Below are 55243 nucleotides of genomic sequence, written 5' to 3' on the forward strand. Positions count from 1 at the left end.
GGCGCCGGGACCCACACCGGGTGCGCTCCGGGAGCCCTCGCTCACCGCGCCGAGCGAGGACTCGCAGTACCGCGAGCGCACCTGAGCCGCCGGCTTCCCGGCACGTCGAGGGGCGGTGCCGGGAAGCCGCGGTACCCGCGAACGGGGTCACGTCCGTGAGCGGGTGTGTGGAACGACGAACCGGTGTGCCGGCTGCACACGAACGCCGCCCATCCCTGGGAGCGGGCTCGCAGCCGGCGCACCGGTTCGTTCATGCGATGGGCGCGTCCAAGGAGGCCGGGGTGCCGCGGACCGACGCTTCGGCCGCGCTCAGCCGCCGGACGGCCTCGTCGATCCGGTCCGGTGGCAGCGAAAACGGCAGCCGGATCCAGCGCTCCAGCCCGCCGTGGACGCCGAAGCGCGAACCGGGCGCCACTTGCACTCCGTGGCTCGCCGCCGCCACCGCCAGGCGCGAGCTCACCGGCTCCGGCATCCGGCACCACACCGACAGGCCGCCCGACGGCAGGGTGAACGTCCAGTCCGGCAGGTACCGGTGCACCGCGCCGGCCAGTGCGTCGCGGTAGCAGCGCAGTTCCGCGCGACGGCGGTCCAGCAGGGTTTCGTCGGCCATCAGCTCGGTCAGCACGAGCTGCTCGAACACCGGTGACCCGAGGTCGACCGCGTAGCGCGCGGAAACCAGCCGGCCGAGCAGGTCCTCCGACGCGCGGATCCAGCCGAGCCGCAGCCCGCCCCAGTGCGTCTTCGACGCCGAACCGACGCAGATGGCCAGGTCGCCTGCGAACGCGGCCAGCGGCGGCGGTCCGTGCAAGGGATCGCCTTCCAGGTCCAGCTCGACGAGGGTCTCGTCCACCACGACCGGCGTCCGGGCGCGGGCGAGCACGGTCCCGAGCCGGGCGCGGCCTTCGGCGTCCAGGCGCAGCCCGGTCGGGTTCTGGAAGTCGACGACCAGGTAGGCGAACCGCGGCGACGCCTGGCGCACCGCCGCGTCGACGCCGGCGATGTCCCAGCCGCGTTCGCCGCTCGGGTCGAGCGCCACCGGCACCGGGATCGCGTGCGCGGCGCGGATCGCCTCCAGGGCGTTCGGGTACGTCGGCTGTTCCACCAGCACACGGTCGCCGGGACCGGCGAGCATCCGCAGCACCAGCACGAACGCGTGGTGCGCGCCGTTGGTGACCATGACCTGCGCCGGCGTCGTCGGCAGCCCGCGTTCGGTGTAGCGCCGCGCGATCCGCTCGCGCAGGCCGGGCAGGCCGCGTTCGGAGTAGCCGTGGTCGCCGAGGTGGTCGGCGAGCCGGACGCGGGCCGTGTCGACCGCCGAAGCCATGCCCGGGACCGCGGGCGAGGACGCGTGGGTGAAATCGATCGAGCCGGCGCCCGCCGGCGCGAGCGGGCCACGGCGGCGGCGCCCGGGCGCGGCGATCCACGAGCCCGCGCCGCGACGGCTCGCGACGAGCCCGCTCTCCCGCAGCCGGTCGAGCGCCGCGCCGATCAGCGTCCGGCTGGCGCCGAGCGCGTCGGCCAGCTCGCGCTCGGCGGGCAGCCGGGTGCCCAGCGGGAGCTGGCCGTCGAGCACCTGCAGCTCGATGGCCGCGGCCAGGTCGGCCGCCCCCTGCCGGGAGCCACCTTGCCGCCACGAGCCCAGCATGATGGCCAATCGCGGCCCTGAGATCCGTCCACCGACTGGGAGCGCGGGTTCCATGAGACCAATATCCTCGAATTGGCTATGGTTTACCAGGCCACTTGGCGGTGATAGTGGAGACGTGGCTCAGATCGACCTCCGGCCCGTCCGGATCACCCGCGACCCCGTCCGCCGCAGTACCCAGCTCCTGGCCGGCCTCACGCTCTACGGCGCCAGCGTCGCCCTCGTCACCCGCGCCGGCCTCGGCCTCGAGCCGTGGAGCGTGCTGGCCGAGGGCGTCATGAAGCACACCGGCCTGACGTTCGGCACCGTCACCGGCCTCATCTCGGTGGCCGTGCTCCTGCTGTGGATCCCGCTGCGCCAGCGGCCCGGCATCGGCACCATCGCGAACGTCGTGGTCATCTCGGTGGTGGTCGATGTCGTCCGCGCGTTCCTCCCGGACCAGCACGAACTGGGCTGGCAGATCGCGCTGCTGGCCGGCGGGGTCGTGCTCAACGGCGTCGCGACCGCCACCTACGTCGGCGCCCGGCTGGGCCCCGGCCCCCGCGACGGCCTGATGACCGGGCTCGCCGGGCGCACCGGCTGGTCGGTCCGGCTGGTGCGCACCGGCATCGAGGTGACCGTGGTGGCGGCCGGCTTCCTGCTCGGCGGGACCGTCGGCGTCGGCACGGTGCTCTACGCCCTCGCCATCGGCCCGCTCACCCAGGCGCTGCTGCCGCTGACCACCTGGCGCGACCGCTAACCGGCCTTGCGCTGCTGCACGGCCCGGCGCAGCGTCCGGTAGTCCGCGCCGCGCCGGGCGAGGACCTCGTCGGTGCCGCGCTGTTGCGCGAGCGCCAGCAGGATGTGTTCCTGGCCCAGGTGCTTGTCGCCCAGCCGGACGGCTTCCTTGAGGCTCAGCTCCAGGGTCTTCTTCGACTGTGCGGTGAAGGGGATGTGCCCGCGCTTGGCCGGGCCGAGCCGGCCGGCGAGCGCGCCTTCGCCGTGCGTCTGCTCGACGCGTTCGACGATCTGCTCGACGTCGATGCCGAATTCGGTGAGCGCCTCGGCGTCGGCGTCGCTCACACCGCCGCGGCGCCGGGTGCGCGCCAGTTCGGCCGCGATGTCTTCGGTGGACACCCCCAGCTCGGCGAGCACCCCGACGCCGGTCTTCACCAGCCCGGCGAGCAGGTGGGCCGGCCCGATCTCCACCGAGCCGGACTCCCGCGCCACGATCTGCGCCTCGACGACCGCCATCCGCGCGTCGGCCGTGAACCTCTCGAACATCAGTGCCTCCCGTACTTCTTGTGCACGGCCTGCCGGCTGACCCCCAGCTCGGCGGCGATCTCCTGCCACGACCAGCCGTGCACCCGCGCGCTGCGCACCTGCACGGCCTCCAGTTGTTCCAGCAGCCGCCGGAGCGCGGCGACCGCGCGCAGCCCCACCCGGGGATCGCGGTCACCCGCCCGGGCGGCCAAATCCGTCGCTTCCGTCATGGTTGTCAACCTACGTTGACATCTCGCGACTGTCAACTAGGGTTGACACTTGCTTCGGGCTGACTGGCCGAGGCTGGTCTGGGACGGACTGTCCACATCTCGGCCGATGTGTGGACAGCGGGCTCTGACCTGGCCGTTTCGCGGCTTTTCGTCGGGAGCTGTCGATAGACTGGATCTGGGGCGGCCCCCTTAGGGAGGGCGGGTGCGAGTGCCGGCCCTCCGACTCGCCCGGTCCCGGTCCGCCGTGCCCGCTCAGCGCGAAGCCACCGAAAGAGCGACGTACAGTCGGGTGATGCCCGAGATCGCGATCGCCGAGCGGGCCGGGGTGGGCGCCGACGGCCACCCGCGCCCCACCGAGGACCACGTGGTCGTGCTGGCCAACGCGGTGCTCGTCCTGGACGGCGCCACCTCGTCGGACCCCGCGCAACCCCCGGGCGGCTGGTACGCCGAGCGGCTGGCCCGGCGCCTCGCCGTCGACCTCCACGCGGCCCCGGAAGCCGACCTGACCGAGCTCCTGACCAGCGCGATCGCCGCTCTCGCCGCGGAGCACGACCTGCGGCCGCAACGCTCGCCGTCGAGCACGGTCGCGGCCGTGCGGTGGCTCGAAGACCGCGTCGACGCGCTGGTGCTGGCCGACAGCCCGGTGGTCGGGTTCGGCGGCTTCGGCGTCGACGTCGTCTCGGACGACCGGCTGACCCGGCTGCGAAGACGCGGGCTGCTCCAGACCGGCGCCGACGTCCGGCGCCGGCGCAACGCCCACGACGGCTTCTGGGTCGCCGAAGCCGTCCCGGGCGCCGCCGCGCACTCGGTCCGGCGCAGCTGGCCGCGGGCCGACGTCGACGCGGTGCTGCTCGCCAGCGACGGCGTGTCCATCGGCGTCGACCAGTACGAACTGTTCGACTGGCCCGAGGTCCTGGCCGTCATCCGCGCCGACGGGCCCGACGCCGTGCTGGCCGCCGTCCGCACCGCCGAAAAGCAGGATCCGGACGGCGAGCGCTGGCCCCGGCCGAAGCGGCACGACGACCAGGCGCTCGTCCTCGTCGATTTCAATCAGGGGGTTAATCAGGGTCTTCCCTGATCACGGGGGCCGCGTTTCCGGCGAACCTGGATGCATGGGGATGGAACCGGGGAAGCGCACTAGACCGTGGCGGCTCGTCGCGGTGGCGGCGATCGGGTGGGGCCTGTTCACCGCCGTGGTGCTGCACGTCGTCAGCTCACGCAATCCGGTGTACGACACGCTGTCGAGCTACACGGTGACCGACCGCGGCGAGGGGATGCTCGCGGCGAGCGTGCTCTCGCTGGCCATCGGGTCGCTCGCGGTGCTCGGCGCGCTGCAGGTCGCCGGCGTGCCGCTGTCGCGGACCACCCGGCTGCTGCTCGCGTTGTGGGCGCTCGGGCTGGCCGCGGCCGCGATCTTCCCGGCCAGCTACCCCGAGGCGCCCGACCCGGTGAGCGGCGAGATCCACCTCTACGCGTGCCTGGTCGCGTTCTGCAGCCTGCCCGGCGCGGCGATCTCGCTGCTGGAACCGTTGAAGGGCCGGCCGGAGCGCGTCGCGCTGGTCCGGTCGATCCGGCTGACCGCGGGCGCGTTTGCGCTCTTCGCCTTGAGCTTCGTGTTCGTGCGGCTGAGCGAGGCCGGGGTGACGCCGTTCCGCGAGATCTCCGACGCGTTCCCGATCGGCGTCACGCAGCGGCTGCTGCTGCTCACCGACGTCGTGCTGCTGGGCACGCTGCTGTGGCTGTCGACCCGGCTGGAGTCAGCTTTCGACGGCCGCCGCGAATTCGGGCGCGTAGCCGTACAGGCCGGGCATGCCACCGGTGTGCAGGAACACCACGTGGTCGTCCGGGGCGAAGTGGCCGGCCCATTCGACCAGCGCGGCGGCCACTTTGCCGGTGTAGACCGGATCGAGCACCACGCCCTCGGTGCGCCCGAAGAGCCGTAACGCGTTCCAGACGGCGTCGGTCGGGATGCCGTAGCCGGGGCCGAGCGTGGAATCGCCCAGCCTCGCGTGGGTGAAGGGCGGCGGTTCGACGCCGATCAGCTTGGCCGCGCCGCCGACGAGGTCGTGGAGGTTCTCCGTGGCCTCGTCGAGCGGGTGGCTGACGCAGGCGATGCCGACGCCGAGCCCGCCGAGCAGCCCGGCGGCCAGCGTCACGCCGGCCGCGGTGCCGCCGCTGGCGTGCGGGACGACCAGGTGTGCCCGCTCGATGCCGCGTTCTTCCAGCTGTTCGGCCAGTTCGTAGGTGGCGCGGACGTAGCCGAGGGCGCCGAGGTCGTTGGAGCCGCCGACCGGGACGGTGAAGACCTTCCGGCCGTCGGCGGCGGCTTCGGCGACCAGGCGGTCGTAGACGCGGCCGGTCTCCTCGCCGTCGGCGCAGACGTGGACGGTCGCGCCGAAGAGCCGGTCGAGCGGGAGGTTGCCGCCGCGTTCGTACGCCTCGCCGTCGCGCGGGACCTTGGCGGTGAGCACGAGTTCGCAGCGCAGGCCGAGTTTCGCGCACGCGGCGGCGGTCTGACGGCCGTGGTTGGTCTGGAGCGCGCCGAAGGTGATCACGGTGTCCGCGCCGGCCTCTTCGGCCGCGCCCAGGTGGTACTCCAGCTTGCGGAGCTTGTTGCCACCGGCGCCGAGCGGGTGGACGTCGTCGCGCTTCAGCCAGAGGTTCCGCAGGCCGAGGGCCTCGCCGAGCCGCGGTGCCTTCTGCAGCGGGGTCGGCCAGCCGCCCAGGTCGACGCGGGGGATCGCCGCCAGCGCGGCGGCGGGAAATCCGGCGAAGTCGAACGTCATCGGCCCTCCAGGATCGGCTTTCTAACCACTATATGGGGTTAAACCACCTCGAAGCGAAGCTCGGTGACCGGTCCGACCTCGCGCACGCCGATCCGCCTGAGCGCGACACCGCCGAGATCCGGGTCGCCGAACAACGGCAGCCCGGCGCCCAGCAGCACCGGAGCGATCAGGACGTGCAGCTCGTCGGCCAGCCGGGCCCGCACGGCCTGCCGGACCACGCTCGCGCCGATCACCTTGACCGCCCGCTCCCCCGCGGCCGCCCGCGCCTGCGCGACCGCCGAGGCGATCCCGTCGGTCACGAAGGTGAAGGTGAGGTGCTCGTCCTGAGCGGGCAGCACGGCCGGCGGCGTGTGCGTGACGACGAAGATCGGGACCTGGAACTCGTAGTTGCCGACGTACCAGTCCGGGTCCTCGGCCATCGCGTACGAACGGCGGCCGAGGACGACCGCGCCGGTCTCCCGGATCAGGTCGGTCATCCACTCGCTCCCGGTCGACGCGGCGGGGTCGGACAGCCGGGCCGTGCCGCCGTGGCGGTCGGCGACGAAGCCGTCCAGCGACATGCTCATCCCCGCGTGCACCGTGGCCATGGTTTCTCCTCACGTAGTCGTCGGTCGGGTAGACGGCCGCGGCAGGGAAAACTCATCGGGAGTAGCCGAAGACCGCCGGTATCCGGTAACGTTCGTTCGAACGAACGAGAATCTTCGGGGGCCGCCATGACCGCTACGAGCCTCGACTTCACGGGCCTCGCCGCCCAGGCCGCGCAGCTCGCCGCGGGCGAAGTCACCTCCGCCGAGCTCACCGCGACCGCGCTCGGGCGCGCGCACGCGAGCCAGCCCACGCTCAACGCGTTCAAACACCTCCGCGACGACGAAGCCCTCGCCGAAGCCGTGGCAGCGGACCGGCGCCTGGCCGCCGGCGAGCGCGCGCCCCTGCTCGGCGTGCCGGTCGCGATCAAGGACGACGTCGACCTCACCGGCCTGCCCACGTCCTTCGGCTGCCCCGGCGAATTCCCGTGCGCGACGGCCGACGCGCCCGCGGTCGCGCTGCTGCGCGAGGCCGGAGCTGTGATCATCGGCAAGACGAACACCCCCGAGCTGGGCCAGTGGCCGTTCACCGAAGGCCCGGCCTTCGGCGTGACGCGCAACCCGTGGCACCCCGGCCACACCCCAGGGGGTTCTTCGGGCGGGAGCGCGGCCGCGGTGGCGTCGGGGGTCATCGCGGCCGCGCTCGGGTCCGACGGCGCCGGTTCGGTGCGCATCCCGGCCGCGTGGACCGGGCTGGTCGGCATCAAAACCCAGCGCGGCCGGATCCCCACCGGCGGCGAGCTGTTCCACGGCCTCACCGTGCTCGGCCCGCTGGCCCGCACGACCGAGGACGCCGCCCTGTTGCTCGACGCCGCCGCGGGGACGCCCGGCGTGTTCCGCGCGGCCGCCGCGCGCGAGCCGGGGAAGCTGCGGATCGGGCTGTCGACGCGGATCCCGTTCACCGCCACCAAGACCCGCCTCGACCCGGTCGTCGACGCCGCCGTGCGCCGGCTCGCCGAGTCCCTCGCCGGGCTGGGCCACGAGATCGTCGAGGTCGAGCCGGACTACGGCCTGATCGGGCTGACGTTCCTGCCGCGGTCGCTCACCGGCGTCCGCGACTGGACGCTGCGGGTGCCCGACCGGGCCGGGCTCGACCCGCGCACGCGCAGCAACGCCGGCCACGGCCGGCTGCTGGCCGGCCCCGCGCTGCGGCTGGCCCGCGCCCTCGAGCCGGGCCTGCACCGGCGGATCGGCTCGGTGTTCGGCCGCGTCGACGTCCTGCTGACGCCGACCACCGCGACCCCGCCGCCGCCGGTCGGCACGTTCGACGGGCTGTCCGGCTGGGAGACCGACCAGGCCATGATCGCCGCCTGCCCGTACGCTTGGCCGTGGAACGTGCTGGGCTGGCCGGGGGTCAACGTGCCGGCCGGGCAGACGGCGGACGGGCTGCCGCTCGGCGCGCAGCTGCTCGGCCCGTCGCACGCCGAGGAGCGGCTGATCTCCCTCGCCGCGCAACTGGAAGAGGTCGAACGGTGGCCGGAGCGGCATCCCGCGACAAGCTGGTAAGCACCCGGGACGCCATCCTGCGCGGCGCGCTGACCGTCGTCGGCGAGCACGGCGTCGGCGGGCTGACGAACCGCCGGATCGTCGCCGCCGCCGGCGTTTCGCTCGGCACGCTGACCTACCACTTCCCGAGCCAGACCGCGTTGCTGCGCGAGGCGATGCTGCTGTTCGTCGAGGAGGAGACGGCGAAGCTCGGCGCGATCGTCGACGGCTACCGCTCGGAAGGCCTGAGTGTCGAGCAGGCGGCGTCGGTCGTCGAGCACGTCATCGCGCAGCTGCCGTTCGGGGCCGACGAGCTCGGCGCGCACGAGCTGTACCTCCAGTCCGCCCGCGACCCCGAGCTGCACGAAGCTTCTTCGCGCTGCTTCGCGGCGTACGACGAGCTGGCCGTGACGATCCTCGACGCGTTGGGCGTCCCCGAACCGGCCCGGCTGGCCGGCCCGGTGGTGGCACTGATCGCGGGGCTGCAGCTGCGGCGCCTGGCGACGGGCGAGACGGACACGCCGGTGGCCGAGCCGTTGATGATGCTGATCCGCGGAGCTTGATGGCACGGCCGATCGTCCGCGGAACGGCGGCGTGGAAGTACTTCGGCGACTTCCGCGACGGGCTGCTGGCCGGCCAGGTGCTGGTGCTGCAGGTGGCACACCCGGTCGTCGCGGCAGGCGTGCGCGACCACTCGGACTACACGTCGGATCCGTGGACCCGCCTGATGCGGACGGGCGCGTCGCTGTCGATCTACGTCTACGGCGGCGACGCGGGTGCGCGGGTCGAAGCCGCGCGGTTGCGGGCGTTGCACCGGACGTTCACGGGAGTGGCGGACGGACGGCGGTACAGCGCGCTGGATCCCGCGGCGTATGCGTGGGTGCATGCGACGCTGGTGAAGGTTCCGGTTGACGTGCAGCGGTTTTTCGGACGGCCACTGTCCACATCGGAGCTCGGCGAGTACTACGCGCAGATGTGCGACGTCGGCCGGATGCTGGGGGTGCGCTCACGGGATCTGCCGCCGGATTGGGCGGCTTTCGAGCGCTACTACGACTCGATGGTGGCGGGGTTTTCGGTGAACCCGACGATCGAGCAGCTCTTCGAGACGATCCGGACGGTGCGCAAGCCGGTCCGGTGGCTGCCGGACCGCTGCTGGCGGTGGCATGCCCGGATCCAGCTGTTCCTGATCCGGGCAACGCTGCCGGCGGACTTCCGCACGCGGCTCGGTCTCCGGTGGACGGCCGCGGACGAGCGCCGGTTCGCGAGGTTCGCGGCGGCGGTACGGCTGTTCGCGACCCCGATCCCAGCCGGGCTGCGGACGGCGCACATGCGGTGGATCGGGAAGCTCAACGTGTGGCTCCGGGCGCATCCGCGGGTGTATCGGGCGGTGGTCCGCCGCGAGGGTCCGGGCGCGAAGCCACGCCTCTGAGCGCGCCGGGCGGTGGCACGCTTGGCCGAAGGCCGATGTCGCGTGATTGGAGGCCGAGCTCGGGTGACAGCAGCACGAACTCGCGGGGCCGAAAGCCAAGCTCACGTGACTGCAACCCGATCTCGCGTGATTGGAGGCCGAACTCGTGTGACTGGAGGCGCATCTCGCGTGACCAGCGGGGCATCTCGCGTGACTGCAAGGGCATCTCGCGTGATTGGCGGGGCGACACGGAGGCGGGCGGGGTGGCAATCGCGAGTGGGGGCCCGCGGGGGCGCCCCCCGTCTCCAGCGTATCGGCTGGCTGTGACTAAAACCGGGGGCGAGGGCGGCTGCTAGGGCCGGTTGTCCCCATCTCGCCTTGCCTGTGGACCGGTGCGGGCGTAGTGGGCGCGGGCTTTGGCGCGGTTGCCGCAGCGGGACATCGAGCACCACTGGCGGTTGCGGCGCGGGGAGGCGTCGCAGAACCGCAGGCCGCAGTCGTCGGCCGCGCAGACGCGGACCTCCGCCTCGCTCGTGGCCAGGTCGATCGCGTCCGCTGCCAGCGCCGCGAAGGCCGCCGCCACCGGGTCCTTCGGGGCCGGGACCTCGCGCCGCAGCACGCCGCCCACCAATGCCAGGCGTGGTGGGGGCGCCGGGGCCGAAGCCGCCGCGTTGTTGACCAGCTCGACGTCCATCTTCGACGGCTCCTCCGGCGGCAGCAGCACCCGGTCGATCGCCTCCCGCAGCGCCTTCGCCGCCAGCACGTTGCCCGCCGTCACCGGCACCGGCCCCGTCGTGAACCCCGCCAGCGAAAGCCATTCCGCCAGCGCGTCCGGCCCGGTCAGCAGCTCGAAACCCGTCGAGTGCCGGCTGCGCAGCGTGTTGACGAGGTCGAGGCACGGCCGTCCGCCGTCGAAGACCCATTCCATGCCGGTCATTCTAACCCTTGAAGACAGTTAGAAGCAGCGCTATCGTCTAACCCCATGAACCGGTTAGACAACGTCGCCTCCGTGAACGGCATTCGCGTGCACTACTTCCGCGCCGGCGACGGCCCGCCGCTGTTCCTGCTGCACGGCTGGCCGCAGACGTCGCACTGCTGGCGCCACGTCCTGGGCCCGCTCGCCGAGACGCACACCGTGATCGCGCCCGACCTGCGCGGCTACGGCCGCACGGACAAACCGAAGGACGGCTACGACAAGCGCACGATGGCCGCCGACATCGCCGCCCTCGCCGAGCACCTCGGCTTCACGAAGGTCGCCGTCGCCGGGCACGACCGCGGTGGCCGCGTCGCCCACCGCTGGGCCCTGGACCGCCCGGACCAGGTCGATCGCCTGGCCGTGCTCGACATCGCCCCGACTCGCGCGATGTGGCAGCGCCTCGACGCCGGCGTCGCCAAGGCGTACTGGCACTGGCTCTTCCACCTCCAGCCCGACCTGCCGGAACTCCTGGCCGGGCAGAACATCGCCGGCTACCTCGGCTACTTCTTCGAGCGCTGGACCCACCAGCGCCACGCCCTCGACGCCGACGCGCAGGCCGAGTACGTGCGCGCCTTCTCGCAGCCGGGCGCGCTCCGGGCGGGCTTCGACGACTACCGCGCCTCCTTCCCCGACGACGCCGAGCTCGACGACGCCGACTTCGCCGCCCGAAAGCGCCTCACCCAGCCCCTGCTCGCCCTCTGGGGCGCGAACGGCCTGCTCGGCACGCTCCCGACGCTCGACATCTGGCGGGAGTACGCCGACGACGTCACCGGCGCGGCCCTCGCCGAGTGCGGCCACTTCCTCCCCGAGGAACAACCCGGCGAAGTGGTCGCTCACCTGCGGAAGTTCCTCGATCCCTGAGGCTCCCGGGTCGAGCGTCCCCGAACCGGGGATCGGAATGAGCCGCACCGACGGCGCCACCGGCCGCCCGCCGCCGCCGAACTCGCCCGCCGCGGTGGCGAGTTCAGCCAGTTCGGTCCACTGTGGACCTCCACGCGATCGTCCCGGGGCAGCGCGACCATCCTAATGAGACAGTCGCCGCGTACGACCCGGACGTCGGCTTCACCCACACCTTCGCCCAGCCCGGCCGGACCCGCGGCCGGCTGCGGAGCTTCCGGCAATCGGGTGAGATTCCCCTCACATCAGGCGCCCGGACGTATTCGCGCGGCCGCGAAGGCCTCCTTCACCGTAGAGACCCGGGGAAGGGGGCCGTCACCGTTGTTGTTCCACGGCACCGTTCCGGGCTCGCCGGTGATCGCCGGCAGTCGGTCAGGCGGGCAGGTCGAACTGCCCGGCCTTGACGGCGATCAGGAACGCTTCCCACTCGGCGGGGTCGAACACGAAGACCGGGCTGGTCGCGAGCTTGGTGTCCCGGACGCCGATCAGGCCGTCGCGGCCCAGGTTGACCTCGACACAGCTCCCGCCGTTGGGCTCGCTGGCGAACGACTTCTCCCAGGCGGCCTCTTCGAACAGGGTCACGGCCGTGTTCGGATCGTAATCCGCGAACGACGGATAATCCGCCATGGGTCGTACCTCCGAGGATCGATGGGGGGCGCGGTCGTGACCTGGTCGAAGGCACCCGCTCCCGGCTACTCAGTGTCTCAATGGACCAAGCCACAGGGCCAAGCGGGTGATCAACTGGGTACGGCCTCGACATGAAGATTATTCCAGGAGTAGGATTAATCGCATCGGCCGGGGCGCTGGTGTCGGTGAATGACTGCCTGCTCGCGGCGGGCGGTCGTCGACACGGGCCGAAGTGCTGAACCGGCCGAGTGCCGGAAGACCAGTGGACCGAACCAAGCCAAGCCACAGCAGGACCTCATGGGGGAGGAACAGCGTGATCGTCGAGGACAGTGCGCCACCCGGCGCGCTCGCCGTGACCAGGCTCGCCGTCTCCGGACGAGCTGCCGCCGCGGCCGCGACCGAGCTGGTCCGGACTCCAGATGCGGAAGCGTTTTCCGGTCGGAACGCCGAAGCACCGCGACCAGAGCTGGGGGTGTAGACGAATGGCCGTCCGGGTGAACTCGCTCTTCTGCCGTGAGGACGAAGAACACCGTGGCCGCCGGGGCATCGGGAACGAGCTGCGCAACCGCTTCGGCTTCAGCCTGATCCAGGCACCGCTGCGCAAGACCACGACGTGGGCCACGGACCAGGACCTCCCGCTGCGGCGCCACGCCGACGGGGTCCGCACCACCCGCCCGCTGGAAGCCGCGATCGACCTGACGCCGCTGATGCGCGGCCGGATCGGCTCGCGCGCCTGACCAGCCTGACCACCTGAACTGCCGTACCACCACGAAAGAGCCCCGGTTTCCTGCGGAACCGGGGCTCTTGCCGTGCGGGGCTACGTTTTCCGCAGCAGCAGGCAGCCGTGCCGCATCGGCCGTTCCCCCTCGCCCGGCTCGCGGTACACCCGGCCCACCTCGGTGAAGCCTGCCGCGGCGGCGAATCCGGCCAGTTCGTCCAGCGGCCAGCTGTAGGCCGTCGTCACCTTGTGGTCGAACGGCGTCAGCGGGCCGCCCCCGGATTCGAAGCACTCCAACAGAACGTGACCACCGGGCGCCGACATTCGGGCGAATTCGGCGAAGTACCCGGGGATCTCCGCCGGCGGCGTGTGGATCAGCGAGTACCACGACAGGATCCCGGCGAGCGACGCGTCCGGCAGGTCCAGCGCCGCCATGGACCCCACCTCGAACCGCAGCTCCGGATGAGCGGCCCGGGCGAGCTCGATCATCGCCGGGGACACGTCGACGCCGAACGCGTCCAGCCCCAGCGAACGCAGGTGCGCCGTCAGGTGCCCGGGACCGCAGCCGAGGTCGGCGACCGGGCCGCGGCCGCGGACGGAATCCGCGAACGCCGCCCACACCGCCCGTTCCAGGGCGTGCTTGTCCCAGACTTCGGCGGCGAATTCCGCGTACTGGACGGCGACCGCGTCGTAGGCGGCCGCCGTCACGGCTTGCGGCCGAGGCCGCAGAGGTGGCCGACGAACGCCGGGTCGTTCGCGAGCTTCTTCGTGGCCTTGGACTCGATCTCCTCCGGGTGCCACTCCGGCAGGTAGACGATGCCCGGCTCGACCAGCTCGAGCCCCTCGAAGAACGACGTGAACTCGGCCCGGCTGCGCAGGTGCAGCGGCGTGCTCGACTTGTTGTACTGCGCCATGATCGTCTCGCGGCTCTCGGCGTCGGCCATCTCGTGCAGGCCGTCGTCGGTCAGGTGCGAGGACAGGAAGTAGGAGCCGGACGGCAGCAGGGTCAGGTACTTCCGGATGGTCTCGGCCACCGGCTCGTCGGCACCGAGGAAGTACAGGACGCCGACCATGATCAGGCCGATCGGGCGGTTCGGGTCGAGGACGCCGGTGTCGAGCGCGCGCTTCCAGATGTCGGCCGGGTCGCGCAGGTCGCCCTGCAGCACCGCGTGGCGCCCCGCGACGCCCTCCCGCTCCAGCAGGATCTGGGAGTGGGCCACCGCGACCGGCTCGTTGTCGACGTACACGCACCGGGCGTTCGGGTTGACGTCCGTCGCGACTTCGTGGACGTTGCCGACGGTCGGGACGCCGGAGCCGAGGTCGAGGAACTGGTCGATGCCGTTGCGCGCCAGGTACCGCACGCCGCGGCCGAGGAAGTCGCGGCCGGCGCGGGCGACGGTCTTGATCATCGGGAAGGTCTTGACCGCCTGCTCGCCGAACTGGCGGTCGATCGCCCAGTTGGCGTCGCCGCCGAGGAACCAGTCGTAGATGCGGGCGGCGTTCGGCCGTTCCAGGTCCACGCCTTCAGGGGCTTCGGGGTCCTGCGTCGTCATTGCGTCCTCCAGGCTTGCGGCCGACACCGCCGACCACGCTCGCGAGGGGGACCGTGGCGGCGCCGGGCTCCGGGCGCCACTCTCCCACAGGCACGATCCCGGGCTCGACGACGTCGAAGGTACCGAAGAACGCCGCGATCTCGTCGAGGGACCGGGAAATCGCGGGCGAGCTCGACTGCTCGGACAGCTTCACGAGCTTCCTGATCTGCGCCAGCTCTTCACCTTCGACGCCGGACTCGGTCGCGTGCGAAAGCACGTACGCCGACCCGGGCGCCAGGAGCGTCCGGTAGTCGCGGATGGCTTCGCGGACGCCGGTGACGTCCGGCAGGAAGTGCAGCACCGCCACGGTCAGCAGGCAGATCGGCCGGTCCGGGTCGAGCACGCCGGTGGCGAGCGCGGCTTCCCAGACCTCGCCGGCGTCCCGCAGGTCGGCGTGCAGCACCGCGTGGCGTTCGGGGTCGCCGGCCTCCTCGAGCAGCATCCGCCCGTGCGCGACGGCCACCGGTTCGTTGTCGACGTACACGCACCGGCTGCCGTCGCAGTGGTCGTCGGCCACCTCGTGCACGTTGCCCGCGGTCGGGATGCCGGAACCGAGGTCGAGGAACTGCGTGATGCCCTGGGCGACGCAGTAGCGCACCGCCCGGCCCAGGAAGTCGCGGTTGGCGCGCGCGAGGGTCTTCGCCAGCGGGAAGACCTTCAGCGCCTGCTGGCCGTACTGGCGGTCGATGGCCCAGTTCGCGGTGCCGCCGAGCGCCCAGTCGTAGATCCTCGCCACGTTCGGCCGGTCGAGGTCGACCGCGTCGGGGAGGAAGTCGGGGTCCACGATGTCCACTTCCGGTGGAATCCAGCGCAACAGGCCGACTCTACCGAAAGTTGTTCACCACCCGGGATAGCTCGGGCGGCCATTCGCCCTATTGGAGCTGCTGCATCTGGGCGCGGTAACCCTCCGCAAGCTCCTTGAGGAACTGCCGGGTCTCCTGCCGCTCCAGCGCGGCTCCACGCAGCCGGTCCCACGAGTCGACGAAGATGTTGAAGTCCTTGACGTCGTCGAGGTAGAGCCCGCCGGCGGAGTGCTCGATGTAGACGAAGTCGCGGGTGCGGTCCGGGAACCGCATGATCGTGAAGTCGTTGGGCACCGCGGCCAGCCGCGCGCCGAACGGCAGTACGTGCACGTAGACGCGCGGGTGCTTCTCCAGGGAGAGCAGGTGCTCGACCTGGTCGAGCATCACCGCGGGCGCGTACCCGCCCGGAGCGCGGCGCAGCGCGCCTTCGCTGATGATGAAGCGGTAGTACGGCGGCTGCTGCTGCTCGAACACCGCCTTGCGGTCGAGCCGGTTGCGGACGAGCGACGTCACGTCCGTCGCGCCGGCCTCGGTGAACTGCTTGAGCATGTAGTGCTCGGACTGCAGCGGGCCCGGGATGCGCTCACCGTGCCAGGTGAGGATCTCCGCGGCCGCGGGCTCCAGGTCGGTGAAGGTGCGGAACCAGTGCGGCACCACCGAGCGGTAGCCGGACCAGTGGCCGCGCTGCCCGGCGGCGGCCCGCGCCAGGTTCATCAGCGTGTCGGCCTCTTCGCCGTTGATCCCGAACGCGTTCAGCATCGATCGCACATCCCCGAGCTTCACCCCGACGGCACCGGACTCGATCTTGTTGACCTTGCCCTGGGTGCAGCCGAGGACCTCGGCGACCTGCTGCTGTGTCATCCGCGCCGCGGTGCGGGCATGCCGGAGCTCGTTCCCGAGCTGCTTCCGGCGCGAGGTGACGGTGCTGGCCATCGCCCTGCTCTCCCGGACCACTACCAAGCGACGGCGGCCTCCCGGTCGCCGTCGCGCGCGAACTATCGAACCCACCCAGGTTAGTGCTTCACCTTGCGGATCTCGATGATGACATCGCGCAGCGTTCCAGGAAACGCCGCAGAATGCCAGTCACCTGCGCTATCACTCGCCTGGACCAGTGAAATTCCGAATTATTCGGCCAACCGGAGGAGCCGCCTCTGCGGCATAGTGACCCCGTGACCGATCGCTCTCCCGCCGCCGCCACCGTCACCCGGTTGGCCGACCAGGTCCACGGCTACGTCCAGCCGGACGGCTCCTGGTACATCAACAACTGCGGGTTCGTCGACGCCGGCGACCACACCGTGCTGATCGACACCTGCTCCACCGAGCGCCGCACGCGCGCGCTGCTCGCGGCGGTCGAGGCGACCACCGGCCGCCCGGTGACCACGCTGGTGAACACCCACCACCACGGTGACCACACCAACGGCAACTACCTGGTCGAAGGCGCGGCCGTGGTCGGCCACCGCAAAACCCGCGAACTGATGGTGGCCGAGGGCATCCAGACCTTCGACGGCATCTTCGTCGGCAGCGACTGGGGCGAGCTGGAGTCGCGGCCGCCCGAGATCGTCTTCGACGACCGGCTGACCCTCTACGCCGGCGACGTCGAGATCCGGCTGATCCACCCCGGGCACGCGGCCCACACGACCAACGACGTCCTGGTCTGGCTGCCGGCGCAGCGGGTGCTTTACGCCGGTGACCTGGTGTTCCACGGCGGCAGCCCGTTCGCGCTGATGGGTTCGGTGGCGGGGTGGCGCAAGGGCCTCGACGTCATCCGGGAGCTGGAGCCGGAGGTGATCCTGCCCGGCCACGGCGGCCCGTGCGGGCTCGACGTGGTGGACACGGTCGACCGGTACCTGGCCTTCGTCCAGAAGACGGCCGAGCGGGGGAAGGCCGCCAGGCTGTCGCCGCTGGAGCTGGCCAAGGAGACCGACCTCGGCGAGTTCTCGGAGCTGAGCGAGCAGGAGCGGCTGCCGGGCAACCTGCACCGCGCGTACGCCGAGCTCGACGGCGCCGAGTGGGGCGCGAACATCGACTTGGTGGCGGCGATCACGGACATGCTCGCGTTCAACAAGGGGCCGATCCGCTGCTTCTCCTGAACTAGGTGAGCTGCTCCTCCGTGGCCTCCCATGAGGCGTCGATCGGACTAGGGTCTGAATCGAGAGAGACTTCGGAAGAAGGATGCGGATGAGCAAGAAGGCGAGCATCGGGGTCACCGGCCTGGCGGTCATGGGCCGCAACCTGGCCCGCAACCTGGCCCGGCACGGTCACACGGTGGCCCTGCACAACCGGTCCGAGGAGCGGACCCGCGCGCTGGTGGACCAGTTCGGCGACGAGGGCGACTTCATCCCGGCGTACTCCGCGCAGGAGTTCGTCGACGCGCTGGAGCGGCCGCGGCAGGTCGTGATCATGGTCAAGGCGGGCGGTCCGACGGACGCCGTCATCGAAGAGTTCGCGCCGTTGCTCGAAGAGGGCGACGTGATCATCGACGCCGGCAACGCGCACTTCGCCGACACGCGCCGCCGCGAGAAAGCGCTGCGCGAGCGTGGGCTGCACTTCGTCGGCAGCGGTGTCTCGGGCGGCGAGGAAGGCGCGCTGCACGGGCCGAGCATCATGCCCGGCGGCTCGAAGGAGTCGTACGAGTCGCTCGGCCCGCTGTTCGAGGACATCTCGGCGAAGGTCGACGGCGAGCCGTGCTGCACGCACATCGGCGCGGACGGCGCCGGCCACTTCGTGAAGATGGTGCACAACGGCATCGAGTACGCCGACATGCAGCTGATCGCGGAGTCGTTCGACCTGCTGCGGCACGCGGGTGGCTACGCGCCCGCCGAGATCGCCGACGTGTTCCGCACGTGGAACACCGGGCGGCTCGACTCCTACCTGATCGAGATCACCGCCGAGGTGCTCGCGCACGTCGACAAGTCGTCCGGCAAGCCGTTCGTCGACGTCGTCGAGGACGCCGCCGAGCAGAAGGGCACCGGCCGCTGGACCGTGCAGATCGGCCTCGACCTGGGTGTCCCGATCTCGGGCATCGCCGAAGCCGTCTTCGCGCGCTCGCTGTCCGGGTCCAAGTCGCTGCGCGCGGCGGCCCGCGGGCTCGGCGGTCCGTCGGCGGCGCCGCTTTCCGGGGCTTCGCTGGAGCGCTTCGCCGACGACGTCGAGCAGGCGCTGTACGCCTCGAAGGTGGTCGCGTACGCGCAGGGCTTCAACCAGATCCAGGCCGGCGCGACGGAGTACGGCTGGGACATCGACCTCGGCAAGGTCGCCTCGATCTGGCGCGGCGGCTGCATCATCCGCGCGAAGTTCCTCAACGACATCACCGCGGCCTACGCCGAGGAGCCCGAACTGCCGACGCTGCTCACCTCGGGCGGCTTCCGCAAGGCCGTCGAGGACGCGCAGGACTCGTGGCGCTCGGTGATCTCGACGGCGGTCAAGCTCGGCATCCCGACGCCGGGCTTCTCGACGGCGCTGGCCTACTACGACGGCCTCCGCGCGGACCGGCTGCCGGCCGCGCTGGTCCAGGGCCAGCGGGACTTCTTCGGCGCCCACACCTACCGCCGGGTGGACCGCGAAGGCTCGTTCCACACGGCCTGGGCCGCCGACGGCCGCCCGGAGTCCGACGCCTGACGATTCGCTGCTCTGACCGGGAAGACCCCCTGGTCCCACCCGGTCAGAGCAGCGTCACCAGCAGCAGCGCGAGCAGCACGGCCGCCAGCAGGAGCCTCACTGCCCCCGGGCGGCGAGGAGTTCCGCCAGCACCTCCAGGATCTTGGCCTCGGCCTTGTCCTTCTTGATGCCCAGGCCGTCGAGCACCTCGAAGCCGGTGCCTTCGCCCTGTTCCAGCAGCGCCAGCAGCATGTGCTCGGTGCCGATGTAGTTGTGCCCCAGACGCAGCCCCTCGCGCATGGTCAGCTCGAGGGCCTTCTTGGCCGCCCCGGAGAACGGGACCACGTTCGGCGCCGGGTCGACCGGCTCGGGCAGCCGCGCCTCGGCGGCTTCGCGGACGGCGTCCAGCTGCACGCCCTGGGCCAGGATCGCCCCGGCCGCCAGCGCGGCGGGTTCGGTGAGGAGGCCCAGCACGATGTGCACGGTGTCGATCTCCGGGCTGGCGTGCTCGGCGGCCGCCTTCTGGGCTTCGACGACGACGTGCCGGGCCCGGTCGGTGTAGCGGCCGTAGACGCGCTCGATGGTGCCGCCGGCGTCGCCGCCGGGATCCACCTTCGGCACGAACCGCTTCTGGGCGGCCTGTTTCGTGACGCCCATGCTGGCGCCGATGTCGGTCCAGGACGCGCCCGACCGCCGGGCCTGGTCGACGAAGTGCCCGATCAGGTGGTCGGCCACTTCGCCGAGGTGCTGACCCACGTGCACCGCGTCGGTCAGCTGGGCGAGGGCGTCCTTCTCGTTGTTGCTCTTGATGGCGTTGATGAGGTCGTCGAGCTTGATGTTGGTCGGCAGGGTCATGTCGTCAACTGTAGGTTGACGACCATTGCGCGTCAACCACGAGTTGACGATCTCAGGCGAACGGCAACCCCACGTAGTTTTCGGCCAGACTGGTCGCCGCTGCGCGCGACGACGTCGTGTAGCGCAATTGCGACAGCTGCAGCTGCCGCGCGAAGCCGTCGGCGTGCGGGTCGGTGTGCAGCATCGTCGTCATGAACCAGGAGAAGTGCTCCGCCCGCCACACCCGGCGCAGGCAGGTGTCCGAGTAGGCCGCGGCGAGGGATTCGTCGCCGCGCAGCAGCGCTTCCAGGGCCCGCGCCAGCACGCGGACGTCGGCGATGGCCAGGTTCATGCCCTTCGCGCCGGTCGGCGGGACGATGTGCGCGGCATCGCCGGCCAGGAACAGCCGCCCGTGCCGCAGCGGCTCGGCGACGAAGCTGCGCATCGGCGTGATGCCCTTGTCGAGGATCGGGCCTTCGCGCAGGGTGAAGTCACCCCCGACCTCGAGCCGCGCGGTGAGCTCGGCCCAGATCCGGTCGTCGGACCAGTTCGCCAGGTCGTCGTGGGGATCGACCTGGAGGTAGAGCCGGGTGATCTCCGGGGTCCGCATGCTGTGCAGCGCGAACCCGCGTTCGTGGTGGACGTAGATGAGCTCGTGGTGCGACGGCGGCGTCCGCGCCAGGACACCCAGCCACGCGAACGGGTACTCGCGCTCGTACACCGTCAGACTGTCCGCAATGGACGGACGGGAGACGCCGTGGAAGCCGTCGCAGCCCGCGATGGCGTCGCACTCGATGGTCTGCGCGTTGCCTTCGCTGTCGCGGTAAGCCACCCGCGGCCGGCGAGTGTCCACATCGGACAACTCAACGTTCGAAACCTCGTACGAGATCGGGTATCCGCGGGCCTCGTGCGCGTCGATGAGGTCCTTGACGATCTCCTGCTGCCCGTAGACGGTGATACGGCGACCGGTCAGCTCGGTGAGCGCGATCCGGTGGTCGGCGCGGTCGAACCGCAGCGACAACCCCTCGTGCGGCATGCCTTCGGCGGCCAGCCGCTCGCCGAGCCCCAGCGACGTCAGCAGCTCGACGGTCGGCTGCTCGCAGACCCCGGCCCGCACCCGCTGCCGGACGTACTCGCGGTCACGCGCTTCCAGGACCACGCAGTCGATCCCGGCTTCGTGGAGGAGGAACGACAGCAGCAGCCCGGCCGGCCCGGCGCCGATGACCGCGACCTGCGTGCGCATCACGCCGCTCGCGACTTCAGGTGCGCCTTGAGGTCGAAGGCGCTCGCTTCGAGGTCGGCGTACGCGGGCTTCGGCTCGGCGGTGAACAGGCGGCGCGCGGCGATGTGGTCGGCGGGCCGGTTCACCGACTCGACGGCGATGAGGACGTCGTCGCGGAAGGACAGCACGGAGAACCTGCCCTCGGCCGGGTCGCCCGCGACCACCGTCCGGTCGGCGCCCGCGAGGATCCCGGCGATCTGCAGCTTGGCGCCCGCCTGGTCGGTCCAGAACCAGGGCAGGCTGGCGTACGGCTCGGCCGTTCCGGTGATCGCCGAGGCCACGCACCGGGCCTGGTCGACGGCGTTCTGCACGGACTCCAGCCGGGTCTCGGCGCCCGCCTGCACGCACGGGAAGTTGGCGCAGTCGCCGATGGCGAAGATCCGCTCGTCCGCCGTGCGCAGGTGCGCGTCGACGACGACGCCGTTGCGCACCGGCAGCCCGGCGGCCTCGGCGAGCGACGTCTCGGGCACCACCCCGACGGCGACGACGACCAGGTCGGCGGGCAGCCGGGTGCCGTCGGTCAGTTCGGCCTCCCGCACCCGCGACTCGCCGTGCAGGGCCGCGACCCCCTGGCCGAGCAGCACCGTGTGCCCGGCGTTGCGGTGCAGGTCGGCGAAGTACGCGGAGATCTCCGGGGTCGCGACGCGGTTGAGCAGGCGGTCCTGCATCTCGACGATCGTCATCGGGCGGCCGGCGTGCGAGGCGAACTCGAGCCCGATGAATCCCCCACCGGCCACGACGACGTTTTCGGCCTGCTCGAGGGACTCCCGCAGCCGGTCGGCGTCGTCGCGGGTGCGCAGGGTCAGCACGCCCTCCAGGTCCGCGCCGGGCACGGGCAGCGTCCGGTTGCGGGCGCCGGTGGCCAGGACGAGGAAGTCGTAGTCCAGCTCGCGGCCGTCTTCGAGGCTCACCTTCCGCGCCGCGCGGTCGATGCTTCTCACCCGGCCTTCGACCAGCTCGATGTCCTTCTCGGCGAAGAAGTCCGCACCACGCAGGTGCAGCTGTTCGAGCCCGGCTGTCCCGGCCAGGTAGGCCTTCGACAGCGGCGGCCGCTGGTACGGCACGCCCGGCTCGTCCCCGACCAGCACGACCCGGCCGCCGAAGCCCCGGTCCCGCAGCGAAGCCACGGCCTGGAACCCGCTCTGACCTGCACCGATGACGAGCACGGTGGTCATTCCTTCTCCTCACCCATCCGGCGGACCTCGATCTCATCCGACCACAACGGGCGCGGTCAGTCGAGGCGTGGTTCCCGGGACGGCCGCGGCGCGCCGAGCACCCGCGAGATCCCCCGCGCGGCGGCCCGCACGGCCGGGACCAGCGTCCGCGGATCGGTCCCCTCGGCCGGGACGACCACGGAAATGGCGGCCACGACGTCGTCCGTGGCGTCGCGGACCGGGGCGGCCACGGACAGGGCGATGAGCTCGATCTGCCCGTCGCTGATCGCGTAGCCGTCCCGGCGCACGTCGGCGAGGACCCGCCGCAGCCGCGCGGCCGAGCCGATGGTCTTGGGCGTGAACGTCTTGAGCGGGCCGGCGAGGACTTCCTCCTGGGCCTCGGCGGGGGCGTACGCGAGGAGCACCTGGCCGACGCCGGTCGCGTGCGCGGGCAGCCGCCCGCCGACGCGGGTCAGGACGTTGACAGCACCCCGGCCGGAGATGCGCTCGACGTAGACGACCTCGGTCTTGTCGAGCACGGCGAGCTGCACGTTCTGGTGCGTGGCCTCGTAGAGGTCCTCCAGGAACGGCATCGCGCTCTCCCGCAGCTCCGCGCCGTGCGGGGCAAGGGAAGCGACTTCCCACAGCCACAGCCCGACGCGGAAGGCGCCGGTCTCGTCGCGCACGAGCGCCCCGCGCCGGACGAGCTCTCCGGCGAGCCGGTGCGTGGTCGACAGCGGCAGCCCGGCGCGGCGGCTGAGCTCGGACAGCGTGAGCCGCGGCCGCTCGGCGGTGAAGGCGCCCAGGAGGTCGAGGACGCGATCCACCACCGACGGCGGCCGCTGCGCGCTGTGTCTCACCCCTCTTCGTCGTCCGGGAGCAACGGGCGCATGAACGTCCGGCGGTACCGGACCACGCACCCGCTCTCCTCGCGGATCTTGTCCGCCTCGATGAAGTCCGGGTCGACGCCGAACAGCGTCCGGTAGCGCTCGTACGCCGCCAGGCTCTCGAAGCTGAACAACGCCCGGGCCTCGTCGCTCGCCCCCTCCGCCGGCAGGAAGTAGCCGTGGTGGACGCCGCCTTCGCGCTGCACCAGCCGCATCCACGCGGCGGCGAAGCGTTCGAAGTCGGGCAGTTTCGCGGGGTCGATGACGTAGTCGACGACGCACGTGATCATCAGTGGCCGCCCCAGACGCGGTCGGCCGTGGCGACGATCAGCTCCAGTTTGCGCAGCTGGTCGTCCGGGGTCAGGTCGTTGCCCTCCTCGGTCGAGGAGAACCCGCACTGCGGCGACAGGCAGAGCCGGTCGATGTCGACGTACTGCGACGCCTCTTCGATCCGCCGCACCAGGACGTCCGGGTCCTCCAGCTCCGGCCGCTTGGTCGTGACCAGGCCGAGCACCACCTTCTTGTCCTTCGGCACGAACCGCAGCGGCTCGAAGCCGCCGGAACGCTCGTCGTCGTACTCCAGGAAGAAGCCGTCGACGGCGAGCTCGCCGAACAGCGCCTCGGCGACGAACTCGTAGCTCCCCTCGGCGGCCCACGACGAGCGGAAGTTGCCGCGGCACAGGTGCGTGGTCACCGTGAGGTCCTCGGGGCGGCCGTCCAGCGCCGCGTTCATCGTCGCGATGTTGCGCAGGTGCTGGGTGTCCGGGTCGCCGCCCATCCGCGCGACCAGCTCGCGCTGCGCCGGGTCGTTCAGGTAGGCGAGGCTGGTGTCGTCGAGCTGCAGGTACCGGCAGCCGAGCTCGTGCACCGCGGCGACCTGCCGGCTGTAGGCCGCGCTGAGGTCGGCGAAGAACTCCTCGAGGTCCGGGTAGACGCTCTCGCTGACCGCGGCCCGGCCGCCGCGGTAGTAGACCATGCTCGGCGACGGGATGGTCAGCTTCGGCGTCACGCCCGGGTCCACATGGGACTGCAGGAACCGGAAGTGGTCGGCGAAGATCGGCTCGTCGAGCCGCACCTTGCCGTCGACCTGCAGCCCGGGCGGGCTGAACTCGAGGTCGCCCGCCAGGTTGTGGAACTTGACGTGCAGCCGCTGGTCGCTCTTCGAGATGCCGCCGAGCGAGTAGATGAAGTCCATGTGCCACGACGCGCGCCGGAACTCGCCGTCGGTCGCCGAGCTCAGCCCGGCCGCCTTCTGCATCTTGATCACGTCGCGGATCGCGTCGTCCTCGACCGCGCGGAGCTGCTCCGCGCCGATCTCACCGCTTTCGTGCCGCCGTCGCGCGTCGCGCAGCACCGGGGGCCGGAGCAGGCTCCCCACGTGATCGGCGCGAAACGGCGGGCCCACCTGGGAAATGCCACCCGAAGTCATGCACCGATGGTCACACATTCCCGGCCGTTGCGCCGCCCCCCGGAACATGATCATCGCGCCCGGGACTTGCTACCGTCACCGGCACGGCGTCGGCTGTGACACCGACCAGGCTGCTGCACCAGGGGGCCCGTTCATGACGAAACACCCGGTCGACCAGGGCCTGCCCGCCGGGCGGCTGACGTTGCTCGGCCTGCAGCACATGTCGATCATGTACGCCGGCTCGGTCGCGGTGCCGCTGATCGTCGGCAGCGCGCTCAAGCTGGACCCGGCGACCATCGGGCTGCTGGTGAACGCCGACCTGCTGGTCGCGGGCATCGCGACGCTCATACAGGCGGTCGGCATCGGGCGGCTCCTCGGCATCCGGCTGCCGGTGGTGGCGGGCGCGACGTTCAGCGTCGTCAACCCGATGATCCTCATCGCGTCGCAGTACGGCCTGCCGGCGGTCTACGGCGCGATGCTCGCCTCGGGCGTGTTCGGGCTGCTGATCGCGAAGCCGTTCGCGAAGATGATCCGTTTCTTCCCGCCGCTGGTCTCCGGGACGCTGCTGCTGGTCATCGGCGTCTCGCTGGTCGGCCCCGGCGCGGCGATGATCGCCGGGCACGACCCGGCGTCACCGGACTACGCGGCGCCGTCGCACATCGCGCTGGCGCTCGGCGTGATCGCGCTGGTCGTGCTGTTCACCCGGGTGCTGCGGGGGTTCGCGAACCAGATCGGGCCGCTGCTGGCGCTCGTCATCGGCCTGGTCGCGGCGATCCCGATGGGCCTGGTGCACTGGGACGGCATCGGCGCGGCGGGCTGGTTCGGCCTCGCGGCGCCGTTCCACTTCGGCGCACCGGAGTTCCCGCTCGCCGCGGTGCTGTCGATGTGCGTCGTCATGCTCGTGACGTTCACCGAGTCGACGGCCGACCTGATCGCCGTCGGCGAGATCACCGGGCGGCCGCCGACCGACGCGGACCTCGCGCGCGGCCTGGCCACCGACGGCGTCTCGGCGGTGCTCGGCGGCGTGATGAACTCCTTCCCCGACACGGCGTTCGCGCAGAACGTCGGGCTGGTGCAGATGACCGGCGTACGCAGCCGCTGGGTGGTCGCGGTGACCGGCGGCGTGCTGGCCCTGATGGGCCTGGTGCCGAAGATCGGCGCGTTCATCGCGGCCATCCCGGAGCCGGTGGTCGGCGGGGTCGCGGTGGTGATGTTCGCGATGGTCGCCGCGGTCGGCGTGCAGAACCTCAAGAAGGTGGAGTTCTCCGGCAACCACAACACCTTCGTCGTCGCGGTGGCGCTCGGCGTCGGGCTGCTCCCGGCGTTCGTGCCGGACTTCTTCAAGCACTTCCCGCCGTGGCTGCAGACGATCTTCGGCAGCTCGATCACGGTGACGGCGATCCTGGCGTTCGCGCTGAACCTGCTGTTCAACCACCTCGGACGGCGGGCCGCGCTCAAAGCGTCGTGAGCAGCCGTTCGACGAGCTTGGCCCCGACGCCCGGCTCGACCGGGAGGCGGAACAGCACGCGCAGGTAGAGCGGGGCCAGGACGTAGTCGAGCACCTCGTCGACCGTCGGCACCGGCTCGCCGCGGGCCGCGGCCCGGTCGAGGGTGGCCTGCAGGTCGTCACCGCGGGCCCGGAGGTACTCGAGCGGCTCCTCGTCCGTGCGCAGGGTGGCGACTAGCGCGCGGAGCAGGATTTGGCCACGCCGGTCGCCCATCGCGCGTTCGACGCCTTCGGCCCAGCCGAGCAGGTCGCCGCGCAGCGAACCGGTGTCCGGGATCGGGGACGTGGAACGCAGGCGCGTGACCGCGGCGTCGAGCAGCAGCGCGTCGCGGCTGCCCCAGCGTCGGTAGATGCTCGTCGGGTTCACGCCCGCCTGTTCGGCGATCTTCGGGATCGCCGCGTTGATCTCGCCGATGGCGAGCAGCTCGACGACGGCGTCGTGCACCGCGTCGCGGACGCGGGCGCTGCGGCCACCGGGTCGGGTCATGGGCTCATCTTAAAGCAAAGCCACTTGCTTTTGCGCTCCGGCGCGGTCTAGTCTTAAGTCAAATCGAATGGCTTTAAGGAGGCGGGGATGGCCCGCAAGATGACCACGGACGCGCGCGAAGCGTTCCTCGCCCAGCCGCAGGTCGGCGTGCTCAGCGTCGCGGCCGAGCCTGGGCGGGCCCCGCTGACCACGCCGATCTGGTACCGCTACGAGCCGGGCGGTGACGTCGTCGTGATGACGTCACCCGGCTCGCGGAAGACCCGCCTGATCGAGGCGGCCGGCCGGTTCGCGCTGTGCGTCCAGCAGCAGGACGGCGTGTACAAGTACGTCTCGGTCGAAGGCCCGGTCGTGAAGACGTGGCCGATGACGAAGACGGAGCGCCACGAGATGGCGGCCCGCTACCTGCCGCCGGGCGTGAGCGAGGCCTACACGGACGCGACCGACGAGACCCACGAGCGCAACATCGCGATCGTGATGCGCCCGGAGCGCTGGAACACCAGGGACTTCAGCGACATCGCGGAGCAGCTGGCCTGATCACCAGCAGATGACCAGGAAGCACGTCGTCGTCCGGGTCGGGGTCGGGGTCGGGGTCGGAGCCGGCCGGGGGCCGCCGGACGACGGTGGGTTCCCGGTCGGTGTCACCGTGGGGGTGCCCGAGGCCGAAGGGACAGCGCCGGACGGTGTCGTGGTCGGGGCCGCGGTGGCGCTGGAGCCGGTCTCGGTGGCCGGGTTGCGGCCCGGCACCTCGGTGACGGTGCCCCGGTGCTCGTTCGACGCCGTGACGACGTCGCCGCCGGTGCCGCCACCGATCCCGCCTTCGGAGGGCGAATCCGTGGCCTGGTCGGCGCCGCCCAGCCCGGTGGTGCGCTGCGGGAACGGGATGACCTGGATCTGGTCGACCGGGGAGGCGTCCTCACGGTGGCTGCCGCCGAAGGCGACCAGCGCCGCGGCGGCACCACAGCCCACGATGACGGCGAGCATCACCGCGACCACTCGCCAGCGCGACTGGCCGGGTCCCGGACGGTCACCCCAGCCCTCGCGCACGAGCAGCTCGGCGACCGATACCTCCTCGTTCACCCGATAGACCTTCCCGAGAGGCCTTTCGGCCGACATCGTGCCGGTATTCTTACCGTAAAAGCCCCCCGAACGGGTGAAGTAGCGGCAAAAATTCGTCACGTAATGCAAGTTTTGACGGTGAGTGACATCCACAGCGTTTTCTAAGCTGACGCTCGTGATACTCCCAGCATGACCACCGAAGCTCGGTCCATGCTGCTGAAAGCCGAACGGCCGATCCCCTCGATCGCCGTTGCGCGCCGCCGTGGCCTGTGGTCGCTGTTCCGGTACGTCCCCAACCCGAAGACGACCCCGTTCACCTTCGGCTATCTGCTCGTCCTGCTGACCACCACACTGGTGCTCGAGTTCGCCGACCCGGCGCTGACGGACCGGCTGCTCCGGCTGTCCAGCACCGACGCCCACAACCTGTGGCGGCGGCCGCTGACCTCGCTGCTCAGCAGCGCGATTTGGCTGCCCGGGGAAAACTGGTTCGCCTACGCCCTGATCTTCGCGGTCGCCGTCGCCCCGCTGGAGCGCCGGTTCGGCGTCCGCCGCACGGCACTGGTGTTCTTCTCCGGCCACATCGTCGCCACGCTCGCCACCGAGCTGCCGGTGATGGCCCTGATCAACGCGCACGTGCTGCCCAGCTCGGCCGGGCACTGGCTCGACATCGGCGTCAGCTACGGCTTCTTCACCACCGCCGGCGCGCTGGTGTTCTTCCTGCCCGGCCGCGGGCGCCTGCTCGCGCTGCTCGCGCTGGAGTCGTTCATCGCGGTGATCTGGCTGAGCGACGACCCGGCGAGCCTGGATTCGCTGGTCACGCTGCTCGGCCACGCGTTCGCCGCGCACTTCGGGCTGCTGGTCTGCGGACCGTGGCTGCGCGAGCGCATCCGCAGGCCGGCCCCGGATTCCGCCGGGTAGGCAGCGGCCGGAGTCGGTGGTGTAATCGACGAGCCACACGCCGACTTCACGGGGGACGCACGCACATGCAGGCCGACTCGCTCGCCGAACTGGTGGAGCTGAGTCCGGACGCGATCTGCGTGCACGAGCACGGCGTGCTCACCTACGCCAACCGCGCGGCCCTCGAAACCTTCGCCGCGTGCTCCGCCGAGGAGGTCGTCGGGCGCCGGTTCACCGACTTCGTCGCCGAGGAGGCGCAGGCCGCGGTGATCGAAAAGCTCGCCCGGCTGACGGAGCCGGGGCAGGCGAGCGAGCCCGTCGAGGCGCTGATGTCCCGGCTGGACGGCAGCAAGTTCGCGGTCGAGACGGTGCTGGTGCGCCTCGGCGACGACGCGTACCAGGTCGTCATGCGCGACATCACGGCGAAGAAGGCGGCCGCCGACGCCCTCCGCTACCAGGCCGCACTGGTGTCGCACGTCAGCGACGCGCTGATCGCGACCACCGGCGACGGGGTCGTGACCAGCTGGAACCCGGCCGCCGAGGGGGTCTACGGCTGGACCGCGGCCGAAGCCGTCGGGCGGCGGGCGAGCGAGCTGGTCGGCGCGCCGCTCGACCTGCCGGCCATCCGGCGCGGCGGCGGCGTCGCGGAGGCGGTGCACCGGCGGCGGGACGGCGCTCCCCTGGCCGTCCGGGTCTCGGCAGCTGAGATGAACGACGGTTACGTACTCGTCTGCGCCGACGAAACCGCGCGGCGGCGGGCCGAGCAGAACTACCGCACGGTCGTCGCGTCCCTCGACGAAGGCGTGCTCGTGATGGGCGCCGGCGGGCTGATCGAAGCGGCCAACCCGGCGGCCTGCCGGATCCTCGGCGTCGCCGAAGCCGACCTGATCGGCGTCCCGTGCCACACGCTGACGCTGTTCACCGAGTCCGGGCAGTGGATCCCGCCGGACGAGATGCCGTCGGTGCAGACCCGGCGGACCGGTGTCACGCACAACGGCCTGGTCGTCCGCCTGCGCCGGCCGGACGGCCGCGACGTCTGGGTGTCGCTGACCTCGCGGCTGCTCGACCCGGACGACCCGGCGGTGACAGCCGTCGTGACGTCGTTCACCGACATCACCGAGACCCGCGCGATCAGCGCGCAGCTCGCCCACGACGCCACCCACGATCCGCTGACCAGGCTGGCGAATCGGACCCTCGTGCTCGGCCGGCTCGACGTCCGCGAGCGCGGCGCGGTCACCGTGCTGTTCCTCGACCTGGACAAGTTCAAGGTCATCAACGACTCGCTCGGGCACTCGGTCGGCGACCAGGTGCTGCGGATCGTCGGGGAACGCCTGCGCCGCAGCTCGGGCCGCGACGACCTGGTCGGCCGGCTCGGCGGCGACGAGTTCGTCGTCGTCACCGCCGAGGTCACCGACCCGGCCGAGGTCCGGGCGCTGGCCGAGCACCTGCGGGCCGCGCTGGCCGAGCCGATCGGCGTCCTCGGCAGGCAGCTGCACCTCGACGCGAGCATCGGCGTGGTGCTCGTCGGCCGCGACGACCGCCGCAGCGCCGAGGACCTGCTTCGCGACGCGGATGTCGCGATGTACCAGGCGAAAGCGCTCGGCCGGGGCCGCCACCACGTCTTCGACGTCGGGCTGCGCGAGCGGATGCAGCGGCGGCTGCGGATGGAGCAGGACCTGCGCGACGCGGTCCACGACGACCAGCTCTGGCCCGCCTACCAGCCGGTGGTCGACCTGCGGACCGGCGAGATGGTCGCGGTGGAGGCACTGCTGCGGTGGACGCACCCCCGGCAAGGCCCGATTTCGCCGGCGGAGTTCATCCCGCTCGCCGAGGAGAGCGACCTGATCAACGTGATCGGCAAGCAGATGCTGCGCGCGACGACCCGCGAACTGGCCGGGCGGCGTGCGCGGCAGGGCTTGGACCTGACGCTGAAGGTGAACCTGTCCACCCGCCAGCTCGACGACCCGCACCTGGTGCCCGCGGTCCAGGACGCGCTGGCGGTCACCGGGCTGCCGGCCGGCGCGCTGTGCCTGGAGGTCACCGAAAGCGCGTTGATGCGCGACCAGGAAGCGGCCGCGGAAGTGCTGGCGTCCCTGCGGTCCTTGGGTGTGCTGCTGGCGATCGACGATTTCGGCACCGGTTATTCGTCGCTCGCGCAGCTGCGCCGGCTGACGCTGGACACGCTGAAGATCGACCGCTCGTTCATCACGGGGATCGCCGAGTCGCGGGACGCGGAGGCGATCGTCACGAGCATCATCGCGATGGCCCACGCGGTGGACCTGACGGTGATCGCCGAGGGCGTCGAGTCGGCGGAGCAGCTGGAGCTGCTCCGCGCGCTCGGCTGCGACCAGGCGCAGGGCTACCACCTCGGCCGTCCGGTGCCGGCGGCCGAGCTGTTCGGTCAGTAGATCTGCTTCAGCCGCTCCAGTTCGTCCGCCGTCAGCTCGATGCCGAGGTCCTTGAGCGTGACGTCGAGCTCCTCGGGCGCGACGGTGGTGGTTTCGCTGCTGCCGTCGGGTTTTTCGACGGTGAGGTCCCGGCCGAGGAGCTTGCGGCTGACGCCGGGCTCGATCCGCATGACCACCAGCCGCCCGGTGAACGGCGACTTCGGGTGTGTCGACGTGTAGTGGTGGTAGACCTCGTAGTCGATGGGGTGCATTTCGTTGAGGCGGAATTCGAGGATGTCCTCGTCGCCCTTCTGCAACGTCCACCACTCGCCGTTTCGCCTGATGCGGTGCGGCCACCCGGCTTGGTCGACTTCGTGGCCGTCGAAGAGCGGCATGGGTCGAGGATCCCGGCGCCGAAGCCGACGTCGGCGAGGAACTGCTTCCCGTCGACGTCGACGAGGAGCGTCATGTGCGTGTAGGGCCCGGGCCGCCGCGGTTGGACGCGCGCGGAAAGCCGGTGCACGGTGTAGCCGAGCTGCTCGAGGACGGCGGCGAAGAGGCCACTCTGTTCGTAGCAGTAGCCGCCCCGCCGCCGTCCGACGAGTTTCGCGCTCACGACGTCGAGCGAAATCCCTTGGTGCTGCCCGAGAACGACGTCGACGTTCTCGAACGGGATCGCGGCGACGTGGGCCCGCATGAGTTCTCTGAGCGCGGCTTCGGACGGCGCCCGCCGCGGCTGCCCGACACGCGCGAGGTAGGCGTCGAGATCGACGGCGCCGATGCCCCATTCCCCTTCGGTGGTCATGGGTCCATGGTGGACCCTCGACCTCGCTGGAGGTCAACCTTCGTGGACGACCTTCCGCACCTCGACAGCGGTGTACTGGGCGTCGGGGATCTTGGCGGCCAGTTCGACGGCGCGGGCCTCGCTTTCGACGTCGACGACGTAGTAGCCGCAGAGGAAGGACTCGGCTTCGACGAAGCCACCCTCCTTGGTTTGGACCACCCCGTTCTTGACCTGGATCGTCTTGGTCTCGGCGGCTTCGGCGAGCGCCTTGGTCTCGACCATCTCGCCGGACTCGGTGACGAGCTTGATGAAGTCCCCGTGCCCCTCGAAGACGCCGTTCTTCTGGTCGTCGGTGAGGGTGCCCCAGAGCGTGGGGTTCATGTGGAGGGTGAGGAGGTAACGCATGTCTCGGCTCCCGGTGTTCGGGTGGCGGCCCCGGGTGGGCTGCCTTTCGCCGGTGGGTCGGAGCTGGGTCCCCGGTCCGGACACGGGTCCTCGCGGTTCACTCGTTCGGCCTAACCGACCACTCGTCGGCGAGCATGTGGAGCCGCTACGAACTCGCGGAGCACCAGACCCGCCGTGCAACCCGCGTGCAACCAGCGACAGCCAACGGCCGTCAACAACGGTCATGGCCAAGATCGGCTCCGGACACAAGAAAGCCGCCTTGACCTGGGTCAAGACGGCTTCTTCGGGTGTGGCCAGGGCCGGGGTCGAACCGGCGACCTTCCGCTTTTCAGGCGGACGCTCGTACCAACTGAGCTACCTGGCCGGGAACGCCGGCGAGGAGCCGAACGATCTTGCGACCCTGACGGGACTCGAACCCGCGACCTTCGCCGTGACAGGGCGACGCGCTAACCAACTGCGCCACAGGGCCTTGCTTTACTACAGTACTGCGTACTCCCAACGGGATTCGAACCCGCGTTGCCGCCTTGAAAGGGCGGAGTCCTAGGCCGCTGAACGATGGGAGCCCGGCCGGTTTCGGGTGACCGACCGACCGCGCTCTCAGGTTCCCCTGGGAGCGATTACAAGCATAGGGCACGCCGCCACCGCTTTGCACCGGGGGTTCCTTAAGCCCCCGGCGAGGCTCAGACCTGCACAAACGTCGCCAGATCCGCCAGGCGGCGATCGAGCTCCGCCTGCTCCGGCTCGGACAGCGCCGACGCCAGCAGTTCGCCGACGCGATCATCGGTCAGGGCTTCGGCGCGCCGCCAGCGGTCGCGCAGGTCCGGCTTGCGCTCCGCCGACGCGACCAGCTCGCCGGCCGCGTCCTCCGGCCACGCCGTGCGCAGCAGGCGCGCGCGTCCGCCCTCCGGGTCCGCGACCACCGCCTCGGGGACCGACAGGCCCACCGCCCGCAGGGCCGCGAAGTGGAGGCCGCCGCGCAGCTCGCGGAAGACCATCAGTGCGAAACCGAGGCGCTCGACGTCACCCTCGGGACGCTCTGCGTTCTTCCAGCCCGCGAACAACGCCAGCCCGCTGGCGTCCGCGGCGTCGACCACGCGGAACAGCAACTCCGCCAAGCGGCCGGGCTCCGGTACGACCGAAAGGCTGACGCGCGACCACCGAGCCGATGACTCGGCGTAGGCACGAACCGCGGCGGGCGCGTCCAGGGCCGCCGTCGCCGGCGGCAGGACGAACTCGAAGAGCCAGTGCGGGAAGATGCCGAACAGCTCCGCGGCCACCTTCGGCGGGACGTCGCCCAGCACCGCCGACCGCCCCCGCACGTACAGCGAACGCGGCGGCAGCCCCACCTCCGCCTCCACCGCGGCCAGCTCCGGCGAGGTCATGAACTTCCCGCCGAGCACCTGCACCACCGGCCGGATCCGGTTCGCCACACCCTCGGTCGTCGTCACGTCGGTCCCCTTTCGACACCGCAACCGTAACACTGTTACGAAACCGGCGTCAAACACCAGCCGACAACCTGGCAATCACTCGCCGAAAACAACCACAACCTGCGGAAATATCACCGGAGAGGGCCCGGCGCCACACACCGGACCCACCCGCTCACCGCTGGACCGGCGCCTGCCCGTCCTCATCCAAGTTCAGCCCCAGCATCTCCAGCAACTGAACACAGTCCTCAACCCCCAGCGCACCGTTCGCGACCGCCAGCCGAGCCCGCCGAACCTGATCATCCGACACCCGCTGCGCATCCGCCGCCCCACTCCGCTGCGCCGGCAGCGCCCCGGCAAACGGCGCACTCCCCCCATCGGCACCTTCGTACCGAAGGAGGAACTGCCGCACTTCAACAGACCCGCTCATAGCCCCTCCACACGGCTCACAACAACTTGGCCGCGAGGCTAACCAGCAGCAGCCACCACACACAGCCCCCCGGAGAGTGAACCTGAGGCCACGCTCCGCTCAACGCAGCGCAATCGGCAACACCAGAGAAGAACCCCACCCGAACGAACGTCACCCCCACCCCGATGTGACACCACCCGGGGAAATTTCCCGCTCTCCACTCGCCCAACCACCCAACTCGTGCAACAATCGAAGAGCTGACACACCCCCGGTCAGCGCCTGTGGAGATCCCCTCCGACCCCCGCGTTCCTCCCCCTGGCGCGGGGGTCCTCCATTTCTTGGGCCGCTTCGGGCTTCGCCCTTCGCCTGGCCCATTCATTTCGGTGTGCTGACCCGGGGGGCCGAGCCCCCCGGACCCCCCACGGTGCCTTGCGCTCGGCCTGGGAGCGTGGCTGGTTTGTTCGCTTCGGGCGCTGCGCGCCCTTGCGAGTCTGGCTGCCTTTGGAGGGGACCCGCGGCTCTCCCAGCCCCGGTCGCGTGCGGCTCCGCCTTCCTCTCGCCCGCCGGCGTACGGCTTCGCCTCACCCCTCGCTCCACCCCTACGTGCGGCTCCGCCTTCCCCTCACCCGCCGGCGCACGGCTTCGCCTCACGCCGCTCTCCACCCCTGCGTGCGGCTCCGCCTCCTTCGCTACCTCGACGTGCGGCTCCGCCTCCCCTCCGCCGTCCCTGCGGCGGCTCCGCCCCCTTCCCCTCGCCCCCGACGTCCGGCTCCGCCTCCCTCCTCCCGCCCCGGCGTGCGGCTTCGCCTCCTCGAATCCCTTGCCGACCTGCGGCTCGGCCGGAACTGTCGGTGCCTGCCGGTAATGTGGAAACTGGGGGGGCGCCCCCGCGGGCGGGACTCGTCAGCCTCGGACAGGGAGGCCGCCGCCCCTTCGTCTCCCCCGGTTCTCACTTCCCCCTCGCGCCAGGCCTCAGCTCTCGCCGTGTCTCGGTGGCTGGCTTTTGGCTCGCCTGCTTTGGCCGTGTGATCCGCAAGGCTTGATCGACCCCGTCTGTTAGTGGGGGGTTGCTTTCCGTTGTGGGGCATTGGGCTGATTGGGTAGGGATTGGGCTTAATGGGGAATGTTGGGGGCGTGTTGTAGCTCACAGTGGTTTGTGTGGCGAGATCTAAACGTTATCGTGGCCAGCGTGCCTCTTCCCTCCCTTGGCCGCTTGAGCAGCCGCACGAACCTGAAAGCCGCCGCGTCTTCTGGGCGTCATCGTGGTGCCGCGAAGCCTGCGGACGACGGTGTTGTCGAGGACACTGAGCTCACGTCCTACCTCGCCGCGCTGGCGCCCGAGAACGATCTGGAAAGCACCGGGTCCGGCAAGCGGTTCGGTGAAGCGCAGGTCTACCAGCTGCGGATGAGCCTCGTGGCCAGCCAGCAGCTCAAGGACATCGCCGCCGAGCGGCAGATCTCGCCGCAGGCGCTCGCCCAGGAATGGATCCTCGAGCGGCTCAACTGGGAGGGGCAGGCCTCCTCCGTCCACGACCAGCGGCAGCAGGCCGGCGCCGACGAGGTCAGCGACCTCACCGACGAGTTCCACTTCCCCGCCGACGCCTTCGACGCGCCGGCCGTTGCGCGGCACTGAAGCAGGCGCCGCCGCACCAGGCGCAGATCCGAGCGCTGACTCAGGCGCCACCCCCAGAACCCATGAGAAAGGGCCCCCGGCTGCTGCCGGGGGCCCTTCGCTCAGGCCTTAAGACGCGCAAAAGGGCCTGTGAGGCTTGTTCAGCCTCGTCTCAGATCGCGCGGACCTTCTGGGCCTGCGGACCCTTCTGGCCCTGGCCGACCTCGAACTCCACCCGCTGGTTCTCCTCGAGGGTGCGGAAGCCGCGACCCTCGATCTCCGAGTAGTGAACGAACACGTCGCCTTCGCCGCCGTCCTGCGCGATGAAGCCGAAGCCCTTCTCCGCGTTGAACCACTTCACAGTGCCTTGCGCCACCGCTGTACTCCTCGTTACACAGATCCGCTTCGAATGCCACCGAAGCGGCACCCCGACCGTCCCGGGCGGTTCCAACGAGTCGAGTCAAGAGCGTGTCAGCTCCATGGCTCGCGTCAGAAGTTCCGCGAGTGTGAAGCCACTAACACGCAAAACGACGGCCTGAGAGCAGACTACCGGGATCTGGCCAAAGTTGAACCCCGTGATCGAGGCGAAAACCGGCTCTGCGCACCAAGGTCACCGGAACGTCGTAGGGCTCCCGCCCGGTTCCGTCGTACCCACCGGCTAGTCTGGCGCAGCACAGCGACACCGTGATCACCGGATACGGCTCGGAGTCGGCCGTGCCCCCTCCGTGAGAGCCCCCGGCGGCCATTGTGACGTTCGTCACGCTGTGGTTGCTCAACGTACATGGTCCACGGGGCGTCTCGAAGAGGGGAAGCACCAAAGGGGCAAAGGGGAATGGGTGTGACGGTGAGGATTTCCACGCGGCGCCGGGGCGCTGCCGTGGCGCTGGGCTTGGTCGCGGCACTCACGCTGGGGGCGTGCAGCAGCGAACCGACGGTGTCGGCGAGCGGCTCGTCGGGCGGGGGCCCGACCAGTTCGCCCGCCCCGACGGCACAGCCCGCGAAGCTGACGGTGACGCCGGCGGGCGGCGCCCAGGACGTCGCGCCCGGCGAACCGGTCGGCGTCCAGGTCACCGACGGCACGATCACGTCGGTCACGCTGACGAACCCGGACGGCAAGCAGGTCCAGGGGCAGGCGTCCGCGGACAAGAAGAGCTGGACCACCACCGAGCAGCTCGGCTACGGCAAGACCTACACGTGGTCCGGCCAGGTGCAGGGCGCCGACGGCAAGAACGTGGCCATCGGCGGCGCGTTCACCACGGTCAAGCCGAAGCGCCAGATGGCGGCCAGCCTGAACGTCGGTGACGGCCAGACGTACGGCATCGCGATGCCGATCGCGCTGAACTTCCCCAGCCGCGTCACCGACAAGGCCTCCGTCGAGAAGGCGCTGTCGGTCGAGACCACGCCGAAGACCGAGGGCTCGTGGGCGTGGATGGAGGGCGACGCGTCGGTGCACTGGCGGCCGAAGGAGTACTTCAAGCCCGGCACCCAGGTGAAGGTGAACGCCAAGATCTACGGCGTCAAGGTCGGCGACGGGGTGTACGGCAAGCAGGACGTCTCGGCCAGCTTCGCGATCGGCCGCTCCCAGATCGTCAAGGGCAACACCCAGCAGCACACCATGCAGGTGATCCGGGACGGCCAGCAGATCGCCGACTACCCGGTGAGCTACGGCCTCGACTCCGACCCGGGCCGCGTCACGCACAGCGGCGTGCACGTCGTCATGTCGAAGCACGCGACCTACTCGATGAGCAACCCCCGGTACAACTACACGGACGTCAACGTGCCGTGGGCGGTCCGGATCTCCAACAACGGCGAGTTCATCCACGGCCTGGCCGCCTCGGTCTGGGCGCAGGGCAAGAAGAACGTCTCGCACGGCTGCCTGAACCTCTCGCCCGCGCGGGCCAAGGAGTACTTCGACGGCGTCCTCACCGGCGACCCGGTCGAGATCACCGGCAGCACGCAGACGCTGAGCGCGAAGGACGGCGACTACAGCGACTGGACCTACGACTGGGCGAGCTGGCAGAAGCTGTCGGCGCTCGCCCACTGAACCACCGGCGCCGAGACAGCCGAACGGCCGGGAAGTCCACTGCGGGCTTCCCGGCCGTTCGCGTTTTCTCCCGAAGAACCCCGAAACCCGCGAAATCCGGTGCAACCCCGGTGATCACCCGCCGCATGACTAAGGGCAGAGGCGCAGCGATCCCCTGCCGCGCCCGCGAGAATGAGGAGCTGTCTTGCGTATCCGCATCGCCCTGACCCTCGGCGCGCTCGTGCTCGCCGGTGGCGCCCTGACCGGTGGCATCGCGCTGGCTTCGGAGGCGCAGGCGCCGGCCGCCCCCACGACCCAGGTGACCCGCCCGGGCGAGCCGACCGTGGCTCCCGCCCCGGCCACCCGGACCCGCTCGCAGGCGCCGAGTGCCGTCCCCGCCCCGCGCGAGGCGAGGCCGGTCCCCGCCACTGGCAAGGCGCCGCGCGTCCCGCGGGCCGTCCCGGCCGGGCCGACCGGCGACCTGCACCTGCCGGCGGTGTGGGAGACCCGGTAACCAGGTGATCTCCCGCTCCCGTCCGTCGACCGGGCCGGGCTCGCCGTGGGACGGCGAGTTCGCCCGGTACTTCGGCGAGCGCGCGCACAGCCTGCGATCGACCGCCTTCCTGCTCTGCGGGGACTGGCACCAGGCCGAAGACCTCACGCAGGCCGCGCTGCTCAAGATCTACCTCGCCTGGCCGAGGCTGTCGCGGCACGACGCGCTGGACGCCTACGCGCGCAAGGTCGTCCTGCGCACGTTCCTCGCCGAGCACCGGCGCAGCAGGTGGAAACGGGAGCGCCTCACCGACTCCCCGCCGGAACTCCCGGCGGAACCCGCGCGGGATCAGGACCTGCTGGTCCGGCAGGCACTGGCGGTCCTGGCTCCCAAGCAGCGCGCCGTGCTGGTGCTGCGGTACTTCGAAGACCTGAGCGTCGAAGAGACGGCGCAGGCGCTCGGCTGCAGCACCGGCACGGTGAAGAGCCAGGCCTCCCGCGGCCTGGCCACGCTGCGCAACCGGCTCGGCCCGCACTACCGTGCGCTGACGTTCAGCGCACCCACGGAGGGGAGGTGACGAACATGGACCCCGAAGACGACGTCCGCGCGATCCTGACCGGCGCGGCCGGCGGCCCGCAGCCGCCGATGCGCCTCGAAGCCGCCGACGTGATCGAGCGCGGCGGCCGGGTCCGGCGACGACGCAAGCGCCTCGCCGTCGCGGGCACTTCGGCCGCGACCGCGGTCGTGCTCGCGGTGGCCGGTTTCCTGGCCGGCCACCGCGTGGGCCCGCCGGAGCCGGTGCAACCCGCCGGCCCCGGCCTGTCCACGATCGGCACCACGGCCCCCGCCTCCTCGCCCACCGAGCTGCCGGTCCCGGCGACGTCCATCGCCCCGGCGCCGTCGACCGAGCCGGGCCCGACCCGGTCGCGCACCCAGCGGACGTCGACCCCGCAGGCGCCGTCCGCGGGGCCGCGCGAGAACTCCCGCCCGACGATGGTCACCTCCACACCGGCCTCGGTCACGGCCGCAACCCGGCCGGCAGCGCCGAGGGCGGAAACGACCCGCTAGCCGGCCCGAGAACGCGAACCGACCTTCGACGCGCGTGTGCCCCGCCCGGTGATCCGGGCGGGGCACACGGCTTTCCGGGGCCCGCTCAGCGCTGAGCGGGCACGGAGGCCGGCCGGCCGGTGTTGTCTTCGGTGTCGATCTGTTCCATCGGCACCTGCGACGTCTCCGGGATCTTGATGATCGGGATGATCGCGATCAGTGCCGCCGCCATCAGGTAGTACGCCGGCCAGTCCTCGTTGCCGGTGCTCTTGATCAGCGCGGTCACCACGACCCCGGCGGTACCGCCGAACAGCGAGGTCGAGATGTTGTAGCCGATCGCGAACGAGCCGTAGCGCACCCGGGTCGGGAACATCGCCGGGAACGTCGAGCCGATCACCGCGAGGATCAGGACCAGCAGGATCGCCACGATCAGGAACCCGACGAACAGCCACAGGATGCTGCCGGACTGCATCAGCTTCAGGCAGGGCCAGCTCAGCACCAGGAAGCCGATGGCCGCGGTGAGCAGCAGCGGTTTCCGGCCGATCCGGTCGGACAGGGCGCCGAGCGGGATGATGATCGCCATCTGGATGACCTCGACCGCGATGATGATCAGCGTCGCCGTGTTGTCGTTGATCTTCAACGTGTCCGTGAAGTACGTCGGCATCGTCGTCAGCAGCAGGTAGTCCGCCACGTTGAGCAGCAGCACGATGCCGATCAGGTTGAGGATCATCCGCCAGTTGCGGACGAAGATCTCCTTGAGCGGCGCCTTCTTCGGCGCCTCGCCCGCGGCCTCCATGCGCCGGAACTCGGGGGTGTCCTCGAGCTTGTTCCGCAGGTAGAGCCCGATCAGGCCGAGCGGCAGCGCGACGAAGAACGGGATCCGCCAGCCCCAGGCGTCGACCTGTTCGGGTGACATGGACAGCGTCACCGACAGCACCACGAGGTTGCCGAGCACGTAGCCGGCCAGCGTGCCGAGTTCGAGGAAGCTGCCGAAGAAGCCGCGGCGTTTCGTCGGGGAGTACTCGGCGATGAACGTCGCCGCTCCGCCGTACTCGCCGCCGGTGGAGAAGCCCTGGATGATCCGCAGCAGCAGGATCGCGATCGGCGCCGCGATGCCCATGCTGTAGCTGCCGGCGTACGTCGGCAGGACGCCGACCAGGAAGGTGCAGCCGGACATCAGCAGGATCGTGATGGCGAGGACCCGCTTGCGGCCGAGCTTGTCGCCGAGCGGCCCGAAGAACGCCCCGCCGAACGGCCGCACGATGAACCCGACCGCGAGCAGGGCCAGCGACTTCAGGACCGCGTTGCCCTCACCGGGGAAGAACTGCGTGCCGATGCTCACCGCGATCGCGCCCGAGGTGAAGACGCCGTAGTCGTACCACTCGGTGGCGTTGCCCATGGCCGACGCCCACACGGCGCGCTTGACGGTTCTCTCGTCCACTGACGGTTTGCCCGTCGTTGCTGCTGGTTCGCTCATGCCGGCGACGACTCCTCCCGTGCAGTGCCCGTTGGGCCGTTCGAGCTCATCGGCCCAGTCTTAACCGGCTCTCCCGCGTCGGCAGTCTGAGCCGTGAATTGGCTACGGTGGGGAACTTTCCGGCTACTGAGCGATGTTCGTTGCGGACATACCTCGCGGGTCGGGCGCAGCCGCCGGCTACTGGCGGGTTAACGTCAGCGCATGAGTCGTGTTTCTCAACCCTGGCCGCCGGTGCCGGTGGAACCAGCGGTCCCGCACCCCAAGGCGCCGGAACCGGGCACCGAGCTCGGCGTGCACTTCGCGGAGTGCTTCGGGTGCGGCGACGAGGCCGACGCCGGGTTGCACCTGCGCTCGACCGTCGGCGAAGGCCAGGTCGTGCACTCGCGGTTCACCGTCACCGCGGCCCACCAGGGCGCGCCCGGGCTCGCCCACGGCGGGCTGCTGGCCTGCGCGTTCGACGAGGCGCTCGGCTCGACGGTCGGCAACCTGATGCGCCGCCCGGCGGTGACCGGCAAGCTCGAGACGGACTTCCGGCGCCCGGTCCCGGTCGGCTCGACGCTGTTCATCGAGGCCCGGCTGGACGGCATCGCGGGCCGCAAGATCTACGTCAGCGCGGACGGCCGCCTCGACGCCGAGGACGGCCCGGTGGCGGTCAGCGCGCGGGCGCTGTTCGTCGTCGTCGGCTTCGAGCACTTCAACACCCACGGCGATCCGCAGGCGCTGGAGAAGCTGGCCGCGCAGCACGAAAAGAACCAGCGCGAGCGCGCCGAACGCGACTGGGACATCAACCCCTGATCAGGTGAGCGTCCGTGGCCGGATGGCGTTGGCCCGGTCGACCAGCTCGATGCGCTGCTCGATCGTGCCCGCCAGCCGCGCCAGCGCCCGGTAGCACCGCTCGAGGCCGAACCGCAGCTCGCGCTCCTCGAGCTGACACCCCAGCACGCGCGCGCCCGGCGTCGGCTTGCCCTGCTTGAGCCATTCGTGGGCGGCTTCGAGCACGCCGGCGGACAGCTGCGTCCGGCGTTCGGCGTCCAGCCGGAGCCGCTCGAGCCGGGCGGATGCGTCGAGCAGGTCGTGCTCGGTGACCGGGGTCTCGCGGCCGTGGGCCTTGGTCGTCGTCGTCTTGATCTTGATCGCCGCGACCTGCGCGTCGACGTAGTGGGTGGAGGACGGCGGCACGGTTTCGAGCACCTCGACCGCGCTCGACCGCGCCCCCTGCGCCAGGTACACGCGGGCGAGGCCGAAGGCGGCGCTGACGTACGTGCGATCGGTGCGCCAGACCAGTTCGTAGAACCGCGCGGCGCCGAAGTAGTCGCCGACGCCTTCGGCGCTGATGCCCAGGGCGAGCTTCGGGGCGATCTCGCCCGGCAAGTCGTCGTACACCGCTTCGAACGCGACGTGCGCAACCCGCGAACGGCCGCCCGCGAGCTCGATCAGGCCGCGGTACCAGTCGATCCGCCAGTCGTGCGGGAAGCCGTTCTTGATCGCCAGGTACTGCGCCGCCTGCAACTGCCGCTGCGCCTCGGCGAACTCGCCCAGCTCGACCCGGGCGCGCACGATCCGCAGCCGCACCTCGATCGACTCCCGCGGCGCGGTGGCCAGCGCCTCGATCGCGGCACGCGGGTCGAGCGCGGTCGTGGTGGCGAGCACGCCCGCGGCCGGGTCGTCCGTGTCCACCTGCGGGATCGGCAGCCCGGCGACGACCTCGTCGGCGCCCGGCAGCGGCACGCTGGCACCGGCTTCGGGCACCACGAGCTGCACGCCGAACGTGCGGCTCTCCGGGCCGAACACGGTGGACACGCCGGGCCGCGGCTTGCCGGTGCCGAGGGCCATGATCTCGCGCAGCACCCCGGTGAGCTGGTCGGCCATCTCCTCGGCGGAGAGGAAGCGCCGGTCCGGGTCCGCATGCGTCGCGCGCCGCAGGAACCGGTAGTACGAACCGAACAGCGTGAACAGCGGGACGGCGTCCGGGCCGGGCAGGGTCGTCTTGAACTTGCTGGTGTAGCCGGTGAACTCGAAGCTGAGCACGGCGAGCGTGCGCCCGACGGTGAACAGGTCCGACGCCACCGACGCACCCTGCGTGGGCAGTTCCGGCGCGCTGTAGCCGGTGGTGAAGAACAGCGGGCTCTCGTAGTCGTCGGTCCGGCGGACCGCGCCGAGGTCGATCAGCTTCAGCTGCTCGTTGGTCTGGATGACGTTGTCGGGCTTGAGGTCGCAGTAGAGCAGGCCCTGGCTGTGCAGGTAGCCCAGCGCGGGCAGGATTTCCAGCCCGTAGGCGATGACCTGGCCGATCGGCAGCGGCTCCGGACGGCGGCTTTCCCGGTGGTGCGCCAGCGCGAGCTGCCGCAGCGACTGGCCGCCGACGTACTCCATCACGATGTAGCCGGTGGTCGTCCCGCTGTGGGCGTCCGGGTGCTGCACGAAGTTGTGGATCTTGACGATGTTCGGGTGCTCGACCTCGGCGAGGAACCGCTGCTCGTTGGCCGCGGCCGCCATCGCCGTCGCGTCCCCGGTGTCGATCAGTCCTTTGAGGACGACCCAGCGGTCGCTGACGTTGTGGTCCTGCGCCAGGTAGATCCAGCCGAGGCCGCCGTAGGCGATCGCGCCGAGGACCTCGTACTGGCCGCCGACGAGCTCGTGCGGCTGCAGTTTCGGGAGGAACGAGAACGGCGCGCCGCAGTTCTCGCACTTGCCTTCCGGCGAACCGGGTTGCCCGTCCTTGCCGCGGCCGACCTTCGCGTTGCAGCTGCCGCAGAACCGCTTTTCCTCCGACACCACCGGGTTCGTCAGCACCGCGGACGCGGGATCGCGCGCGGGCACCGGCGGGACTTCGACCAGCCCGGCGCCGAGCCGGCCGCGCCGCGACCGGGACGTCCGCGACGACGTCCGCCGCGAGGTGCCGGGGAACGAGCCGGGTCCCGAACCGGAGCCGCTGCCGGTCCCCGTTCCGGTTCCGGTTCCGGTGCCCGTGTGCCGTCCTTCGCTGGTGCGCTCGGGCAGCACGCTTTCGGTGCCGGGGTCCGGCAACGGCGTCCCCGGCCCGGTGTCCGGCCGCGGCAGCGGCGGCATGATGCTCTGGGTTTCCGGCGCGGGCGCGGCGAGCACGCTCGTCGGCTGTGGCGCGTCGGGGTCCGGGCGCACGGCCTGCGTCGGCTCGACCGGCGGCGCGACGGGGTTCATGCTGCCCGGCGGGCGCGTCGGGTCGTCCGCGCCGGGGATTTGCCCCCGGGCGGGGGCCGGCTGGCCGCGCGGCGGCGTCGGCGGACGGCGCACGGGTGCGTGGAAGACGGTCTCTTCGCCCCCGGACGGCTCACCCTCGTCCAGGCGGCCGGAAATCGACGGCTCCGGCGTCTCCCACCGCACCGGTGGCGGCGGTTGCCAGTTCGGCTTGGCCACCTGCCCCTCGTCCGGCGCGGCGTGCCGAGGACGGCGCGGCTCCTCCGACACTGCTACCTCCCGGATCCCTGCGACGTGCGGAGATCGATTCTAGTCGCGCTCAAGTTGCGTTCACTGGTACTGCGGCGACGGCGGCGAAGCCGGCCCGAGCCGGGCTTCCACCCAGCGGCGGTAGCTGTCCTGCCACACGCCGTTGCCGCGGATCTGGTCGAGCACCGCGTTGACGTACCGGACCAGGTCTTCGCGGTCCTTCGGCACGCCGACGCCGTAGTTCTCCTGCGTCAACGGCTCGCCGCGGACCTCGAGCGTCGAGTCCTGCGCGGCCATCCCGGCGAGGATGGTGTCGTCGGTCGACACCGCGTCGACCTGGCCCTGCTGGAGCATCACCAGGCAGTCCGACCAGTTGTCCACCGAGACCGGCAGCGGTTTGGCCGGGTCCGTCGCGATCTTCGCCAGCGACGTCGACTTCTTGGTCGCGCACACCCGCTTGCCGCTCAGGTCCGACAGCTTCTGCGCCTTCGACTCCTTCGGAACCAGGATCTTCTGGCCCGCCACGTAGTACACGGAGGAGAACGCGACGTCCTTCTTGCGCGCGCAGGTGATGCTGTAGGTCCGGACCACGATGTCGACCTGGTGCTTCTTCAGGACGTCCTCGCGCTGCGAAGACGGGATCGCGCGGAACTGGACGTGGCCGTCGGCCGAGCCGAAGATCGCCTTGGCGATCGCGTTGACCAGGTCGATGTCGAAGCCCTCGAGGTTGCCCGAGGTGGGGTTGCGGAACCCGAACAGGTAGGTGGTCTGGTCGACGCCGGCGATCAGCTTGCCGCGCTTCTTGATGTCGGACATCGTCGAGCTGTCGGGGACCGCCGTGCTGCCGAGCGGCGCCAGGCTGGCCAGCGGGTTGCAGCTGGTGTCGGAGCCGCCGCCGGCCGTCGCGTCCGGGCCGCCGACGTGCGCGGGCTGCGGCCAGGCCGCGTTGCTGACCGGCGCCGGGTCGACCGGTTTCCCGGCGCTGCCGCAGGACGCCGCCAGCAGCGCGACGACCGCCAGCACGCCTGCCCGGACTGTGCTCCGCCGCCTGCTCACCGGTACTCCCTCAGTCGCTCCCGGATCCCCATGGTGACACCCGCCGCGGCGACGATCGCCAGCACGGCCAGGCCGGGTGCGAGGAAGGTCAGCGCGCGGTCGCCGTTGTGGGTGTCGTCGAGGAAGTCCTGCCTGCCCACGTCGATCGCCGCCTGGAGGCTGTCGTCGAGCTGCCGGAACGCCGGCGCCGAGCCGCCCTGCGCGTCTTCCTGCACGGCGGAGTTCACGGCTTCCTGGTACGCCCCGGCGTTGTCCTGGTCGCGCACCTGCCCGTGGGCCTTCAGCCAGTCGGCCGCGGCCTTCGACGCGTCGTCGACCTTCGCGGCGCCGGCGCCGTCCTTGATCAAGCCACGGGCTTCGCCGAGGAGACCGCCCTGGCCGTCTTGGCCGACCAGCTGGACCGCCTTGTCGGCGAAGTCCTTCTCGTACGCCCCGCCGTCGCCGCGGGCGACCAGCGTCAGCGTTTCGTCGGCGCGGGCCTGCAGCGCGGCGATCCGCGCGCGGACGAGCACGTCGACCCGGTGCGAACCGTCGTCCTGGCCGCTGCCGACCAGGCTGCCCTGGACGATCAGCGCGACCGCGCCCCACAGCAGCGACACCACGACGGCGGCGGTGGCGACGACGAGCCCGACGTTGAGCAGCCGGTTGGTCCGCCGGGTCAGGTAGACCTGGGCGACGATCAGCGCGGCCAGCAGCGCGACCACCAGGATCGTCGCGAGCCATGGGAAGCCGGTGGCGCTGTCCTGCTCTTCGATGAGCCGTTCGGTGTCGATCCGGTAGAGGTCCTGGGCGGCGGGCAGGATCTTCGCCCGCATCAGCTCGGACGCCTCGCGCAGGTAGGACGCGCCGACCGGGTAGCCGAGTCGGTTGTTCGCCCGCGCCGTCTCGACGAGCCCGGTGTAGACGGGCAGCTGCTGGTTCAGCATGTCGACCGGGGTGGCCGCGTCGGCGACGTCCGCGGCGTCCGAAGCGGCCTTCGCGAGCGCGGCGCCGGCTTCGGCGATGTCCCGCTCGTAGCGCTGGCGGAGCTGGGGCGGCTCGGTGCCGATGGAGAGGAACGCGCTCGCGGCGGTCGCGTCCGCGTCCGAAAGCGAGCGGTAGACCTGCTGCGACGCGGCGGCGAGCGGCTCGCGGTGGTCGATGACGCCGGAGATCGTGTCGTCGCGGTCCTGCACCGACAGCGTCGCGACGAGCCCGGCGACGAGGGCCAGCAGCACCAGCCCGACGGCGATCACGGTGAGCCTGCCGGGCGTGGTCGCGGCCGACCGGATGACCGCGCGGACGCCCTGGCCCGGCAGGTCGAGCAGCCCCAGCAGGCCGCTGCGGCCGCCGGCGCGGTCGCGGCCGTCCGGTGGCGACGGTGGGGGTGCCGGCGCGGGCGCCGGGGCCGTCGCAGTGCTGGTCATCCCGGAATTCCTCCCCCTGCCATCCGGGGCCTCGCCCCAGGCCGGGGGCTTGGCGACCCGGAGCCCCCGAAAAAGATCGCTGTGAGCCGTACCCGCAGAAGGTAGCCGAGTCGCCGCGCGCGCAGCCACCGGCACCGCCCGCTGTCATCAGCACGTGATCTGCGCGGACGTGTTCCGGCGCACACCGGTGCTCAGGTCCGGACTTCCGCCAGCACGCGCCAGTGGCCGTCTTCGGGGCCCGACGTCAGCGTGCCGCCGGCGAGGGCAAGCCGCTCGCGCATCCCGGCCAGGCCGAATCCTTCACCTGTCCGGGTGACGGGACCGAGGGCGTTGCGGACGTCGAGCCGGACGCCGCCGGGTGCGTGGCTCAGCCGCATCCGGATGTCTTCGCCCGGCGCGTGCTTACCGGCGTTCGTCAGGGCTTCCCGCGCGATGCCGACCAGGGCGACCACCGCCGCCGAGGCGAGCGGCCGGGGTTCGCCGTCGGCGTCGAACGCCACGGTGACGCCGTGGTCACGAGCGTGCGCGGCGGCCGTCGCGGCCAGGGTTTCGGTGAGCGGCAGGACGTCCCGGCGGAGCGCGGCGACGGCGTCGCGCGCCTCGGCCAGCCCGTCCGCGGCGAGCTTCCGCGAACGCCGGACCGAGCGCAGCGCACCGTCCACATCGGACTTCTCGGCCAGCAGCGCCTCGGCGAGTTCGAGCTGCACGCCCAGCGCGCCGAGGGAATGCGCGAGGACGTCGTGGAGCTCACGGGCGATCCGGGTGCGTTCGTCGAGCGCGGCGGCGCGGGCGTGTTCGGCCTGGGCGAGCCTCGTCTGCTCCAGCAGCGCCTTGCTCTGCGTCGCCTGCACCTCGTACTGGCGGCGGTTGAGCCCGAGCAGCACCAGCAGCAGCATCACGCCGGCGTCGGCGAGCGACTCGCCGAGGGGGTGGCCGGCGAGGGCATGCGACGTCACCGCCAAGGCGACGTCCAGGACGCCTGCGGCGAGGATCGCGCCGACGGTGACCGACGTGAGCGTCGCGAGCCGCCCGAGGGCGATGACGGACAGCAGGATCGCCGACGAGTCCCCGGCCCAGCCGACGATCGCCGCCGGCAGCGCGCTCGCGGCGGCGAGCAGCGCGGCCGCCGTCTTCGGCAGGCGGGAGGCCAGGAGGACGAAGCCCAGCCAGCACGCGGTGGCGACGCCGTAGGCGGTCCAGACGCGCGGGTCCGGCTCGCGGGCGGTCAGCAGGGTCGCCGCGAAGAAGAGCGTGCCGAGCAGCTGCACCACGAGCCAGCTCGGGGCGATGGTGTCGGGCAGGCGGTTCGGCACGGCGTCCATGATCCCCTGCCTGGTGCGCTGGCTGGTTCGCTGCCCGGTGCGCTGCCTGGTGTGCTGCCGGGCGGTCAGCCGCGGATGGCCGGGGCGAGCGAGTGCGGGAGCACGGCTTCGGGGTCCGGCGGGCGGCGGACCACCACCTCGACGTCGTCGGCGAAGCGGTACGGCTTCGCGCCGAGGATGCCGCCGAAGTGCCTCCGCAGCCGGGACATCTCGGCGCGGACGGTCACCGTCCGGCCGGCGTCGCCGAACAGGTCGGCCGACAGTTCGGACGCCGACCGGCCGTCGCGGTGGCTGGCCAGCACGTACAGCACCTCGGCGTGGCGGGGGCTGAGCCGGTGCGTCCAGGTCCCGGCGGCACTGGCGACGGTGAGCTCGGGCGCGCGCGGCGAGCGGACGTCGAGCACGACGCGGGTGGGCGGGGCGGCGTCGTTCTCGGTCAGCCGGAGCAGCCAGCCGCCGGGCACCGGCTCGACCGAGCAGTCGCCGTACGTCGGCAGCCAGGTCCGCCCGGGCCCGAGGCCGGTGGGCAGCGCGACCCGGTCGACCGGCGCGAGCCCGGCGGCCGCGGCGACCCAGCCGTGTTCGTCGGCCACCATCGCGGGGCCACCGACCTTCGCGAGGACAGGTCCGGCGAAGCCCCTCAGTCTCTCCAGTTCGGTGAGGTGGGTGGTGCGCAGCTGGGCCTCCGCGAGCCGCGTCACGGCGTCGACCAGCGCCAACGTCGTGGCGTGGACGGTCGAGGCCGGGCCGGAGAGGTCGACGACGCCGAGCAGCCTGCCGTCCCGCGGGTCGTGCAGCGGCGCGGCCGCGCACGTCCAGGAGTGCTGGGCGCGGACGTAGTGCTCGGCGGAGTACACCTGGAGCGGGCTGCGGGCGACCAGCGCGGTGCCGATCGCGTTGGTGCCGACGGACTCCTCCTGCCAGTCGACGCCTTCGACGAACCCGAGCCGGTCGGCGCGGCGGCGGACGGCGGCGCTGCCGTCCCGCCAGAGGACGGCGCCACCGGCGTCGGCGATCACCATGATGTGCGCGGCCTGCTCGGCGAGGCTGATCAGGCCGCCGCGCAGGACCGGCAGGGCCTCGGCCAGCCCGCTCGCCCGGCGCCGCGCTTCCAGCTGTTCGAAGGTCAGGACGGGTGCGGCGGCCCGGCTGTCCGGGTCCAGGCCGAGGCGGCGCATCCGCTGCCAGGACGCGCCGATGACCGGCCGCAGCCGGCTGGGCAGCGCCTGGCCGTTCAGAGCCGCTTCGTGCACCTGCGCGAGGACACGGGCGTGCCGCCGGGGATCCGCCCCGGCCGGCAACGCCGCCTCGAGGTCTCGCTGCCCCAACCGCCGCTCCTTGTGCTGTGCCTCCTCGGAGTCTGCCGTTTCGGCCGGATGATCGGTAGGTGTCGCGCGTCGCGGTTCTCGCGGTCAGTAAGAGAGGTAAACGTCGGTTTCGCAGTCGCCGGCCGCGGATTCGGGAGCGGAGACCGAGTTTTCGATCAGCCGGGCGACTTCGGCGTCGATCGCGTCGAGCGCCTGTTCTCGCAGCTCACCGCTGTCGGTGACGCGGGTGCGGAACCTCTGGAGGCAGTCGCTGACGTGCCGTGGGAAGCCGGCCTCGATCAGCGTCGGGCCACCGCCGCCGCGGGCCCGGCCGACCGCTTCGCCCGCTGCTTCGTGCACGGCGAAGAAGTCGGATCCGTCGACGACGACCCCTGGCACGCCGAGTCCGGCCACCCGATCGGCGTAACCGGTGTCTTCGGTGACGAAGATGACGGGCAGGTGCCAGGCCGACGCGAGGTTCAGCGCCTCCAGCGTCGTCCCCGGGCCGTCCTCGAGGAACGCCACGCCGACGCCGCCGGTGTCCTGCTGTTTCGCGGCGACGGCGACGCCGCAGATCAGCAGCGGAACGCCGCCGAGCGGGTCCGTCGCGCGCAGCCGGTGGTGCCGGAGCTCCGCCAGGACGGCTCGGACGTCGACGCCCTTGGCGATGCGGTGGGCATGCCGGCGGTGGGTGCCGGCGATGGCGTCACGGCTGTCGAGGTGGAGGCAGACGCCCGCGGCCAAGGCCTCCTCACCGGCGTCTCGGCGGTCGCCGGTCGCGCGTACCTGCTCTTCGACGGCCCGGATGGTCCGCATCACGCGGTACGCACCCTGGAGGGCGTCCGTCATTTCCGACGCTCCTTCCCCGGTTCGGTTTCCGCGCGCAGCAGCCCTTTCCGTGCCGCCTCCGCCATCGCCGCCCGGACGTCGACGACCCACGGCCCGTCCGGTTTGAGCTCGACGAACGCGCTCTCGCCGGTTTTGAGTTCGAGTTCGCGCTCGCCGTCGAGCGCGATGACTCCGCCCGCCGCGGCGAGCTCGACGCGCACGCCGGGCCGCAGGAGCCCCCAGCCGCGCACGCCGACCGGCCGCACGAGCCCGGGCGCGATCGGCGCGTGCACGACGTAGGGCGTCTCCTCGACCGGTCCGAGCTGCAGCGCGACGCCGTCCGGGCTCGACCGGGGGCTCGGACAGAGTTGGCCTGGAACGCTCGAGAGGCCGATCCCGTCCGGCTCGGCGAAGGTGCAGTACAGCTCGGTGAGCGAGGACGGGTCCCACAGCGCCCGTGCCCCGATGTGCCTGCTCAGCGACACGCAGACGTCGACGAGCGCGATCTCCCGGCGTGCTTTCGTGACGACCTCAAGCATGCTGACGCGGTGGGTGACGAGGTCGGGGTCGATCTGCCCGGTGGCGATCAGCCCGGCGGCCAGGCCGGCCACGGTCGCCTCCCGCACCTGCGGGAAGACGTTGTTGGTTCCGGTGGAGAGGGCGAGGAGCGGAACGTCTTCGCAGGCCTTGGCGGCGACCCGGGCGGTTCCGTCCCCGCCGAGGACGACGATGACGCCGGCGCCGGCCTCGACCATGCGACGCACCGCGTTCGTGGTGTCGGCGGCGGTGCCGGTGAGGGCGTCGTCCTCGCAGAAGTCGACCTTCGGCCACGAGCCGCCACGGCCGAGCGCGCGCAGGACGGCGGCGGAGATCCCGCCCAGGTCGGTCGAGACGAGGGCCCGGTCGAGCCCGGTGACGGCGAACGCCGCCAGCAGCCGCTGGACCATGTTCGCCTTCTCGGCGGTGGGGAACACCGACGCCTGCGCGACCAGCCGGCGGATGTCCCGCCCCGATGCGGGGTTCGCGACGATCCCCGCCACCGTTTCACCCACCTGGCCTCCCGTTCCGTCACCGGAGAACAGGAGACTCCGTGAACGGGCCGAACGGAAGGGTTGCAGGGCGTTGCAGTGTGCACCATTGCGCGTGACCAAAGCGACGTAGATCACATCGCGCGTCCCACCCGGTGATCTCCAGTGGACTGTCCAACCTGGAGCCGTGGACGGGGAAGAACCAACCGGGAGGAGGTCCCGATGGAGGACTACGGGACCAGATCGGCGACGCCGCTGTAGGTGAAGCCGGCTTCTTCGACCGCGGCTCGGACGGCGTCCTCCGCCAGAGCGGATTCGGCTCGCACGAGCACTCGGCCGGCGGCGACGTCGACCTCCACTCCGGTCACTCCGGGCAGCGCCGTGATTTCTTCGGTCACCGACTGGGCGCAGTGCCCGCAGCTCATCCCGGAAACGGTGTAACCGTGCTCGATCATGGTGCGCAGCCTACGAAAAGGGCCGCCACCCCGAACGGGTGACGACCCTTTCCCAAGATCAAAGTCAGATCACGGTGACCGACGTGGCCTGCGGGCCCTTCTGGCCCTGGCCGATCTCGAACTCGACGCGAGCGTTCTCCTCGAGGGTGCGGAAGCCGTTACCCTGGATCTCGCTGTAGTGAACGAAGACGTCGCCGCCACCGTTGTCGGGGGTGATGAAGCCGAACCCCTTCTCGGAGTTGAACCACTTCACAGTGCCCTGAGTCATCAAAAATCTCCATGTGTAACACCAAAACAGGAAGCCACTTCGGCGACCCGGGTCAGCACCCGGACGGTTTGCTTCCTCGGCGAGGAGACACTACGCCCGCGGATATTCTGCGAGCGTGACTCATCACGAACACAAAAATCGAGACCATAAGCAGTAAAGCACACCTTGACCAGGGCGGACAAGCCATCTTCACCCGGGCGGGGTGAGCTATTCGCCACTCGCCGGACGCAGCCCCTCGGTGGCGAACGGGGAACGCCAGGTGGCATCCCGGTCCGCGGCCACCACGGCGTCGTCGTGGGCCTCTGAGCTGGCGCTGAACAGCACCGGTACGACGCCGGAGGACTTCCGCGCCGGTTCGGATGCGTGCTGGTGATCGGTCACGTCGAAACTCCCCTCGTTCCCTGCCCGCTTCGGCGCGGGTCATGACCGTGATGGTGCCATGCGGCACCGACAGAAACCGGTTGTCTCCCGCCGGGACCCGGCCGGGAAGGTTCAGCGGCGAACCACCACCGGAACACCGTCAGGTTACCCGAGCCAACGCCCTGCTACCACACGACATTCCCAGCTTTTCCGGAACGAAACAGAGCAAAACCGTTACTGGGCGGGAGGTTGCGGACGCGCCTGCCCGAGCAGGGCCGAGATCCGCACGTCCGGGGTCACGACGTCCGGGTCCGTCCGCACGTCGATGACGCACGGCCGCTGCCGCACCAGCGCGCTGGCGATGATCGGCTCGAGCTCTTCACGATCGTCCACGGTGTACCCGGCCGCGCCCAGGCCACGCGCCCACGAGGCGAAGTCGGTCAACGGGATGGAGACCCCGGTGAGCCGGCCGTAGGTGCGGGCCTGGTGCATGGCGAGCGCACCGTGCACGCCGTTCTGGAAGACGACCACCATCACCGGCGCCCGGTACCGGACGGCGGTTTCGATCTCCTGGCCGGTCATGAGCGTCCCGGCGTCGCCGACCATGGCCACGACGGTCCGCCGCGGCTCGGCCAGTTTCGCCGCCACGGCGGCCGGCACGGCGTAGCCCATGGCGGCGTTGCTCGGGCCGAGCTGGCTGCGCGGCGCCGTGAAGCACCAGTAGCGGTGCATGAACTGCGCGAAGTTGCCGGCGTCGCTGGTCACGATGGTGTCCTCGGGCGCCAGCTTCCGCAGCGCGCGGACGACGTCGACCGGGTGCACCCGGGTGTTCCCGCTGGTGTCGGGCGGGGTCATGAAGGTGTGGACGGCCGCGTTCGCCGCCGACGCCCGCCGCGTCCGTGGCGACGCCACCTCCCGCAGCTCCCGCAGGAAGGGTTCGACCTCGGAGTCGACGCGGAAGGTGAGCCCCCGCCGCTTCGGGCTGACGTCGATGCCGGTGCCGACCATGACCAGCGTCTGCTGCGCGGTCGGGTAGCGGTACGCCTGCGTCGTGACCTCGTCGAGCTGGGTGCCGAGCGCGAGCACCAGGTCCGCGCGCTCGAGCGCGTCCAGCTGCCGGGCCGGGATGCCCAGCCCCAGGTGACCGGCGTAGCGGGCGTGGTTCTCCGGGAAGGCGTCCTGCCGCCGGAAGGCGTTGTAGACGGGCAGCGCGAGCTCATCGGCCACGGCGATCAGCTCGTCCCGCGCCGACCGCGCCCGCCCGCCGACGATGACCACCGGGTACTTGGCCTCGTCGACCAGCTGGGCCACGGCGTCCGCCGAACGGCCCAGCGTCCCGGACGCCGGCGGCCGCACCCGCGCCATCGGCTTCGCCGCGTCGTAGGGCATGCCCCAGACGTCACAGGGCACGCCGAGGACGACCGGCCCCGGACGTCCTTCCTGCGACGTCGTCAGCGCGTGCGCGAGCAACCCCGGCAGCCCGTCCGGGTCGGTCACCCGCAATGTCGACTTGGCGATCGACTCGAACATGGCCGTGAGGTCCGACGTCGGCAGCTCCCCCGACGAAGACGGCACCGGTTCGGCCGCCGGCGTCTCCAGCAGCACGACCATCGGCGTCTCGTCCTGGTACGCCGTTTGGACGCCGATGGCCAGGCTCGCCGCGCTCGGCCCCCGGCTGGCGAGCAGCACGGCGGGCCGTTCGGTGAGCTTCCCCTCGGCCTCCGCCATGAACGCCGCGCCCGCGTCGTGACGCGCCGAGACCAGCGTGATCTCCCGCTCGCGTTGCAGGGCGTCGAGCAGTTCCAGGAAGGACTCACCGACCACCGCGTACACGCGGCGGACACGCGCCTCGGTCAGGATCCGCACGGCCGTCTGGGCGACGGTCGCTCCCAGTTGGTATCTAATGAGGAGAGCTTAGGCGGGCACCGTTCAGTGCAGTCAAGTGATCTTCACCGAAACCGGACAAGGATAGGCCGAATGTCCGCTTTGACCGACTGGTAGCCGATCAAGGGAGCGAGGACCGCAGACTTGGCCGCGACCGAACATGAAACTGTTTTTACTTATGGTGCCCCGGCGCTGAAGTACGGCACCGGCGCCAGCGACGAGATCGGCTACGACCTCACCCAGTACGGCGCCCACCGCGTGCTCGTCGTGACCGACCCGCAGGTCGCCGCGACGGGCTGGCCCCGCCGCATCGCCGACGGCATCGCGGGCTACGGCATCGACACCGAGATCTTCGACGGCGTACACGTCGAGCCCACCGATGTCAGCATGCAGAAGGCGGTTGACTTCGCCCGCGGAACAGGTCCGTACGACGCCTTCGTCGCCGTCGGCGGCGGGTCGGCCATCGACACCGCCAAGGCGGCCAACCTCCTGACGAGCAACGACGGCGACCTGATGGACTACGTCAACGCGCCCGTCGGCGGTGGCCGCGCACCGGCCAGCCCGCTGAAGCCGCTGGTCGCGGTCCCCACCACCACCGGCACGGGTTCGGAGAGCACCACGGTCTGCGTCCTTGACGTGTTGTCGCTGCGCGTCAAGAGCGGGATCAGCCACCTCCGGCTGCGCCCGACCCTGGCCGTCGTCGACCCGCGGCTCACGGTCAGCCAGCCGCCCGGCGTGACGGCCGCCAGCGGCATGGACATCCTGTGCCACGCCGCGGAGAGCTACACCGCCAAGCCGTACACCGAGTTCGAGCGCAAGCGCCCGGAGCAGCGCGTGCCGTACTGCGGCTCGAACCCGCTGGCCGACATGTTCGCCGAGCAGTCGCTGCGGCTGCTGTCGTGGGCCCTCCCGGCCGCGGTGCGCGACGGTGCCGACCTCAAGGCCCGCGAGGCCATGGCCTTGGCCGCGACGTTCGCCGGGCTCGGCTTCGGCAACGCCGGCGTGCACATCCCGCACGCGAACGCCTACCCGATCGCCGGCCAGGTCAGGGATTTCCACCCGGACGGTTACCCGGGCGAAGAGCCCATGGTCCCGCACGGCATGGCCGTCTCGCTGACCGCGCCCGCCGCGTTCCGCTTCACCTTCGACGCGGCGCCGGACCGCCACCTGCGCGTCGCCCGCCTGCTGGCACCCGACTTCGAGTGGCCCGGCGACTTCGCCGACCACCTGCCCGCGGTGCTGATCGACCTGATGCGCCAGATCGGCATCCCGGACGGCATCGGTGCCGTCGGCTACACGGAGTCCGATGTGGACTCGCTCGTCGAGGGAACGCTCAAGCAGCAGCGCCTGCTGGCCACCGCACCCCGCGAGGCGTCGGCGGACGACCTGTCGGGCATCCTGCGCGAGTCGGTGTCGCTGTGGTGAACGGTTACCCGCACTGGCAGACGATCCCGTTGCGCTGGAAGGACAACGACGTCTACGGGCACGTCAACAACGTCGTCCACTACTCGCTGATGGACACCGTGATCAACACGTGGCTCATCGAGCAGGGCGGCCTCGACATCGAAGCCGGGGCGGTGATCGGGCTGTGCGTCGAATCGCACTGCGCGTATCACTCATCGGTGTCCTTTCCTGGTTCGTTGAGGGTCGGCTTGCGGGTGGCGCACCTCGGGAAGTCCAGCGTCCGCTACGAGATCGGGATGTACGCGGCCGACGAGTCCCTGGTCGCGGAAGGGCACTTCG

The 55243-nt window shown here is 71.3% G+C and carries 56 protein-coding genes, 3 tRNA genes and 2 pseudogenes (1 of these 61 cut by a window edge); 22 read left to right on the plus strand and 39 right to left on the minus strand.

Going from position 1 to position 55243, the window contains the following annotated elements; genetic code table 11:
• Positions 1 to 250: 250 nt before the first annotated feature.
• Complete coding sequence (yczR, locus tag ACWED2_RS41255) at positions 251 to 1699, minus strand: MocR-like transcription factor YczR (RefSeq protein WP_449695957.1); 1449 nt, start codon at positions 1697 to 1699, stop codon at positions 251 to 253.
• 61 nt (positions 1700 to 1760) lie between these two features.
• Between yczR and yczE the strand changes: the two genes are divergently transcribed.
• Entirely contained in the window at positions 1761 to 2381 is a 621-nt protein-coding gene (gene yczE / locus ACWED2_RS41260; protein WP_449695958.1) for a membrane protein YczE, read from the plus strand.
• Here the strand turns inward: yczE and ACWED2_RS41265 are convergent.
• The gene (locus tag ACWED2_RS41265; protein ID WP_449695959.1) at positions 2378 to 2905 is read right to left on the minus strand and encodes a Clp protease N-terminal domain-containing protein; all 528 of its coding nucleotides are present in this window, start codon (positions 2903 to 2905) and stop codon (positions 2378 to 2380) included. The two genes, yczE and ACWED2_RS41265, sit on opposite strands and share 4 nt — an antisense overlap.
• Positions 2905 to 3114 (minus strand): sigma factor-like helix-turn-helix DNA-binding protein, encoded by a 210-nt coding sequence (locus ACWED2_RS41270; protein WP_004559389.1) that lies wholly within the window; start codon positions 3112 to 3114, stop codon positions 2905 to 2907. Before ACWED2_RS41270 ends, ACWED2_RS41265 begins: the two co-directional genes overlap by 1 nt.
• A gap of 292 nt (positions 3115 to 3406) precedes the next feature.
• Between ACWED2_RS41270 and ACWED2_RS41275 the strand changes: the two genes are divergently transcribed.
• Together ACWED2_RS41275 and ACWED2_RS41280 are read left to right on the plus strand one after the other, a co-directional pair.
• On the plus strand, positions 3407 to 4192 hold the full coding sequence (locus ACWED2_RS41275) for a protein phosphatase 2C domain-containing protein (RefSeq protein ID WP_449695960.1): 786 nt from the start codon (positions 3407 to 3409) through the stop codon (positions 4190 to 4192).
• A 40-nt stretch (positions 4193 to 4232) separates the two neighbouring features.
• Positions 4233 to 4793 (plus strand): annotated as a pseudogene (locus ACWED2_RS41280) (DUF998 domain-containing protein); the annotation flags it as partial.
• Between the two features lie 78 nt (positions 4794 to 4871).
• On the opposite strand, the gene ACWED2_RS41285 reads toward ACWED2_RS41280, so the two are convergent.
• Together ACWED2_RS41285 and ACWED2_RS41290 are read right to left on the minus strand one after the other, a co-directional pair.
• A complete protein-coding gene (locus tag ACWED2_RS41285) occupies positions 4872 to 5900 on the minus strand; it encodes a D-cysteine desulfhydrase family protein (RefSeq protein WP_449695961.1) in 1029 nt (342 codons plus the stop codon).
• Between the two features lie 38 nt (positions 5901 to 5938).
• The gene (locus ACWED2_RS41290) at positions 5939 to 6487 is read right to left on the minus strand and encodes a dihydrofolate reductase family protein (RefSeq protein WP_449695962.1); all 549 of its coding nucleotides are present in this window, start codon (positions 6485 to 6487) and stop codon (positions 5939 to 5941) included.
• 126 nt (positions 6488 to 6613) lie between these two features.
• Here ACWED2_RS41290 and ACWED2_RS41295 point away from each other — a divergent pair, with 126 nt between their 5' ends.
• Genes ACWED2_RS41295 through ACWED2_RS41305 form a run of 3 tightly spaced genes read left to right on the plus strand, consistent with a single transcriptional unit; the run spans position 6614 to position 9398 of the window.
• Complete coding sequence (locus tag ACWED2_RS41295; RefSeq protein WP_449695963.1) at positions 6614 to 7990, plus strand: amidase; 1377 nt, start codon at positions 6614 to 6616, stop codon at positions 7988 to 7990.
• Complete coding sequence (locus ACWED2_RS41300) at positions 7957 to 8532, plus strand: TetR/AcrR family transcriptional regulator (RefSeq protein WP_449695964.1); 576 nt, start codon at positions 7957 to 7959, stop codon at positions 8530 to 8532. The genes ACWED2_RS41295 and ACWED2_RS41300 overlap by 34 nt, the downstream gene beginning before the upstream one ends.
• Positions 8532 to 9398 (plus strand): oxygenase MpaB family protein, encoded by an 867-nt coding sequence (locus ACWED2_RS41305; protein WP_449695965.1) that lies wholly within the window; start codon positions 8532 to 8534, stop codon positions 9396 to 9398. Before ACWED2_RS41300 ends, ACWED2_RS41305 begins: the two co-directional genes overlap by 1 nt.
• 331 nt (positions 9399 to 9729) lie before the next feature.
• On the opposite strand, the gene ACWED2_RS41310 is transcribed toward ACWED2_RS41305, so the two are convergent.
• On the minus strand, positions 9730 to 10305 hold the full coding sequence (locus ACWED2_RS41310) for a CGNR zinc finger domain-containing protein (protein ID WP_449695966.1): 576 nt from the start codon (positions 10303 to 10305) through the stop codon (positions 9730 to 9732).
• Between the two features lie 54 nt (positions 10306 to 10359).
• On the opposite strand from ACWED2_RS41310, the gene ACWED2_RS41315 reads away from it, so the two are divergent.
• Positions 10360 to 11214, plus strand: a complete 855-nt coding sequence (locus ACWED2_RS41315; RefSeq protein ID WP_449695967.1) for an alpha/beta fold hydrolase — start codon at positions 10360 to 10362, stop codon at positions 11212 to 11214.
• A 408-nt stretch (positions 11215 to 11622) separates the two neighbouring features.
• Here the strand turns inward: ACWED2_RS41315 and ACWED2_RS41320 are convergent, their stop codons facing one another.
• A complete protein-coding gene (locus tag ACWED2_RS41320) occupies positions 11623 to 11877 on the minus strand; it encodes a DUF397 domain-containing protein (protein WP_449695968.1) in 255 nt (84 codons plus the stop codon).
• Positions 11878 to 12359: 482 nt separating this feature from the next.
• Here ACWED2_RS41320 and ACWED2_RS41325 point away from each other — a divergent pair, with 482 nt between their 5' ends.
• A complete protein-coding gene (locus ACWED2_RS41325) occupies positions 12360 to 12614 on the plus strand; it encodes a hypothetical protein (protein ID WP_285987847.1) in 255 nt (84 codons plus the stop codon).
• Between the two features lie 80 nt (positions 12615 to 12694).
• Here the strand turns inward: ACWED2_RS41325 and ACWED2_RS41330 are convergent, their stop codons facing one another.
• The 4 genes from ACWED2_RS41330 to ACWED2_RS41345 all read right to left on the minus strand — a co-directional run bounded on the left by ACWED2_RS41330 (position 12695) and on the right by ACWED2_RS41345 (position 15923).
• Positions 12695 to 13303, minus strand: coding sequence for a class I SAM-dependent methyltransferase (locus ACWED2_RS41330; protein ID WP_449695969.1), 609 nt, complete (start codon positions 13301 to 13303; stop codon positions 12695 to 12697).
• Complete coding sequence (locus ACWED2_RS41335) at positions 13300 to 14148, minus strand: SAM-dependent methyltransferase (protein WP_449695970.1); 849 nt, start codon at positions 14146 to 14148, stop codon at positions 13300 to 13302. The genes ACWED2_RS41330 and ACWED2_RS41335 overlap by 4 nt, the downstream gene beginning before the upstream one ends.
• Entirely contained in the window at positions 14120 to 14971 is an 852-nt protein-coding gene (locus ACWED2_RS41340; protein ID WP_449696002.1) for an SAM-dependent methyltransferase, read from the minus strand. Before ACWED2_RS41340 ends, ACWED2_RS41335 begins: the two co-directional genes overlap by 29 nt.
• A gap of 88 nt (positions 14972 to 15059) precedes the next feature.
• Entirely contained in the window at positions 15060 to 15923 is an 864-nt protein-coding gene (locus tag ACWED2_RS41345; RefSeq protein ID WP_013222333.1) for a helix-turn-helix domain-containing protein, read from the minus strand.
• Positions 15924 to 16159: 236 nt separating this feature from the next.
• On the opposite strand from ACWED2_RS41345, the gene ACWED2_RS41350 reads away from it, so the two are divergent.
• Positions 16160 to 17080: an MBL fold metallo-hydrolase gene (locus ACWED2_RS41350; protein WP_449695971.1), complete on the plus strand. Its 921-nt coding sequence runs from the start codon at positions 16160 to 16162 to the stop codon at positions 17078 to 17080.
• A gap of 88 nt (positions 17081 to 17168) precedes the next feature.
• Positions 17169 to 18608: an NADP-dependent phosphogluconate dehydrogenase gene (gene gndA / locus ACWED2_RS41355; protein WP_449695972.1), complete on the plus strand. Its 1440-nt coding sequence runs from the start codon at positions 17169 to 17171 to the stop codon at positions 18606 to 18608.
• Between the two features lie 96 nt (positions 18609 to 18704).
• Here gndA and ACWED2_RS41360 read toward each other — a convergent pair whose 3' ends face one another.
• From ACWED2_RS41360 to ACWED2_RS41385, 6 genes are read right to left on the minus strand one after another with little or no spacing between them, the layout of a single operon-like run.
• Positions 18705 to 19442, minus strand: coding sequence for a Clp protease N-terminal domain-containing protein (locus ACWED2_RS41360; protein ID WP_449695973.1), 738 nt, complete (start codon positions 19440 to 19442; stop codon positions 18705 to 18707).
• A 52-nt stretch (positions 19443 to 19494) separates the two neighbouring features.
• Complete coding sequence (locus tag ACWED2_RS41365; protein ID WP_449695974.1) at positions 19495 to 20664, minus strand: 4-hydroxybenzoate 3-monooxygenase; 1170 nt, start codon at positions 20662 to 20664, stop codon at positions 19495 to 19497.
• Positions 20664 to 21878 (minus strand): NAD(P)/FAD-dependent oxidoreductase, encoded by a 1215-nt coding sequence (locus ACWED2_RS41370; RefSeq protein ID WP_449695975.1) that lies wholly within the window; start codon positions 21876 to 21878, stop codon positions 20664 to 20666. The genes ACWED2_RS41365 and ACWED2_RS41370 overlap by 1 nt, the downstream gene beginning before the upstream one ends.
• A 56-nt stretch (positions 21879 to 21934) precedes the next feature.
• Complete coding sequence (locus tag ACWED2_RS41375; protein WP_449695976.1) at positions 21935 to 22717, minus strand: IclR family transcriptional regulator; 783 nt, start codon at positions 22715 to 22717, stop codon at positions 21935 to 21937.
• A complete protein-coding gene (locus tag ACWED2_RS41380) occupies positions 22714 to 23034 on the minus strand; it encodes an NIPSNAP family protein (RefSeq protein WP_364279429.1) in 321 nt (106 codons plus the stop codon). Before ACWED2_RS41380 ends, ACWED2_RS41375 begins: the two co-directional genes overlap by 4 nt.
• Entirely contained in the window at positions 23034 to 24173 is a 1140-nt protein-coding gene (locus ACWED2_RS41385) for a 5-methyltetrahydropteroyltriglutamate--homocysteine S-methyltransferase (protein ID WP_449695977.1), read from the minus strand. The genes ACWED2_RS41380 and ACWED2_RS41385 overlap by 1 nt, the downstream gene beginning before the upstream one ends.
• Before the next feature lie 133 nt (positions 24174 to 24306).
• Here ACWED2_RS41385 and ACWED2_RS41390 point away from each other — a divergent pair, with 133 nt between their 5' ends.
• Complete coding sequence (locus ACWED2_RS41390; protein WP_449695978.1) at positions 24307 to 25620, plus strand: nucleobase:cation symporter-2 family protein; 1314 nt, start codon at positions 24307 to 24309, stop codon at positions 25618 to 25620.
• Here the strand turns inward: ACWED2_RS41390 and ACWED2_RS41395 are convergent.
• Positions 25607 to 26146, minus strand: coding sequence for a TetR/AcrR family transcriptional regulator C-terminal ligand-binding domain-containing protein (locus tag ACWED2_RS41395; protein WP_449695979.1), 540 nt, complete (start codon positions 26144 to 26146; stop codon positions 25607 to 25609). The genes ACWED2_RS41390 and ACWED2_RS41395 overlap by 14 nt on opposite strands.
• Before the next feature lie 87 nt (positions 26147 to 26233).
• Between ACWED2_RS41395 and ACWED2_RS41400 the strand changes: the two genes are divergently transcribed.
• The gene (locus tag ACWED2_RS41400; RefSeq protein ID WP_449695980.1) at positions 26234 to 26680 is read left to right on the plus strand and encodes a pyridoxamine 5'-phosphate oxidase family protein; all 447 of its coding nucleotides are present in this window, start codon (positions 26234 to 26236) and stop codon (positions 26678 to 26680) included.
• Here ACWED2_RS41400 and ACWED2_RS41405 read toward each other — a convergent pair whose 3' ends face one another.
• Positions 26681 to 27223, minus strand: a complete 543-nt coding sequence (locus ACWED2_RS41405) for a hypothetical protein (RefSeq protein ID WP_449695981.1) — start codon at positions 27221 to 27223, stop codon at positions 26681 to 26683.
• Positions 27224 to 27391: 168 nt separating this feature from the next.
• On the opposite strand from ACWED2_RS41405, the gene ACWED2_RS41410 reads away from it, so the two are divergent.
• Positions 27392 to 28120: a rhomboid-like protein gene (locus tag ACWED2_RS41410; protein ID WP_449695982.1), complete on the plus strand. Its 729-nt coding sequence runs from the start codon at positions 27392 to 27394 to the stop codon at positions 28118 to 28120.
• Positions 28121 to 28185: 65 nt separating this feature from the next.
• On the plus strand, positions 28186 to 30507 hold the full coding sequence (locus ACWED2_RS41415) for a sensor domain-containing protein (protein WP_449695983.1): 2322 nt from the start codon (positions 28186 to 28188) through the stop codon (positions 30505 to 30507).
• Positions 30508 to 30590: 83 nt separating this feature from the next.
• Here ACWED2_RS41415 and ACWED2_RS41420 read toward each other — a convergent pair.
• From ACWED2_RS41420 to ACWED2_RS41450, 7 genes and pseudogenes are all read right to left on the minus strand, one after another.
• Positions 30591 to 31291: pseudogene (locus tag ACWED2_RS41420) on the minus strand (arylamine N-acetyltransferase family protein); the annotation flags it as partial.
• A 33-nt stretch (positions 31292 to 31324) separates the two neighbouring features.
• On the minus strand, positions 31325 to 31675 hold the full coding sequence (locus ACWED2_RS41425; RefSeq protein WP_449695984.1) for a YciI family protein: 351 nt from the start codon (positions 31673 to 31675) through the stop codon (positions 31325 to 31327).
• 290 nt (positions 31676 to 31965) lie between these two features.
• Positions 31966 to 32039, minus strand: a tRNA-Phe gene (locus tag ACWED2_RS41430).
• Between the two features lie 31 nt (positions 32040 to 32070).
• A tRNA-Asp gene (locus tag ACWED2_RS41435) sits at positions 32071 to 32144 on the minus strand.
• 21 nt (positions 32145 to 32165) lie between these two features.
• Positions 32166 to 32238, minus strand: a tRNA-Glu gene (locus ACWED2_RS41440).
• A 117-nt stretch (positions 32239 to 32355) separates the two neighbouring features.
• The gene (locus tag ACWED2_RS41445) at positions 32356 to 33123 is read right to left on the minus strand and encodes an SCO6745 family protein (protein WP_449695985.1); all 768 of its coding nucleotides are present in this window, start codon (positions 33121 to 33123) and stop codon (positions 32356 to 32358) included.
• 151 nt (positions 33124 to 33274) lie between these two features.
• Entirely contained in the window at positions 33275 to 33529 is a 255-nt protein-coding gene (locus ACWED2_RS41450) for a hypothetical protein (protein ID WP_086838175.1), read from the minus strand.
• A 1168-nt stretch (positions 33530 to 34697) separates the two neighbouring features.
• On the opposite strand from ACWED2_RS41450, the gene ACWED2_RS41455 reads away from it, so the two are divergent.
• The gene (locus ACWED2_RS41455; RefSeq protein ID WP_449695986.1) at positions 34698 to 35141 is read left to right on the plus strand and encodes a hypothetical protein; all 444 of its coding nucleotides are present in this window, start codon (positions 34698 to 34700) and stop codon (positions 35139 to 35141) included.
• A gap of 151 nt (positions 35142 to 35292) precedes the next feature.
• Here the strand turns inward: ACWED2_RS41455 and ACWED2_RS41460 are convergent, their stop codons facing one another.
• Positions 35293 to 35496, minus strand: a complete 204-nt coding sequence (locus ACWED2_RS41460; RefSeq protein ID WP_003097368.1) for a cold-shock protein — start codon at positions 35494 to 35496, stop codon at positions 35293 to 35295.
• A gap of 456 nt (positions 35497 to 35952) precedes the next feature.
• Here ACWED2_RS41460 and ACWED2_RS41465 point away from each other — a divergent pair, with 456 nt between their 5' ends.
• The 4 genes from ACWED2_RS41465 (at position 35953) to ACWED2_RS41480 (ending at position 38704) form a co-directional block, all read left to right on the plus strand.
• Positions 35953 to 37164, plus strand: coding sequence for a L,D-transpeptidase (locus ACWED2_RS41465; RefSeq protein WP_449695987.1), 1212 nt, complete (start codon positions 35953 to 35955; stop codon positions 37162 to 37164).
• Between the two features lie 184 nt (positions 37165 to 37348).
• Positions 37349 to 37657, plus strand: coding sequence for a hypothetical protein (locus ACWED2_RS41470; RefSeq protein ID WP_449695988.1), 309 nt, complete (start codon positions 37349 to 37351; stop codon positions 37655 to 37657).
• Positions 37658 to 37661: 4 nt separating this feature from the next.
• Positions 37662 to 38213 carry a SigE family RNA polymerase sigma factor gene (locus ACWED2_RS41475; protein WP_449695989.1) on the plus strand — a complete coding sequence of 184 codons (552 nt, stop codon included), beginning with the start codon at positions 37662 to 37664 and terminating at the stop codon, positions 38211 to 38213.
• Positions 38214 to 38218: 5 nt separating this feature from the next.
• Positions 38219 to 38704: a hypothetical protein gene (locus tag ACWED2_RS41480; protein WP_449695990.1), complete on the plus strand. Its 486-nt coding sequence runs from the start codon at positions 38219 to 38221 to the stop codon at positions 38702 to 38704.
• A gap of 85 nt (positions 38705 to 38789) precedes the next feature.
• Here the strand turns inward: ACWED2_RS41480 and ACWED2_RS41485 are convergent, their stop codons facing one another.
• A complete protein-coding gene (locus tag ACWED2_RS41485) occupies positions 38790 to 40124 on the minus strand; it encodes an MFS transporter (protein ID WP_449696003.1) in 1335 nt (444 codons plus the stop codon).
• 237 nt (positions 40125 to 40361) lie between these two features.
• Here ACWED2_RS41485 and ACWED2_RS41490 point away from each other — a divergent pair, with 237 nt between their 5' ends.
• Positions 40362 to 40955 (plus strand): PaaI family thioesterase, encoded by a 594-nt coding sequence (locus ACWED2_RS41490; protein WP_449695991.1) that lies wholly within the window; start codon positions 40362 to 40364, stop codon positions 40953 to 40955.
• On the opposite strand, the gene ACWED2_RS41495 is transcribed toward ACWED2_RS41490, so the two are convergent.
• The 11 genes from ACWED2_RS41495 to ACWED2_RS41545 form a co-directional block, all read right to left on the minus strand.
• Positions 40956 to 43607, minus strand: a complete 2652-nt coding sequence (locus ACWED2_RS41495) for a tetratricopeptide repeat protein (RefSeq protein ID WP_449695992.1) — start codon at positions 43605 to 43607, stop codon at positions 40956 to 40958. It abuts the gene before it with no gap.
• Positions 43608 to 43667: 60 nt separating this feature from the next.
• Entirely contained in the window at positions 43668 to 44609 is a 942-nt protein-coding gene (locus tag ACWED2_RS41500) for a glutamate ABC transporter substrate-binding protein (RefSeq protein WP_449696004.1), read from the minus strand.
• A 29-nt stretch (positions 44610 to 44638) separates the two neighbouring features.
• A complete protein-coding gene (locus tag ACWED2_RS41505) occupies positions 44639 to 46048 on the minus strand; it encodes a hypothetical protein (RefSeq protein WP_449695993.1) in 1410 nt (469 codons plus the stop codon).
• A 191-nt stretch (positions 46049 to 46239) separates the two neighbouring features.
• The gene (locus ACWED2_RS41510; protein ID WP_449695994.1) at positions 46240 to 47370 is read right to left on the minus strand and encodes a sensor histidine kinase; all 1131 of its coding nucleotides are present in this window, start codon (positions 47368 to 47370) and stop codon (positions 46240 to 46242) included.
• Between the two features lie 65 nt (positions 47371 to 47435).
• Positions 47436 to 48698, minus strand: coding sequence for a GAF domain-containing protein (locus ACWED2_RS41515; RefSeq protein ID WP_449695995.1), 1263 nt, complete (start codon positions 48696 to 48698; stop codon positions 47436 to 47438).
• 84 nt (positions 48699 to 48782) lie between these two features.
• Positions 48783 to 49526 (minus strand): thiamine pyrophosphate-dependent enzyme, encoded by a 744-nt coding sequence (locus tag ACWED2_RS41520; protein WP_449695996.1) that lies wholly within the window; start codon positions 49524 to 49526, stop codon positions 48783 to 48785.
• Positions 49523 to 50557, minus strand: coding sequence for an ATP-NAD kinase family protein (locus ACWED2_RS41525; protein ID WP_449695997.1), 1035 nt, complete (start codon positions 50555 to 50557; stop codon positions 49523 to 49525). Before ACWED2_RS41525 ends, ACWED2_RS41520 begins: the two co-directional genes overlap by 4 nt.
• 206 nt (positions 50558 to 50763) lie before the next feature.
• Positions 50764 to 50988, minus strand: coding sequence for a heavy-metal-associated domain-containing protein (locus tag ACWED2_RS41530; RefSeq protein WP_449695998.1), 225 nt, complete (start codon positions 50986 to 50988; stop codon positions 50764 to 50766).
• A 64-nt stretch (positions 50989 to 51052) separates the two neighbouring features.
• Positions 51053 to 51256 carry a cold-shock protein gene (locus tag ACWED2_RS41535; RefSeq protein WP_004563013.1) on the minus strand — a complete coding sequence of 68 codons (204 nt, stop codon included), beginning with the start codon at positions 51254 to 51256 and terminating at the stop codon, positions 51053 to 51055.
• Between the two features lie 207 nt (positions 51257 to 51463).
• Positions 51464 to 51637 carry a hypothetical protein gene (locus ACWED2_RS41540; protein WP_449695999.1) on the minus strand — a complete coding sequence of 58 codons (174 nt, stop codon included), beginning with the start codon at positions 51635 to 51637 and terminating at the stop codon, positions 51464 to 51466.
• Between the two features lie 213 nt (positions 51638 to 51850).
• Positions 51851 to 53509, minus strand: a complete 1659-nt coding sequence (locus ACWED2_RS41545) for a thiamine pyrophosphate-binding protein (RefSeq protein WP_449696005.1) — start codon at positions 53507 to 53509, stop codon at positions 51851 to 51853.
• Positions 53510 to 53644: 135 nt separating this feature from the next.
• Between ACWED2_RS41545 and ACWED2_RS41550 the strand changes: the two genes are divergently transcribed.
• Both ACWED2_RS41550 and ACWED2_RS41555 read left to right on the plus strand, forming a co-directional pair.
• The gene (locus tag ACWED2_RS41550) at positions 53645 to 54925 is read left to right on the plus strand and encodes a hydroxyacid-oxoacid transhydrogenase (RefSeq protein ID WP_449696000.1); all 1281 of its coding nucleotides are present in this window, start codon (positions 53645 to 53647) and stop codon (positions 54923 to 54925) included.
• A protein-coding gene (locus tag ACWED2_RS41555; protein ID WP_449696001.1) for an acyl-CoA thioesterase crosses the window boundary here: on the plus strand, positions 54919 to 55243 show its 5' portion. 89 nt of this gene lie beyond the right edge of the window; the window shows 325 of its 414 coding nt (coding positions 1-325); its start codon is at positions 54919 to 54921; its stop codon lies beyond the right edge, outside the window. The genes ACWED2_RS41550 and ACWED2_RS41555 overlap by 7 nt, the downstream gene beginning before the upstream one ends.

Source organism: Amycolatopsis sp. NPDC005003, from assembly GCF_053600695.1.

Bases quoted from the DNA above. Each gene is read 5' to 3' on its own strand.
- ACWED2_RS41385 (WP_449695977.1), bottom strand. From the start codon at position 24,173: ATGACTTCGGGTGGCATTTCCCAGGTGGGCCCGCCGTTTCGCGCCGAT.
- ACWED2_RS41490 (WP_449695991.1), top strand. From the start codon at position 40,362: ATGAGTCGTGTTTCTCAACCCTGGCCGCCGGTGCCGGTGGAACCAGCG.
- yczR (WP_449695957.1), bottom strand. From the start codon at position 1,699: ATGGAACCCGCGCTCCCAGTCGGTGGACGGATCTCAGGGCCGCGATTG.
- ACWED2_RS41425 (WP_449695984.1), bottom strand. From the start codon at position 31,675: ATGCGTTACCTCCTCACCCTCCACATGAACCCCACGCTCTGGGGCACC.
- ACWED2_RS41345 (WP_013222333.1), bottom strand. From the start codon at position 15,923: ATGGCCAGCACCGTCACCTCGCGCCGGAAGCAGCTCGGGAACGAGCTC.
- ACWED2_RS41535 (WP_004563013.1), bottom strand. From the start codon at position 51,256: ATGACTCAGGGCACTGTGAAGTGGTTCAACTCCGAGAAGGGGTTCGGC.
- ACWED2_RS41275 (WP_449695960.1), top strand. From the start codon at position 3,407: ATGCCCGAGATCGCGATCGCCGAGCGGGCCGGGGTGGGCGCCGACGGC.
- ACWED2_RS41365 (WP_449695974.1), bottom strand. From the start codon at position 20,664: ATGCGCACGCAGGTCGCGGTCATCGGCGCCGGGCCGGCCGGGCTGCTG.
- ACWED2_RS41295 (WP_449695963.1), top strand. From the start codon at position 6,614: ATGACCGCTACGAGCCTCGACTTCACGGGCCTCGCCGCCCAGGCCGCG.
- ACWED2_RS41315 (WP_449695967.1), top strand. From the start codon at position 10,360: ATGAACCGGTTAGACAACGTCGCCTCCGTGAACGGCATTCGCGTGCAC.
- ACWED2_RS41325 (WP_285987847.1), top strand. From the start codon at position 12,360: ATGGCCGTCCGGGTGAACTCGCTCTTCTGCCGTGAGGACGAAGAACAC.
- ACWED2_RS41320 (WP_449695968.1), bottom strand. From the start codon at position 11,877: ATGGCGGATTATCCGTCGTTCGCGGATTACGATCCGAACACGGCCGTG.
- ACWED2_RS41395 (WP_449695979.1), bottom strand. From the start codon at position 26,146: ATGACCCGACCCGGTGGCCGCAGCGCCCGCGTCCGCGACGCGGTGCAC.
- ACWED2_RS41530 (WP_449695998.1), bottom strand. From the start codon at position 50,988: ATGATCGAGCACGGTTACACCGTTTCCGGGATGAGCTGCGGGCACTGC.
- ACWED2_RS41370 (WP_449695975.1), bottom strand. From the start codon at position 21,878: ATGACCACCGTGCTCGTCATCGGTGCAGGTCAGAGCGGGTTCCAGGCC.
- ACWED2_RS41290 (WP_449695962.1), bottom strand. From the start codon at position 6,487: ATGGCCACGGTGCACGCGGGGATGAGCATGTCGCTGGACGGCTTCGTC.
- ACWED2_RS41310 (WP_449695966.1), bottom strand. From the start codon at position 10,305: ATGGAATGGGTCTTCGACGGCGGACGGCCGTGCCTCGACCTCGTCAAC.
- ACWED2_RS41520 (WP_449695996.1), bottom strand. From the start codon at position 49,526: ATGACGGACGCCCTCCAGGGTGCGTACCGCGTGATGCGGACCATCCGG.
- ACWED2_RS41480 (WP_449695990.1), top strand. From the start codon at position 38,219: ATGGACCCCGAAGACGACGTCCGCGCGATCCTGACCGGCGCGGCCGGC.
- gndA (WP_449695972.1), top strand. From the start codon at position 17,169: ATGAGCAAGAAGGCGAGCATCGGGGTCACCGGCCTGGCGGTCATGGGC.
- ACWED2_RS41510 (WP_449695994.1), bottom strand. From the start codon at position 47,370: ATGGACGCCGTGCCGAACCGCCTGCCCGACACCATCGCCCCGAGCTGG.
- ACWED2_RS41270 (WP_004559389.1), bottom strand. From the start codon at position 3,114: ATGACGGAAGCGACGGATTTGGCCGCCCGGGCGGGTGACCGCGATCCC.
- ACWED2_RS41465 (WP_449695987.1), top strand. From the start codon at position 35,953: ATGGGTGTGACGGTGAGGATTTCCACGCGGCGCCGGGGCGCTGCCGTG.
- ACWED2_RS41285 (WP_449695961.1), bottom strand. From the start codon at position 5,900: ATGACGTTCGACTTCGCCGGATTTCCCGCCGCCGCGCTGGCGGCGATC.
- ACWED2_RS41505 (WP_449695993.1), bottom strand. From the start codon at position 46,048: ATGACCAGCACTGCGACGGCCCCGGCGCCCGCGCCGGCACCCCCACCG.
- ACWED2_RS41415 (WP_449695983.1), top strand. From the start codon at position 28,186: ATGCAGGCCGACTCGCTCGCCGAACTGGTGGAGCTGAGTCCGGACGCG.
- ACWED2_RS41410 (WP_449695982.1), top strand. From the start codon at position 27,392: ATGACCACCGAAGCTCGGTCCATGCTGCTGAAAGCCGAACGGCCGATC.
- ACWED2_RS41305 (WP_449695965.1), top strand. From the start codon at position 8,532: ATGGCACGGCCGATCGTCCGCGGAACGGCGGCGTGGAAGTACTTCGGC.
- ACWED2_RS41390 (WP_449695978.1), top strand. From the start codon at position 24,307: ATGACGAAACACCCGGTCGACCAGGGCCTGCCCGCCGGGCGGCTGACG.
- ACWED2_RS41360 (WP_449695973.1), bottom strand. From the start codon at position 19,442: ATGACCCTGCCGACCAACATCAAGCTCGACGACCTCATCAACGCCATC.
- ACWED2_RS41380 (WP_364279429.1), bottom strand. From the start codon at position 23,034: ATGATCACGTGCGTCGTCGACTACGTCATCGACCCCGCGAAACTGCCC.
- ACWED2_RS41265 (WP_449695959.1), bottom strand. From the start codon at position 2,905: ATGTTCGAGAGGTTCACGGCCGACGCGCGGATGGCGGTCGTCGAGGCG.
- ACWED2_RS41335 (WP_449695970.1), bottom strand. From the start codon at position 14,148: ATGACGACGCAGGACCCCGAAGCCCCTGAAGGCGTGGACCTGGAACGG.
- ACWED2_RS41450 (WP_086838175.1), bottom strand. From the start codon at position 33,529: ATGAGCGGGTCTGTTGAAGTGCGGCAGTTCCTCCTTCGGTACGAAGGT.
- ACWED2_RS41400 (WP_449695980.1), top strand. From the start codon at position 26,234: ATGGCCCGCAAGATGACCACGGACGCGCGCGAAGCGTTCCTCGCCCAG.